42 protein-coding genes are annotated in these 45,843 nt (G+C 70.0%); 12 read left to right on the forward strand and 30 right to left on the reverse strand.

What is annotated here, in order from left to right; all coding sequences use genetic code 11:
• Nucleotides 1–47: 47 nt before the first annotated feature.
• From ilvC to NJ4_RS18830, 18 genes are all read right to left on the reverse strand, one after another.
• Entirely contained in the window at nucleotides 48–1,073 is a 1,026-nt protein-coding gene (gene ilvC / locus NJ4_RS18745) for a ketol-acid reductoisomerase (RefSeq protein ID WP_067438690.1), read from the reverse strand.
• Between the two features lie 125 nt (nucleotides 1,074–1,198).
• The gene (ilvN, locus tag NJ4_RS18750) at nucleotides 1,199–1,738 is read right to left on the reverse strand and encodes an acetolactate synthase small subunit (protein WP_067438693.1); all 540 of its coding nucleotides are present in this window, start codon (nucleotides 1,736–1,738) and stop codon (nucleotides 1,199–1,201) included.
• Nucleotides 1,739–1,820: 82 nt separating this feature from the next.
• Nucleotides 1,821–3,581, reverse strand: a complete 1,761-nt coding sequence (locus NJ4_RS18755; RefSeq protein WP_067438696.1) for an acetolactate synthase large subunit — start codon at nucleotides 3,579–3,581, stop codon at nucleotides 1,821–1,823.
• Nucleotides 3,582–3,911: 330 nt separating this feature from the next.
• Nucleotides 3,912–4,616: a GNAT family N-acetyltransferase gene (locus tag NJ4_RS18760; RefSeq protein WP_067438699.1), complete on the reverse strand. Its 705-nt coding sequence runs from the start codon at nucleotides 4,614–4,616 to the stop codon at nucleotides 3,912–3,914.
• 17 nt (nucleotides 4,617–4,633) lie between these two features.
• A complete protein-coding gene (locus NJ4_RS18765; RefSeq protein WP_067438703.1) occupies nucleotides 4,634–5,653 on the reverse strand; it encodes a S66 family peptidase in 1,020 nt (339 codons plus the stop codon).
• 13 nt (nucleotides 5,654–5,666) lie between these two features.
• Nucleotides 5,667–6,665 (reverse strand): hypothetical protein, encoded by a 999-nt coding sequence (locus NJ4_RS18770; protein ID WP_067438706.1) that lies wholly within the window; start codon nucleotides 6,663–6,665, stop codon nucleotides 5,667–5,669.
• Nucleotides 6,666–6,672: 7 nt separating this feature from the next.
• Nucleotides 6,673–7,089, reverse strand: a complete 417-nt coding sequence (locus tag NJ4_RS18775; protein WP_067438709.1) for a VOC family protein — start codon at nucleotides 7,087–7,089, stop codon at nucleotides 6,673–6,675.
• Nucleotides 7,090–7,226: 137 nt separating this feature from the next.
• Nucleotides 7,227–8,258, reverse strand: a complete 1,032-nt coding sequence (locus NJ4_RS18780; protein WP_067438712.1) for an amidohydrolase family protein — start codon at nucleotides 8,256–8,258, stop codon at nucleotides 7,227–7,229.
• Nucleotides 8,228–8,752 (reverse strand): 3-hydroxyanthranilate 3,4-dioxygenase, encoded by a 525-nt coding sequence (locus NJ4_RS18785; protein ID WP_067438715.1) that lies wholly within the window; start codon nucleotides 8,750–8,752, stop codon nucleotides 8,228–8,230. The genes NJ4_RS18780 and NJ4_RS18785 overlap by 31 nt, the downstream gene beginning before the upstream one ends.
• The gene (locus NJ4_RS18790; protein WP_067438802.1) at nucleotides 8,749–9,240 is read right to left on the reverse strand and encodes a RidA family protein; all 492 of its coding nucleotides are present in this window, start codon (nucleotides 9,238–9,240) and stop codon (nucleotides 8,749–8,751) included. The genes NJ4_RS18785 and NJ4_RS18790 overlap by 4 nt, the downstream gene beginning before the upstream one ends.
• Complete coding sequence (locus NJ4_RS18795) at nucleotides 9,233–10,009, reverse strand: 2-keto-4-pentenoate hydratase (RefSeq protein WP_082748870.1); 777 nt, start codon at nucleotides 10,007–10,009, stop codon at nucleotides 9,233–9,235. Before NJ4_RS18795 ends, NJ4_RS18790 begins: the two co-directional genes overlap by 8 nt.
• A gap of 40 nt (nucleotides 10,010–10,049) precedes the next feature.
• Nucleotides 10,050–11,507 (reverse strand): 2-hydroxymuconic semialdehyde dehydrogenase, encoded by a 1,458-nt coding sequence (locus NJ4_RS18800; protein WP_067438721.1) that lies wholly within the window; start codon nucleotides 11,505–11,507, stop codon nucleotides 10,050–10,052.
• Between the two features lie 9 nt (nucleotides 11,508–11,516).
• A complete protein-coding gene (locus NJ4_RS18805) occupies nucleotides 11,517–12,875 on the reverse strand; it encodes an FAD-dependent oxidoreductase (RefSeq protein WP_067438724.1) in 1,359 nt (452 codons plus the stop codon).
• Nucleotides 12,865–14,142: a kynureninase gene (kynU, locus tag NJ4_RS18810; protein ID WP_067438727.1), complete on the reverse strand. Its 1,278-nt coding sequence runs from the start codon at nucleotides 14,140–14,142 to the stop codon at nucleotides 12,865–12,867. The genes NJ4_RS18805 and kynU overlap by 11 nt, the downstream gene beginning before the upstream one ends.
• A 127-nt stretch (nucleotides 14,143–14,269) precedes the next feature.
• On the reverse strand, nucleotides 14,270–15,187 hold the full coding sequence (locus NJ4_RS18815) for an amidohydrolase family protein (protein WP_082748875.1): 918 nt from the start codon (nucleotides 15,185–15,187) through the stop codon (nucleotides 14,270–14,272).
• 111 nt (nucleotides 15,188–15,298) lie between these two features.
• Nucleotides 15,299–16,981: a dihydroxy-acid dehydratase gene (gene ilvD, locus NJ4_RS18820; RefSeq protein WP_067438735.1), complete on the reverse strand. Its 1,683-nt coding sequence runs from the start codon at nucleotides 16,979–16,981 to the stop codon at nucleotides 15,299–15,301.
• Nucleotides 16,982–17,052: 71 nt separating this feature from the next.
• Complete coding sequence (locus tag NJ4_RS18825; RefSeq protein ID WP_067438738.1) at nucleotides 17,053–17,514, reverse strand: SRPBCC family protein; 462 nt, start codon at nucleotides 17,512–17,514, stop codon at nucleotides 17,053–17,055.
• A 108-nt stretch (nucleotides 17,515–17,622) separates the two neighbouring features.
• The gene (locus NJ4_RS18830) at nucleotides 17,623–18,708 is read right to left on the reverse strand and encodes a WD40/YVTN/BNR-like repeat-containing protein (protein ID WP_067438741.1); all 1,086 of its coding nucleotides are present in this window, start codon (nucleotides 18,706–18,708) and stop codon (nucleotides 17,623–17,625) included.
• On the opposite strand from NJ4_RS18830, the gene NJ4_RS18835 reads away from it, so the two are divergent.
• The 4 genes from NJ4_RS18835 (at nucleotide 18,707) to NJ4_RS18850 (ending at nucleotide 22,054) form a co-directional block, all read left to right on the forward strand.
• Nucleotides 18,707–19,597, forward strand: coding sequence for an EamA family transporter (locus NJ4_RS18835; protein WP_082748871.1), 891 nt, complete (start codon nucleotides 18,707–18,709; stop codon nucleotides 19,595–19,597). The genes NJ4_RS18830 and NJ4_RS18835 overlap by 2 nt on opposite strands.
• A gap of 113 nt (nucleotides 19,598–19,710) precedes the next feature.
• Nucleotides 19,711–19,920, forward strand: a complete 210-nt coding sequence (locus NJ4_RS18840) for a hypothetical protein (RefSeq protein ID WP_067438744.1) — start codon at nucleotides 19,711–19,713, stop codon at nucleotides 19,918–19,920.
• Between the two features lie 25 nt (nucleotides 19,921–19,945).
• Nucleotides 19,946–20,875, forward strand: a complete 930-nt coding sequence (locus NJ4_RS18845; RefSeq protein ID WP_067438747.1) for an alpha/beta fold hydrolase — start codon at nucleotides 19,946–19,948, stop codon at nucleotides 20,873–20,875.
• Between the two features lie 42 nt (nucleotides 20,876–20,917).
• Nucleotides 20,918–22,054, forward strand: coding sequence for a PQQ-dependent sugar dehydrogenase (locus NJ4_RS18850; RefSeq protein WP_067438750.1), 1,137 nt, complete (start codon nucleotides 20,918–20,920; stop codon nucleotides 22,052–22,054).
• Nucleotides 22,055–22,176: 122 nt separating this feature from the next.
• On the opposite strand, the gene gatB is transcribed toward NJ4_RS18850, so the two are convergent.
• The 3 genes from gatB to gatC are packed head-to-tail and all read right to left on the reverse strand — an operon-like array spanning nucleotide 22,177 to nucleotide 25,555.
• Nucleotides 22,177–23,676: an Asp-tRNA(Asn)/Glu-tRNA(Gln) amidotransferase subunit GatB gene (gene gatB / locus NJ4_RS18855; RefSeq protein ID WP_067438753.1), complete on the reverse strand. Its 1,500-nt coding sequence runs from the start codon at nucleotides 23,674–23,676 to the stop codon at nucleotides 22,177–22,179.
• A complete protein-coding gene (gene gatA / locus NJ4_RS18860) occupies nucleotides 23,673–25,253 on the reverse strand; it encodes an Asp-tRNA(Asn)/Glu-tRNA(Gln) amidotransferase subunit GatA (protein ID WP_082748876.1) in 1,581 nt (526 codons plus the stop codon). Before gatA ends, gatB begins: the two co-directional genes overlap by 4 nt.
• Before the next feature lie 5 nt (nucleotides 25,254–25,258).
• Nucleotides 25,259–25,555, reverse strand: a complete 297-nt coding sequence (gene gatC / locus NJ4_RS18865; protein WP_067438809.1) for an Asp-tRNA(Asn)/Glu-tRNA(Gln) amidotransferase subunit GatC — start codon at nucleotides 25,553–25,555, stop codon at nucleotides 25,259–25,261.
• 177 nt (nucleotides 25,556–25,732) lie between these two features.
• Between gatC and NJ4_RS18870 the strand changes: the two genes are divergently transcribed.
• The 4 genes from NJ4_RS18870 to NJ4_RS18885 all read left to right on the forward strand — a co-directional run bounded on the left by NJ4_RS18870 (nucleotide 25,733) and on the right by NJ4_RS18885 (nucleotide 29,717).
• Complete coding sequence (locus tag NJ4_RS18870) at nucleotides 25,733–26,251, forward strand: SigE family RNA polymerase sigma factor (protein WP_067438756.1); 519 nt, start codon at nucleotides 25,733–25,735, stop codon at nucleotides 26,249–26,251.
• Nucleotides 26,244–27,389 carry a YncE family protein gene (locus NJ4_RS18875; RefSeq protein ID WP_067438759.1) on the forward strand — a complete coding sequence of 382 codons (1,146 nt, stop codon included), beginning with the start codon at nucleotides 26,244–26,246 and terminating at the stop codon, nucleotides 27,387–27,389. The genes NJ4_RS18870 and NJ4_RS18875 overlap by 8 nt, the downstream gene beginning before the upstream one ends.
• A gap of 64 nt (nucleotides 27,390–27,453) precedes the next feature.
• The gene (locus NJ4_RS18880; RefSeq protein ID WP_067438762.1) at nucleotides 27,454–28,824 is read left to right on the forward strand and encodes a mycothione reductase; all 1,371 of its coding nucleotides are present in this window, start codon (nucleotides 27,454–27,456) and stop codon (nucleotides 28,822–28,824) included.
• 5 nt (nucleotides 28,825–28,829) lie between these two features.
• Nucleotides 28,830–29,717 (forward strand): SGNH/GDSL hydrolase family protein, encoded by an 888-nt coding sequence (locus NJ4_RS18885; RefSeq protein ID WP_169799293.1) that lies wholly within the window; start codon nucleotides 28,830–28,832, stop codon nucleotides 29,715–29,717.
• 52 nt (nucleotides 29,718–29,769) lie between these two features.
• Here the strand turns inward: NJ4_RS18885 and ligA are convergent, their stop codons facing one another.
• Nucleotides 29,770–31,887 carry an NAD-dependent DNA ligase LigA gene (gene ligA, locus NJ4_RS18890; RefSeq protein WP_157551221.1) on the reverse strand — a complete coding sequence of 706 codons (2,118 nt, stop codon included), beginning with the start codon at nucleotides 31,885–31,887 and terminating at the stop codon, nucleotides 29,770–29,772.
• Between the two features lie 113 nt (nucleotides 31,888–32,000).
• Here ligA and NJ4_RS18895 point away from each other — a divergent pair, with 113 nt between their 5' ends.
• The 3 genes from NJ4_RS18895 (at nucleotide 32,001) to NJ4_RS18905 (ending at nucleotide 35,095) form a co-directional block, all read left to right on the forward strand.
• On the forward strand, nucleotides 32,001–32,627 hold the full coding sequence (locus NJ4_RS18895) for an alpha/beta hydrolase (protein ID WP_067438770.1): 627 nt from the start codon (nucleotides 32,001–32,003) through the stop codon (nucleotides 32,625–32,627).
• Between the two features lie 139 nt (nucleotides 32,628–32,766).
• Nucleotides 32,767–33,363 carry a TetR/AcrR family transcriptional regulator gene (locus tag NJ4_RS18900; RefSeq protein WP_067438773.1) on the forward strand — a complete coding sequence of 199 codons (597 nt, stop codon included), beginning with the start codon at nucleotides 32,767–32,769 and terminating at the stop codon, nucleotides 33,361–33,363.
• Nucleotides 33,364–33,439: 76 nt separating this feature from the next.
• Complete coding sequence (locus tag NJ4_RS18905; protein WP_067438776.1) at nucleotides 33,440–35,095, forward strand: MFS transporter; 1,656 nt, start codon at nucleotides 33,440–33,442, stop codon at nucleotides 35,093–35,095.
• 89 nt (nucleotides 35,096–35,184) lie between these two features.
• Here NJ4_RS18905 and NJ4_RS18910 read toward each other — a convergent pair whose 3' ends face one another.
• Genes NJ4_RS18910 through NJ4_RS18920 form a run of 3 tightly spaced genes read right to left on the reverse strand, consistent with a single transcriptional unit; the run spans nucleotide 35,185 to nucleotide 38,497 of the window.
• Nucleotides 35,185–36,198: a methionine synthase gene (locus NJ4_RS18910; protein ID WP_245644627.1), complete on the reverse strand. Its 1,014-nt coding sequence runs from the start codon at nucleotides 36,196–36,198 to the stop codon at nucleotides 35,185–35,187.
• Nucleotides 36,195–37,319, reverse strand: coding sequence for a tRNA 2-thiouridine(34) synthase MnmA (gene mnmA / locus NJ4_RS18915; protein ID WP_067438780.1), 1,125 nt, complete (start codon nucleotides 37,317–37,319; stop codon nucleotides 36,195–36,197). The genes NJ4_RS18910 and mnmA overlap by 4 nt, the downstream gene beginning before the upstream one ends.
• A complete protein-coding gene (locus NJ4_RS18920; protein ID WP_067438783.1) occupies nucleotides 37,319–38,497 on the reverse strand; it encodes a cysteine desulfurase family protein in 1,179 nt (392 codons plus the stop codon). The genes mnmA and NJ4_RS18920 overlap by 1 nt, the downstream gene beginning before the upstream one ends.
• Nucleotides 38,498–38,657: 160 nt before the next feature.
• Between NJ4_RS18920 and NJ4_RS18925 the strand changes: the two genes are divergently transcribed.
• Entirely contained in the window at nucleotides 38,658–39,077 is a 420-nt protein-coding gene (locus NJ4_RS18925) for a hypothetical protein (protein ID WP_157551222.1), read from the forward strand.
• 12 nt (nucleotides 39,078–39,089) lie between these two features.
• Here NJ4_RS18925 and proB read toward each other — a convergent pair whose 3' ends face one another.
• The 5 genes from proB to NJ4_RS18950 form a co-directional block, all read right to left on the reverse strand.
• Entirely contained in the window at nucleotides 39,090–40,205 is a 1,116-nt protein-coding gene (gene proB / locus NJ4_RS18930) for a glutamate 5-kinase (RefSeq protein ID WP_067438790.1), read from the reverse strand.
• The gene (gene obgE, locus NJ4_RS18935) at nucleotides 40,202–41,830 is read right to left on the reverse strand and encodes a GTPase ObgE (protein ID WP_082748874.1); all 1,629 of its coding nucleotides are present in this window, start codon (nucleotides 41,828–41,830) and stop codon (nucleotides 40,202–40,204) included. The genes proB and obgE overlap by 4 nt, the downstream gene beginning before the upstream one ends.
• A gap of 119 nt (nucleotides 41,831–41,949) precedes the next feature.
• A complete protein-coding gene (gene rpmA / locus NJ4_RS18940; RefSeq protein WP_067438793.1) occupies nucleotides 41,950–42,204 on the reverse strand; it encodes a 50S ribosomal protein L27 in 255 nt (84 codons plus the stop codon).
• 79 nt (nucleotides 42,205–42,283) lie between these two features.
• Nucleotides 42,284–42,586: a 50S ribosomal protein L21 gene (gene rplU / locus NJ4_RS18945; protein ID WP_067438796.1), complete on the reverse strand. Its 303-nt coding sequence runs from the start codon at nucleotides 42,584–42,586 to the stop codon at nucleotides 42,284–42,286.
• A gap of 249 nt (nucleotides 42,587–42,835) precedes the next feature.
• The coding region (locus NJ4_RS18950; protein WP_067438799.1) for an Rne/Rng family ribonuclease at nucleotides 42,836–45,843 on the reverse strand (3,008 nt) is incomplete at its 5' end.

A 45,843-nucleotide genomic window follows, 5' to 3' on the forward strand; every position in this document is an offset into this window, starting at 1 on the left:
GGACCTGTGAAACTGGCCGATCATTGACCTGCCTGTGAGACGACGGCTCAGCGGGCGGCGGAGCCCTCGGTGTAGTCGTCGTCGGCCTGCGACCAGGCGAACTGGGCGCGCAGGGTCTTGCCGGTGGCCTCGATCGGGTGACCGGCCTCCTTCTCGCGGAGCTCGTTGAACTCCTTGGCGCCGTTGTCCTGGTCGTCGATGAAGCGCTGCGCGAACGCGCCGCTCTGGATGTCGGCCAGGATCGCCTTCATCGACTCCTTGACGTCCGGGGAGACCACGCGCGGGCCGCTGACGTAGTCGCCGTACTCGGCGGTGTCGGAGATCGACCAGCGCTGCTTGGCGATGCCGCCCTCCCACATCAGGTCGACGATCAACTTGAGCTCGTGGAGCACCTCGAAGTAGGCGATCTCGGGCTGGTAGCCGGCCTCGGTGAGGGTCTCGAAGCCCGCCTGCACCAGGTGCGACATGCCGCCACAGAGCACAGCCTGCTCACCGAACAGGTCGGTCTCGGTCTCCTCGGTGAAGGTGGTCTTGATGACGCCGGCGCGGGTGCCGCCGATGGCCTTGGCGTAGGACTTCGCGAGGTCCCAGGCGGTGCCGGAGGCGTCCTGCTCCACGGCGATGATGTCCGGGATGCCGCGACCGGCGACGTACTCACGACGCACGGTGTGGCCGGGGGCCTTCGGGGCGACCATGATCACGTCGACGCCCTCGGGCGCCTTGATGTAGCCGAAGCGGATGTTGAAGCCGTGGCCGAAGACCAAGGTGTCGCCCTCGGCGAGGTGCGGCTCGATCTCCTCGGCGTACAGCTTGCGCTGGTGCTGGTCGGGCGCGAGGATCACGACGACGTCGGCCTCCTCGACGGCCTCCGCGGGCGTGAGGACACGGAGTCCCTCATCCTCGGCCTTGGCGCGGCTCTTCGAACCGGGCTGCAGGCCGATGCGGACGTCGACGCCGGAGTCGCGCAGGTTGAGCGCGTGGGCGTGGCCCTGGCTGCCGTAGCCGATGACCGCGACATTCTTGCCCTGGATCAGGGACAGGTCGGCGTCGTCGTCGTAGTACATCTCAGCCACTGGGGCTCTCCTTCGGGTTGGTGTTGATACGTGGATCGTGGGACTTGTGCGGTGGTGTTGACGCTTGAGCGGTGTCACAGCGCGGGTGGAGCGACCGTAACCCCGCGTTGCACGTGGGTTGGGTGTCAGACGGCGGGCGGTGGAGCGGGTACGGCGACCGGGCGCAGGTTGCGCTCGGAGATCGAGCGGGAGCCCCGACCGATGGCGACCATGCCCGACTGCACGATCTCGCGGACGCCGAACGGCTCGAGCACCCGGAGGAAGTCGGTCAGCTTGTCGACGTTGCCGGTCACCTGGATGGTGAGGGCGTCGGTGGCCACGTCGATCACCTTCGCCTTGAACAGCTGCACGGCGTCGATCACCTGGCCCCGGGTCTCGGCGTCGGCGCGCACCTTGACCAGCAGCAGCTCGCGACTGATCGACGCGCTCGGGTCGAGCTCGACGATCTTGATCACCTCGACCAGCTTGTTGAGCTGCTTGGTGACCTGCTCCAGCGGGCTCTCGTCGACCGAGACCACGATGGTCATCCGGGAGACGTCGGGGCTCTCGGTCGGGCCGACCGCCAGGCTGTCGATGTTGAAGCCGCGGCGGCTGAAGAGGCCGGCGATGCGGGCCAGGACGCCGGGCTTGTTCTCGACCAGGACGGACAGGGTGTGCTTGGTCATCGGTGCTCTCCGTTCGCTCGCGGCTCGACCGCGCTCTGCGGCTGACTCGTCGGTGTGAGGTCGCTGCGCTCTCGTGCTTGACTCACAGGTCATCCTCGTCGAACTGGGGAGCCAGGTCCCGGGCGTACTTGATCTCGTCGTTGCTGGTGCCGGCGGCCACCATCGGCCACACCATCGCGTCGCGGTGGACGCGGAAGTCGACGACCACCGGCTGGTCGTTGATCGACATCGCCTTCTCGATCGTGGCGTCGACCTCGTCGGGCGACTCGCAGGCCAGGCCGACACAGCCGTAGGCGTCCGCGAGCTTCACGAAGTCGGGGATGCGCTTGCTGTGCAGGTCGGTGTTCGAGTAACGCTCGTTGTAGAACAGGGTCTGCCACTGGCGCACCATACCGAGCGACTCGTTGTTGATGATCGCGACCTTGATCGGGATGTCGTTGATCGCGCAGGTGGCCAGCTCCTGGTTGGTCATCTGGAAGCAGCCGTCGCCGTCGATCGACCAGACCGTCGAGTCGGGCATGCCGACCTTGGCGCCCATGGCGGCGGGGACCGAGAAGCCCATGGTGCCCAGCCCACCCGAGTTGATCCAGGTGTTGGGGTTCTCGTAGCCCACGAAGTGCGCGGCCCACATCTGGTGCTGGCCGACCCCGGCACAGTAGATCGCCTCGGGTCCGGCGATATGGCCCAGGCGCTCGAGCACGTACTGCGGGGACAGCGCGCCGTTCGGCGGAGTGTCGTAAGCCAGCGGGTACTGCTTCTTGATGCCGGCCAGGAACGCCACCCACGCCTCGTAGTCGCCGCGGTTGCCCTTCTCGGCCTCCGCGTTGAGGGCGATGATCAGGTCGGCGATCACCTCGCGGGCGTCACCCACGATCGGCACGTCGGCGAAGCGGTTCTTGCCGATCTCGGCCGGGTCGATGTCGGCATGGATCACCTTGGCGCCGGGCGCGAACGAGTCGAGGTTGCCGGTCACCCGGTCGTCGAAACGCGCACCCAGGCTGATGATCAGGTCGCTCTTCTGCAGGCCGGCCACCGCGGCCACCGTGCCGTGCATGCCGGGCATGCCGAGGTGCTGCACGTGACTGTCGGGGAACGCGCCGCGGGCCATCAGCGTGGTGACCACGGGCATGCCGGTCGACTCGGCCAGGACGCGCAGCTCCTTGGCCGCCCGCGAGCGGATCACGCCGCCACCGACGTACAGCACCGGCCGGCGGGCCTCGAGGATCAGCTTGGAGGCCTCACGGATCTGCTTGCTGTGCGGCCGGGTCACCGGGCGGTAGCCGGGCAGGTTCAGCTCGGTCGGCCACCGGAACGTGGTCATCGCCTGCAGCGCGGACTTGGCCACGTCGACCAGCACCGGGCCGGGCCGACCGGTCGAGGCGATGTGGAAGGCCTCGGCCACGGTCTGCGGGATCTGGGCGGGGTCGGTGACCAGGAAGTTGTGCTTGGTGATCGGCATGGTGATGCCGCGGATGTCGGCTTCCTGGAAGGCGTCGGTGCCGATCTGCGCGGCACCGACCTGGCCGGTCACCGCGACCATCGGCAGGGAGTCCATGTGGGCGTCGGCGATCGGCGTGACCAGGTTGGTCGCACCCGGGCCGGAGGTGGCCATGCAGACGCCGACCTTGCCGGTCGCGGCGGCGTAGCCCTGGGCAGCGTGCCCGGCACCCTGCTCGTGGCGTACGAGGATGTGCCGGATCTTGGAGTCGAAGAGCGGGTCGTACGCCGGGAGGATGGCCCCACCCGGAATGCCGAAGATGTTCTCGACGCCCGCGCTCTCCAGCGACTTGATCAGACTCTGGGCACCGGTGACCTGTGCCCCGGTCTCGCCCTGCTCGCTCATCCTTGGTTCCTCATCCTCTTCGTCCAGCTGTTCGACGGCCGTTCCGACGCCGTCGGATCGGGCACCCACACCAACAAAAAACCCCCCGGCCGGAATCGGCAACGAGGGGATGACGCGTGTGCGTTGAGACCTGTGTCGGCCTCAGCTCACGCGTCGCGTGCATACAAGAATGTCCTTGCGCATGCGCTTACGTTCGCTGCCGACGCCCGTCGGCGTCAACCAAGTTCATCACTTATCCCACATCGTGAAACCCACATCCCAGCATATGGCCGGGCAGTGCGAGTGCCGTGACGAGGGTCCTCACCTGCTGCTCCACCCCCAGCATGCCACTCACCCGGCAGCCCGGATCTCCCCCAACGACCGCAGCTGCTTCCCGTCGACATGGTTGCCCGGGTCGAGCCAGGCGACGTACGACGCGGCGAGCCCGGGCCACTCCCGATCGACGATGGCGAACCAGTCGGTGTCTCGCGAGCGGCCCTTGTAGACCAGCGCGTTGCGGAACCGACCCTCGTAGGTGAATCCGAGGCGCTCGGCGGCACGACGGGACGGCTCGTTGAGCGCGTCGCACTTCCACTCGTAGCGACGGTAGCCCAGCGAGAACACGTGCCTGGCCAACAGGAACTGCGCCTCGGTCGCGGCCGTCGTACGTTGCAGGCGGCGGCCCAGCACGATCCAGCCGACCTCGACCGATCCGTTGGCCTGGTCGATCCGCATCAGGCTGAGCATGCCCGCGGCCACCCCGGAACCGTCGCGTACGACGACCGTGACCGAGTCGGTCGCCTCGGCGCGCGCCTCCACGTGCTGGGCGAAGTCGGCCCGGTCCAGCGGCATCTCGCGCGGCAGGTAGGTCCACAGGGAGGTGTCGTCGGGCCCGCAGAGCTCGTCGAACAGCTCATCGGCATGGTCAGCCAGCAACGGCTCGAGCCGACACCAGCGACCCTGGAGCACGGCAACGTCGGGGAACGGAGCGCCCTGCCAGTCGCGCAGGGTCGGGCCGACCGGTTGGCCGAAGGAGTTGCGCTGGGCGGGGGTCACCCCGTCGAGAGTAGTCCTCACCCGAGTTCCTGGGTCACTTCTCCTCGGCCGTTGTGGACGACCACGCGGGCGTGCGCGCCGTTGACCAGGGGCAGGAACGGCGCAACGTGCCCGCAGTCGACATCGAGCACGACCGGGAGATCCAGACCACCGAGCGCGTCGGCGACGGCGTCGTGCTGCGTGAAGCCCGGGGCGTCGGGCGCCATCGGCCGGCCCACGAGGATCGCGGTGGCCTCGTCGAACCAACCCGCCAACCGGAACCCGTGCAGGATCCGCGCCACGTCGAAGGCTCCGAACTCACAGGCCTCGACGTAGACGATCAGCCCCTCGTCGGCATGCTCGCGACCGAACGCCGCCACGTCGGCGTACGGCGTTCCGGACATCGCGCCCAGGGTCTCGACGCACCCGCCGATCAGTCGGCCGCTGACCTCGAGGTTGCCGCCGCCGAGCACCTGCCAACCGCCCTCGGCGTCCAGGTCGTAGGTGTGCACCCCGGGGTTGCCGACGTAGTCCCCGTGCCGGGCGGTGCGATGGCGCCCCGGAGCGGTCTGGGTGACCGGACCGGTGGCCGCGGCGACCTCTGTCCAGTGCAGCAGTCCCTCGGGGGCGTCGTAGGGCGAGTCCATCAGGTTGGCGCCGTGCAGCGTGGCCCACCCCGACCGCAGGGTCAGCGGCACCAGGATCGTGCTCAGGTCGGAGTAGCCGACCAGCCAGGTCGGCTCGGCCGAGGCCAGCGCGTCCCAGTCGATCAGGTCGACCAGGTCGATCGCCAGCTCCCCACCCCACGGGGGTACGACGGCCCGGATCGCCGGGTCGAGCAGCATCGCGGTCAGCTCGTCGGCGCGCTGCTGCTTGGGTGCGGAGACGTGCCGGTCTGCCGACATGCACTCCCCCACACGGACGTCGTACCCGCGGGTGCGCAGGTCGGCCACTGCCACGTCGAGGCGCGGCTGCATGCGGGCCTCGACGCCGGCCGACGGCGAGGTGACCCCGATCAGGTCACCGGGACTGAGCGGGCGCGGGAATCGGATCGACATGCTGGTCACGCTCTCACTGGAAGCTGACGAACTCCACCCGTGGCCGGATCCGCTTCACCTTCGCAGCCGACAGGCGGCGGACGTCTTCGTCGTAGAACAGCTTGAAGCCCATGTGGAACTGCTTCGGGCGAGCCACGTGGCGGTAGGTCGCCATCTTCTGGCCAGGGGTGCCGAACCCGTCGATGTGCTGGACCATCGCCAGGTTCGCGCGTGCCTTCACCCGGCCGATGCCGCGCACCATCTCTCGGCGGAACTGGTGCAGCATGAAGACCTTCTGGGGCAGGCGCTCCCGGCGGACCAGGGCCTCGAGCCACGCGGAGGTGCGGTTGACCTCGCTCGCGTCGACCGACCCGATGCGGCGGCCGGGCACCTCACCTCGACGCATCCGCCACTCGGGGTCGAGGGCGAGACCGACCCACGGGTCCTTCAGGGCCCACTCCCAGCGCTTGGCCACCGTGAGGAAGTCGCTGCGGCCGGTCTGCAGGTCGAGCACGAGCATCACCTTGTGGCGGCGGGCGGCGCGCACGTAGCGGGCCACCTGCTGGCGGGCGATGTCGTGGCTGAAGTCGTGGCCGGGGCCGGGGTGCGGGTCGGCGACGGTGACGATCAGCTCCATCACCGGGATCGCCGGGTTGCCCACGCGGCCGAAGGGTCGTGCGGCCCGGCGTACCCGTCGGACCGCCTGCTCGGGCGGGGTCTCCCCCAGCACGCCGAGCACGGGGGTGCCCGCCGTGCCGTAGTAGGCCACCAGGATGTGGCCGTCGAAGACCTTCGTGCCGCCGTACGGCAGCTCGGGGACGGTGGCCCTGGGCGAGAGGACGGGCGTCTCACCGACCGCTGCCTCGGGCTCGGCCTCCGGCGCCGCGACGGCCGCGATGCCGGCCACCGCGCCCATCGGCTCCGACTGGGGTGCGTCGGGCCACTTGCCGACCACGCCCGCGACCAGGATCAGGCTGACCAGTGCGCACAGGACCCAGCGGATGGCGCGGCCCGGGTCGATCGTCTCCTTCATCGACGCATCACGGCAGCACCAGAGCCGCGATCTCACCCGGGTTGTGGGCGACCTCCCAGCGGAAGCCGTCGGGGTCGCCGAAGTAGCCGGTGTAGCCGCCCCAGGCACGCTCGACTGCCTCGCTGACCGGGTCGGCGCCCGCGGCACGGGCCGTCGCCAGCACCGCGTCGACCTCGTCGCGGGTGGCCACGTTGTGGGCCAGGGTCAGCGGGGCCAGGCCGGGGCCGCGCCGGATCGGGCCGACCTCGGCCTCGAACTCCGCCTCGGCCCACAACGAGAGCAGCAGGTGCTCTCCCGCCTTGATCATCAGCACCTCTCCGGGCACGTCCATCTCCGCGCTCCAACCGAGCCCGTCGAGGTAGAACGCCCGGGTGGCGTCGAGGTCGGCGACAGCGAGGGTGACGAAGCTGATCCGCTGGTCCAATGCACTGCTCCCCGTGGGTGACGATTCCGCTCTCCGAACTGTTTCACGCGACACCGTGCCACGAGGTTGCCACGCGCCGGGAATCGGTCGGGACCGGTCATCCCCGACCCGCCGACCACACGGTGCGCGGATCCGGTTCAGGGCAGGCCGAGGAACCGCTCGGCATTGCCGTGCAGGATGGCCGCACGGTCGTGGTCCGAGAGGGAGTCGGAGCGGTGCACGACCTGACCGACCGGTCGCTCGCCGAGCGGGTAGGGGTAGTCACTGCCCAGGATCACCTGCGACGCGCCCAGGGTGTCGACCAGCAGTCGCAGAGCACTCGGCTCGAAGACCACGGAGTCGACGCTGAACCGGCCGACGTACGCCGAGGGCGGCAGCTGGGACTTCGCGATCAGGTCCCCACGTCGGTGCCAGGCGTTCTCGAGCCGGCCCAGCCAGAACGCGAACGACCCGCCGCCGTGGGCGAAGCAGATGCGCAGCGAGTCCGGGAGCCGGTCGAAGGCTCCGCCCAGGATCATCGCCAGCACGGAGAGGTGGGTCTCGGCCGGCATTCCGGTCAGCCAGCGCGCCATCCAACGGTCGAGGCGGGGCGAGGTCGGCATGTCCCACGGGTGGACGAACACGGGCATCCCGATCGAGGCGGCGTGCTGCAGGAACGTGACGACGCCTTCGTCATCGAGGTCGCGGTCACCCACGTGGTTGCCGATCTCGACGCCGAGGTGACCCGACTCCCGGCAGCGGTCCAGCTCACGACAGGCCGCGTCGGTGTCCTGCAACGGCACCTGGGCGAACGGCAGGAGCCGGCCCTGCGACGGTTGGCAGATCTCCAGGGCCAGGTCGTTGAAGATGCGGGCCACCTTCGCGGCCCGCGCCCCGGGCAGCTCGTAGCCGAAGAACAACGGCGTCGGTGAGACGACCTGCCGGGTGACCCCGTCGTCGTCCATGTCGGCCAGGCGTACGCCGGCGTCCCAGGCGTTCGGGCGGACCGGCCGGAACTCGGTGGCACCGACCATGATCATCGCCTCGCGCTCGGAGTCGACCCGTAGCCACGGCTGGCCCTCGCCCAGGTCGGGCCAGCCCGCGGGCACGTAGTGGGAGTGGACGTCGATCACGACCGCCCCGTCGCCCGGCAACCCGGTCAGCCCTTGCCCGGGTGCAGTGCGCCGCACCGGCCGCAGGTGCGTGCCTCCTCGGAGGAGTAGAACGCCTCGAACACCGGCGGCAGGTCCGAGACGATGTCGCGCACCTGCAGCTCGGCCTCGTGCACCTTGGCGTTGCACTGCTGGCAGAACCACGCGAACTTCTCGAGGGTGCCCTCCTCACGGATGCGCTCGATGACCAACCCGATCGAGCCGGCCTCAGGGCGCTGCGGCGAGTGGTAGGTGTTGCCCGGCAGCTTCCACATCGACCCTTCGGTGATGTCGACGCGGTGCGGACCCTCGTCGGTCATCAGGTCGACGTGCATGTTGCCGCGGTACTGGTAGAACCACTCCTCGTAGGGCTCGAAGTGGAAGTCGGTGCGACTGTTCGGGCCGCCGACCACCATCACGATGAAGTCACCTGTGGCGTCGTACATCTGCTTGTTGTTGACCGGCGGCTTGAGCAGGTGCTCGTTGTCCGCGATCCAGGACTCGAAGTTGAAGACGGGTGGGATGTCGGTCATGAGCTCTCCTCCGTGGTGCGGTCGATGCGGGTGGCGCCGTGACGACTGGCCACGGCCTGGATCTCGATGAGCAGGTGCGGGTGCGGCAGCTGGTGCACCGCCACCGTCGTACGCGTCGGTCCCGTGTGGTCGAAGAACTCCGCCCACACCTCGTTGTAGCCGCCGAAGTCGTTCATGCTGACCAGGTAGGTGGTGACCTGGACCAGGTCGTCGAGCCCGGCCCCGACGGCGGCCAGCAGGTCACGGATGTTCTCGATGACGGCACGGGCCTGCTCGCGGATGTCGAGATCGACCACACCCAGCTCGTCGACCCGGACACCGGCGAAGCTGTTGTCCGGACGCCGGCTGCTGGTGCCGGAGACATAGACGAGGTCGCCGGCGACCTTCACGTGCGGGAAGGCGCCACGGGGTGTGGCCCTGTCGGGCACCACCACGCCGGCCCGGTTCGACCCGGCCCGGTTAGACCCAGCCCGGTTCGACTCAGCCATCGCCACCCCCACTCCGGACGGAGACCCCGCCCAGCCCCTCGACCGTCGCCTCGACGAGGACACCGGGCTCCATCGCCACCGCGGCGGTGGCAGCACCGGCCAGGATGACCGAGCCGGCCGGCAGGGGGAGTCCGTAGCGCGCCGCCATCCGCTGGGCTGCCGCGACCGCGAGCAGGGCATCGCCGAGGATCGCCGACGTGCTGCCGTGCTCACGAGGCTCGCCGTCGAAGGCGAGCGTCACCTCGGCGTCGGAGACTCGCCCACGGTGCTGCGCGAACGGCAGCCACTCGCCGAGCACGTACCGGGCCGCCGACGTGTTGTCGGCGACGACGTCCTCGAGGCTGAACCGGAAGTCGCGGTAGCGGCTGTCGATGATCTCGAGCGCGGGCGCCACCTCGGCGACGGTGGACAGCGGGTCGTCGTTCTCCGGAGACAGCTCGACGCCGAGCCGGAAGGCGACCTCGGGCTCGACCCGGGGGTGAACCATCGTGGCCAGGTCCACGGAGGCACCGTCGGTCACCTCGGTGCCGGCGGTGAGCTGGCCGATGATCACGTCGGAGACGCCCATCTGGCGGGCCTTGGCTTCGCTGGTGAAGCCGAGCTTCACTCCGACGACCGGGTCCCCGCGCCCGACCCGCAGCGCGATGCCGGCCCGTTGGACGGCGTACGCCTCGTCGAGGGTGAGCGGTCGCTCGTCGGAAAGCTGCGCGATCGCGGTCGCATCGCGGACCGCCTCGTCCAGCCGAGCGGCGAGCTCCTCGATGTTCACCGGCTCATCCTGACGCCCCAATTCGACCGCATCCTCTCGCTCACAGGTGCACGCACACATTCGTCGGTTCGGTGTAGAAGTGGAGGGAGTGCAGGCCGCCCTCACGGCCGATGCCCGAGAGCCCGACGCCGCCGAACGGCGAACGCAGATCGCGCAGGTACCACGTGTTGACCCACGACATGCCGACCCGCATGCGTTGCGCGACCCGGTGCCCCCGGGACAGGTCGCTGGTCCAGGTCACCGCGGCGAGGCCGTAGTCGGTGTCGTTGGCCAGGCGGATCGCCTCGTCCTCGGTGTCGAAGGGCACCAGCGCGGCCACTGGTCCGAACACCTCCTCGCGCAGCACCCGGTGGGTGTTGTCGAGCCCGGTCCACAGGGTCGGTTCGATCCAGGCGCCGCCGGCCAGGCCGTCACCCAGGTCGGGCACTCCCCCACCGACCATGACCTCGGCGCCCTCGGTGACGGCGAGATCGAGGTAGCCCTGCACCTTCTCGCGGTGGGCCCGCGAGATCAGCGGCCCGGTGGTGGTGCCGGGTGCGTCGGGGCGGCCCATCCGGAGCCGTCCGGCGGCCTCGACCAGGCCGGCCAGCACGTCGTCGAAGATCGCACGCTCGACGTAGATCCGCTCGGTGCACAGGCAGACCTGGCCGGTGTTGAGGAACGTCGATCGGGCAAGTCCGGGGATCGCCTGCTCGAGGTCGGCGTCGGCGAAGACCACGGCCGCGTTCTTGCCGCCGAGCTCGAACGACACCGGGCGTACGGCGGGTGACACGGCCCGCATGATCGCCGACCCTGTGGACGACTCACCGGTGAAGGTGACCCCGTCGATGCCGGGATGGGTGGTGAGGAACTCCCCGGCCGAGTCGGGACCGAAGCCGTGCACCACGTTGTAGACGCCGTCGGGCACGCCGGCCTCGGCGATCACCTCGGCCAGCAGCGTGGCAGTGGCTGGTGTCTCCTCGGAGGGCTTGACCACGACCGCGTTGCCACAGGCCAGGGCCGGGGCGACCTTCCACGTCAGCAGCAGCAACGGCAGGTTCCACGGCACGATCACCGCAACCACGCCCAGCGGCTTGTGCACCGCGTAGTTGAGCGCCTGGCGCCCGTCGGGCAGCTCGGTCAGGAAGGAGTCCTGGCCGGCCGAGGCGACGGTGTCGGCGAACGAGCGGAAGTTCGTCGCAGCCCGCGCGACGTCGAGCTCCCGCACGAGCGAGACGGGCTTGCCGGTGTCTCTCACCTCGGCAGCGACGAAGTCCTCGAACCGCTCGTCGATGCGATCAGCGACCCGACGCATCAGGGCGACGCGGTCGGCGGTCCGGGTGCGACCCCAGGCACCGTCCACCGCGGCGCGCGCGGCGCGGACCGCCGTGTCGACGGTGTCGGAACCGGCCTCGTCGACGATGCCCACCAGTGAGCCGTCGACCGGGTCGATCTTGTCGAACTGCGCCGCTCCGTCGACGTACGTTCCACCCACGAAGTTGCGGAACCTGGTGCTCATGACCTCACCTTAGGACTTCCGTGTGGGAGTGCCCACCAGCTTGCGCACGGCCAGCATCGCGGCACCGAGTCCGGCGACCGCTCCGGTTGCGGCTCCGGCCAGGCCGAGGTTCTGGCGTCGCATTCGTCCCTCGATCTCGACGTAGGGAGTGGTCGAGAACGAGACCAGCTCGTAGCGGGTGGGGAACCGACCCGGGACCGCGCGCTCCAGCGCGTGCCGGGCCTGCGAGCGCAGCCGGAACACGGGTGAGCTCACTCGGTCGCGCATCTCCACGAAGTTGTCCAGCGCCATGTCGGCGATCGCGTCGCAGTTCGCCTTGCGCGCCCGCTCGTACGCCGCCAGTGCGCCGCGCAGGTCGTCACCGGCCGCAGCCAGCAGACGGTCGAGCGCGAGGCAGTCCTCGAAGGCACAGTTCGCGCCCTGGCCGAAGAACGGCACGATCGCGTGGGCGGCATCGCCCAGCAGGGCCAGCGAGGCGCCTGCGCCGTGGTGCACCCAGGGGCTGCACCGGATGGTGACCAGGCTGCCGACCGGGTTGGCCCGGTAGTCGCCGACGAGGTCGGGAATCAGGCCCGCCACGTCCGGGTAGTGCGTGGCGAAGTGGCTGCGGATGTCGTCGTCGGTGCGTAGCGCGTCGAACTCGTCGGCGGTCCAGAACAGCGTGCAGGTGAAGGACCTGTCGAGGTTGGGCAACGCGATCATCATCGACGAGCCCTGCGGCCAGATGTGCAGGGCGCCGGGGTCGAGGGCGAAGTCGCCGTCGAGGGCCGGGACGGTCAGCTCCTTGTACCCGTGGCTGAGGTAGTCCTGGCTGAAGTCGAAGCCCGGACGGAAGGTGACCGCTCGTCGCGAGGCGGCGTACGAGCCGTCGGCACCGAGGACCAACGTGGCCGGCCTGTCGAGGGCACCCTCAGCGGTCCGGAAGGTGAGCGAGCCGGTGTCGAGGTCGATGCCGTCGAGCTGGTGGCCGAACTCGATGCTCACCCCGGGCACCGCTTCGGCAGTGTCGAGCAGGATCTCGTTGAGCCGGCTGCGACTGACCGAGTGGATCGCCCGGTCCCGGTCGGCGCTGTAGGGCTGCAGCTGCGGCGCCGCGTCGGGGGCGTGCACCATGCGGCCGTGCATCGGCAGGCCCTGGGCCAGCACGTCGTCCTCGAGGCCCACCTCGGCCAGGGCGCTGAGACCCCGCGCGGACAGTGCCAGGTTGATCGAGCGACCCCGTTCGGCACCGGTGGCCCGTGGGTCGTCGCGGCGTTCGTAGAGGGTGACGCGGTGCCCACGCCGACCGAGCAGGGCAGCGGCCAGGCAGCCAGCCAGTCCGGCGCCGATGATCGCGACGTCGTGCTGGGCCGTGGACTCAGGAGGCACGGGCGGTCACCACCTCGGCCATGGCTCGGGCCGCCCGCCAGCAGTCGTGGAACGTGCAGTACATCGGCACCGGCGCGAGCCGGACCACGTCGGGCTGCCGGGCGTCGGCGATCACACCGCGCCGTCGAAGGGCCGCGCACACCTGCGCGGCGTCGTCGGTGAGCAGCCGTACGGAGAGCTGGGAACCGCGACGAGCCGGGTCCCGCGGAGTGATGATCTCGAGAGCCCGGTCACCACAGAGGTCGTCCAGCGCCTCTTCGAGGTACGCCGTGAGTCGCTCGCTGCGCGCCCGCAGGGCGTCCATGCCGACCTCGTCGAACATCTCGAGAGAGGCCAGCACCGGTGCCATCGCCAGGATCGGCGGGTTGGAGAGCTGCCAGGCGTCGGCCGACGCCACCGGGGTGACCTCCGGGCCCATCCGGAAGCGGGTGGCCGGGTCGGTGCTCCACCACCCCTCCAGTCGGGGCAGCGATCGGTCCGCCAGGTGGCGCTCGTGCACGAACGCTCCGGCCACCGCACCCGGACCGCTGTTGAGGTACTTGTAGGTGCACCAGGCAGCCCAGTCGACCTCCCAGTCGTGCAGGCGCAGCGGGACGTTGCCGGCCGCGTGGGCGAGGTCCCAGCCGACCACCGCACCGGCATCACGGCCGGCCTTCGTGATCGCGGGGATGTCGAGGAGCTCCCCGCTGTAGTAGTTGACTCCGCCCAGCAGGACCAGCGCCACCGTCTCGCCGTGTTCGCCGAGGAAGGCGACGACGTCCTCGCTGCGCAGTCCGGCCTCCCCGTCACGCGGGCGAAGCCGGATCACCGCCTCGTCGGCGTCGTACCCGTGGAAGGCGGCCTGGCTGCGGACCGCGTAGCTGTCGGAGGGGAACGCGGAGTCCTCGATGAGGATCGCGTGCCGCTCGGGGGTGGGCCGGTAGAAGCTCAGCATCATCAGGTGCAGGTTGACGGTGAGCGAGTTCATCGCGACCACCTCGGCCGGTCGGGCACCGACGAGTCGCGCGACCGGTTCGCGCAGGAGCTCGTGGTAGGGCAGCCAGGGGCGCTCGGCCTCCAGGTGACCCTCGACCCCGAGCCTGGCCCAGTCGTCCAGCTCCGACTGCAGCCGCTGCGCGGTCACCCGCGGCTGCAGTCCGAGCGAGTTGCCGGCCAGGTAGGCAAGCTCCTCACCGGGACGGCCGGGCAGCGGCGGGATCAGGAACCGATCGCGGTGTGACGGGTCGGCTTCATCGAGTCGCCGGGCACCTGTTTCGTCGACACTCACCCTGCGGGCCCTCCCCTGATTGCGTGACCGCGGTCACATGCATCCGTTCATCGGACACTCTGGCGGGCGGGGGTCGTCCGCGTCCAGTCGGGGATGGCCCGCGGCCAGGCGATCCCCAGCGCGACGGTCACCGGATCAGCTCCAGCTCGTCGACGTGGACGACGGCCGCCCCGGTCAACCACGCGACCGTGTCGTGGGTGGGAAGTCCGGCGATGAAGGCGAGCAGCCCACCGGTCGGCAGATCGGCGAAGGACGCGGTGAGGGCATGGATGAGGGCCCGTGGCCGCAGGCCGGCCTCGTGCAGCAGGGCCAGCTCGCGCGAGTTCAACCCCACCGGGAGGTCGCCGTTGCCGAGGTCGGTGCCGTAGAGCACCTCGCCACCGGCGTCGTGGAAGCGGCGCAGGTTGTCGACCGCCGTGTCCTGCTCGGGGGTGGCGGTGCCGTAGCCGTGGATGTCGAGCGTGCTGATCCAGCGCTGGCTCGCGGCGGCCCTGACCACGAGGTCGTCGGGGACCGGCTCGGTCCACGGGGTGTGGGCCAGCACCTGCACACCGGCCTCGAGCGCGACCTCGAGCAGCCCGGGCCCCTGCACGTGGGCGACCACCGGCACCGGCGACGCCGCGACGATCGCGGTCAGCGTGACCGCGTCCAGGACCGGGCCGGCCTCCGAGTTCAGCACCACCTTGATCAGGGACGCACCGTTCGCGAGCTGCCGCTCCACCGCGTCGACGGCCTCCTCCGGGCCGGCCACGGCGTGCGTGCTGCCGGCTGGTGCCCAGGCACGATCAGAGGGATAGCCACCCGGGGCGGTCAGGAAGCTGCCGGCGTACGACGCGGGGACGGGCGCCGCGTCGGCGAGGTCGACGACGTCCGAGGACCAGCCCAGGTCGACGGCACCGGCGATGCCGCCGGCGCGCAGATCGACGGCGCCGATCAGGCCGAGGTGAACGTGCGCATCGCGGAACGGCGCGAACGCCGTCCCGACCTCGCCCGTGGAGCGCCGGCGGGCCGGCCTGCCCAGTTCGTCGGCCCGGTCATCGGTCATGCCACCCATTGCACCATCCCTCCCCGACAGTTCGCGACGAATCTGTCCTGGCCCGGGAGCCCGGAGGGACGAGTCCGTCGCCAACCACGCCGGGGCGGCGTGGACCAGGGGTCAGCTGGTGATGGCGCCGTGGGCCGCGGACTGCACGGTCTTGGCGTACTTGCCGAGGACACCGCGGGTGTACTTCGGCGGGTTCGGCGCCCAGCCCTGCTGGCGCTTCTCGAGCTCGTCGTCGTCGATCTCGACCTCGAGCAGGCGGTTGGCCACGTCGAGGGTGATCCGGTCGCCGTCGCGAACGAAGGCAATCGGTCCGGCGTCGACGGCCTCGGGGGCGATGTGGCCCACGCACAGGCCGGTGGTGCCGCCGGAGAAGCGGCCGTCGGTGATCAGCAGGACGTCCTTGCCGAGACCGGCGCCCTTGATCGCACCGGTGATGGCCAGCATCTCGCGCATGCCGGGGCCACCCTTGGGGCCCTCGTAGCGGATCACGACCACGTCGTTGGCCACGATCTTGCCTGCGGTCAGGGCGTCGAGGGCGGCCCGCTCGCCGTCGAAGACGCGGGCGGTGCCGGTGAAGACGTCGTTGTCGAACCCGGCGCTCTTCACGACCGCGCCCTCGGGGGCCAGGGAGCCCTTGAGGATGGTGAGGCCGCCGGACTTGTGGATCGCGTTGTCCATCGTGTGGATCACGTCGCCGTCGAGGTCCGGCGGAGCGATCTCGGCGAGGTTCTCGGCCATCGTCTTGCCGGTCACCGTCATCACGTCACCGTGCATGAGTCCGGCCTCCAGCAGGGCCTTCATCACCATCGGGATGCCGCCGACGCGGTCGACGTCGGTCATCACGTACTTGCCGAACGGCTTCAGGTCGGCCAGGTGCGGCACCTTGTCACCGATACGGTTGAAGTCGTCGATGGTCAGCGGCACCTCGGCCTCGCGGGCGATCGCCAGCAGGTGCAGGACGGCGTTGGTCGACCCGCCCAGCGCCATGACCACGGCGATCGCGTTCTCGAACGCCTCCATGGTCATGATCTGGCGTGCGGTCAGGCCCTTGCGCAGCATCCCGACGACGGCCTCGCCGGACGCGATCGCGAACTTGTCGCGGCGACGGTCGGGCGCCGGCGGCGCGGCGGAGCCGGGCAGCGACATGCCCAGGGCCTCGCCGACCGAGGCCATCGTGTTCGCGGTGTACATGCCGCCACAGGCACCCTCGCCGGGACAGATCGCCTTCTCGACGCGGGTGACCTCCTCGCGGCTGATCTTGCCGGCCAGGCAGGCCCCGACGGCCTCGAAGGCGTCGATGATGGTGACGTCCTCACCGTCGAGCCGACCCGGCAGCGTCGAGCCGGCGTACAGGAAGACTGAGGCGAGGTCGAGCCGCGCGGCGGCCATCAGCATGCCCGGCAGCGACTTGTCGCAACCGGCCAGCAGCACGGAGCCGTCGAGCCGCTCGGCCATCATCACCGTCTCGACGGAGTCGGCGATGACCTCACGCGAGACCAGCGAGAAGTGCATGCCCTCGTGGCCCATGGAGATGCCGTCGGAGACCGAGATGGTGCCGAACTCGAGGGGGAACCCACCGGCGTTCTTCACGCCCTCCTTGGCCGCCTTGGCCAAGCGGTCGAGGGACAGGTTGCAGGGGGTGATCTCGTTCCAGCTCGACGCGACACCGATCTGCGGCTTGACCCAGTCGTCGTCGCCCATGCCGACCGCACGGAGCATGCCGCGCGCCGCGGCCTTCTCCAGTCCGTCGGTGACGTCGCGGGAACGGGGCTTCAGGTCAGGTGCGTCGGTCATGCTCCGAGCCTAATCCGCACGGTCGTACGACGAACGCGGTGTCTCACCTGAAGTCGTCGGCGCGGGGCGGGTCAGGCAGGTTGCTCGGCACGCGCCTTGAGGCTGGCCAGCCCCTTCTCGAAGTCCTTGCCGATCAGCTTGTCCATCGGCAGGAAGCGACCCACGATGCCCATCAGCCCGCGCTGCTCGCCGCTCATCGACCAGGTGACCTCGGTGCCCGCGGCGACCGGGGCCAGGGTGAAGGTGACCGCGTTGGTGGCCTTGAACGGCTTGAGGAAGCGCACGGTGACGTCGATGCGGTCGGGCACGGAGTCGGTGATCTCCATGCTCCCGCTGCCGGCCTTCTTGTTGCCCGACCAGGTGTAGCGGGCACCCGTGCCGACGTCTGCCCCGGAGTACTCGCGCTGGAGCTCAGGGTCGATCCCCTCCCACGGCGACCACTGCTGCCACTGGTGCAGATCGTCGATCAGGCCGTGGATGCGTGGCGGGTCGGCCACCACCACCGTCGAGCGCGCAACATTGAACTGGGACATACCCCTGGAACCCCTCCACATGAGTGCTTCGCACCGGATCGTCTCAGAAACTGGACGGGAGCACGACCCCTTCGCCCGACTCTGTGGAGGAATGCCGGATCGACGGCCTCAGACGACGGCAGCCCGGACCACCATCACGTCGGGCAGGTTCTGCACGATCTCGCGCCACGTCTCACCGGCGTCGGCCGAGGCGAAGACGCCCCCGTTGCGACCCCCGAAGTAGAGACCGGCCGGGTCGTGCCGGTCGGCACACATGGCGTCGCGCATGACCGCGACGTAGAAGCCGTCGGGCAGGCCGGTGCCCAGTTCCTGCCACGAGTCGCCGGCGTCGGTCGAACGCCACACGCGTGCCTTCGCGTCCACCGGGTAGCGGGCGTCACCACCCTGGATCGGGAAGACGAAGATCGTGTCCGGGTCGTGGGGGTGCACCACCATCGGGAACCCGAAGTCGGCCGGCAGCCCATCGGCGATGGACACCCATCGGCCGCCATGGTCGTCGGAGCGGTAGACGCCGCCATGGTTCTGCAGGAACAGTCGATCAGGGGCGGCCGGGTGACGCGCCACCTTGTGCACGCACTGGCCGAACGCGGGGTACTGCTCGCCCTCCGGGAGGAACTCCGCCCGGATGCCGTCATTGCGCGGCTGCCACGTCCGGCCGCCGTCGGCGCTCTGGTAGACCCCGCCGGTGGAGATGGCCACGGTCAACGACTGCGGGTCGTCGGGGTGCGGCAGGATCGTGTGGAAGGCCTGGCCACCGAACCCTTCGCCCCACTGGGGCCGGTGCGGGTGCTCCCACAACCCCCGGAGCAGCTCGAAGGTCTCGCCGCCGTCCTCGGAACGGAAGACCGCGCCCGGCTCGGTGCCGGCGTACACCACACCGGGCTCGGCGCCCGGGACCAGCTGCCACACGCGCTCGACGCTGGCGTCGACGTCCTCGGGCATCCGGCAGGCGCCGCCGGGGGTCTCCTGCCAGGTGGCACCGAGGTCGTCGGAGCGCCACACCTGGGGTCCGGTCCAGCTGGAGGACGCGCCGACCAGGATGCGTGGCTGCGAACCACGGGTGTCGACCATGCCGGAGTAGACCTCCTCCATGTCGAAGTGGGGGCCGGTCCAGTCCCAGTCGACCCGCGCCGCATCGGAGGTACCGATCCAGAGGCCCTTGCGGGTGCCGACGAGAAGCACTGTCGATGACATGATCCGACCCTACGACTGCACGGCGTACGACGGGAGGGGCATGCGCAAGGCAATCTGGCTCGTTCTCGGCGGCATCCTCTCCGTACAGTTCGGTGCGGCCGTGGCCAAAGACCTCTTCGACCGGATCGATCCCACCGCGATGGTGTTCCTCCGGCTGGCCACCAGCACGGTGGTCTTCTGGGCCCTGGCCCGGCCGATGCTGCGTGGCCGCTCCCGCGAGGACTGGCTGGTCGTGGTCGGTTTCGGGTTGAGCCTCGGGTTGATGAACTGGTCGATCTACCAGGCGTTCGCCCGGATCCCGCTCGGCCTGGCGGTCACCATCGAGTTCGTCGGCCCGCTGGCCATCGCGGTCATCGGCTCACGCCGGGCGCGTGACCTGGTGTGGGTCGCGCTGGCCTGCGGCGGGGTCCTGCTGCTCGGCTTCCAACCCGAGGGCGTCACCCTCGTCGGCGTCCTCTATGCGCTGTTGGCCGGCGCGGGCTGGGCGTCGTACATCCTGTTCAGCGCGAGCACCGGGCGGCGGTGGCCCGGCATCGACGGGCTGGCCGTGGCCAGCGCGGTGGCGACCGCACTGCTGGTGCCCGCTGTTCTGGCCGGTGGGGTCGGCGACCTGCTGCACCTCGACATCCTGCTGCTCGGCGCGGCGGTCGGTCTGCTCAGCTCGGTGATCCCCTACAGCTTCGAGCTGGCCGCCCTGCGGTCGCTGCGACCGGCGGTCTTCGGCATCCTGATGAGTCTCGAGCCGGCGGCTGCGGCACTGGCCGGCATGCTCGTGCTGCACGAGTTCCTCACGCCGCTGCAGTGGGTGGCGATGGCCTGTGTGGTCGCCGCGAGCGTCGGGGCAACGCGCAGCGGCAGCGCTGCGCTGCACGAACCGGTGCCCGACTGACCCACTCGGCCCGGTCGTTCACCCAGATGTCACACAGCGTTGACACACGGGTCGCCGCGTCGGGCCTAGCGTGGAGCCCGTCCTCGTCCCCGTCGAACCGCCCGGAGCGGATCATGAACCCACTGCACACCGTCTGGAACCTGGTCGACGACTGGGCCGTCCGGTCCCAGTCGAAGGCCCGTCGCAACGCCATGCTCGCCTGCACTCTCCTGGCCAAGAACCGCGCCGAGCTCCTGGAGGTCGAGGAGTTCTTCGCCGCCCGTCACCCGTCACGTGCCTCTCAGGGCCACGCCATGCCGTCAGTCACAATCTCCGCACGATAGGGCCGCGGTGGGCAAGAATCTGCCCATGGCCGCACTTGCCCACCCCGAAAGCACGACCGACAACGCCACGCCGTCGGTCTTCTTCTTCGACGTCGAGTCCACCGACGGCACCATGCTGCGCGCGTGGACCAACGACCCCGACTGCCTCATCGACGGGCCCACCGTCGTGCTCTGCAACGGGCTCGGCACCAACCCGTGGACCACGCCGTCACTGCTTCGGCCCAACTCCGGCGTACGCGTCGTGTCGTGGAACCACCGCGGCACCGGCGGGTCGGCGCGACCGGCCGACAGACGTCACGTGCGCGTCGAGGACTTCGCCGAGGACGCCCTGGCGGTGATGGACCACGCCGGCATCGAGAAGGCCGTGCTGCTCGGCTGGTCGATGGGCGTGAACACCATGTTCGAGCTCGCCGTGCGTCACCCCGAGCGGGTGGCCGGCCTCTTCGCGTACGCCGGGGTGCCCGGCGCGACGTTCTCGACGATGCTGGCCCCACTCCGTCTGCCCAAGCCGGTTGCGCAGGCGATCACGGTCAACCTGTCGCGCGTGGTCGCCCTGGCCGGCAAGGCGATCACCCCGATCTCGTCACGTCTGCCGGTCGGGCCGCGTGCGATCGACCTGATCTCCCACAGCGGCTTCATGTTCCCGGTGGCCGACAAGGAGCTGGCGATCAGGGCGGTCCGTGACTACCTGCAGACACCGGTCGACTGGTACTTCCACCTCGCCATCACCACGTCGGCCCACGGCAGGGTCTCGCTGAGCAAGATCACCGTGCCGACCGCGTTCGTCGGCGCGAAGTGGGACCTGCTCGCCGGGCCGCGCGACATGGCCAGCGCCGCGGAGCGGATCCCGGGTGCCACCTACGTCGAGCTCAACGGCAGTCACTTCATCGCCATGGAGCAGCCGGAGCGCTTCCACGAGCTGCTGCTGGAGTTCCTCGCCAGGGTGGGTGCGTAGACCCGCGAAGCGGGTTCTCCCCAGGCACTACAGTCTCCTGACATGAAGCTGGTCGCGTCGCTGCTCCTGGTGTGCCTGACCTCCACGGCCTGCACCACCGAGAAGGACGGCACCCCGGAGCCGTCGCCGCAGGTCCAGCCCGCACCCGACGGGGGCAACCCGACCGATCCGGCGATCACGGCCCGGCCGACCCCGACGTCCACGGGCACCCCCACCGTGAAGGTCGTGCGCACGATCGCCACCGGACTCGAGGCACCGTGGGGGCTGGCGTTCCTGCCCAACGGCACCGCGATCGTCACCGAACGCGACACGAAGCGCGTGCTCGCTCTCAGCGCCGGGTCCGCACCTCGCGAGATCGCCACGATCGACGAGGCCGACCCCCGTGAGGAGTCCGGGCTGCTCGGCGTGGCGGTCTCCCCCGACTTCGCCACCGACGCGACGCTGTTCTTCTACCTGACCACGACGCAGGACAACCGGGTGGTGCGGGCGTCGTACGACGGCAGCACGCTGGGGCCGATCGAGCCGATCCTGACCGGCATCCCGAAAGGCTTCACCCACGACGGTGGCCGGCTGGCGTTCGGCCCCGACGGTCATCTCTACGTCTCCACAGGCGAGACCGGCGACCAGGACATGGCCCAGGACCCGGCCGCCCTGGGCGGCAAGATCCTGCGGATCACCACCGACGGGAAACCTGCCCCGGACAACCCGGATCCCGACTCACCGATCTGGTCGACCGGCCACCGCAACGTGCAGGGTCTGGCCTTCGACTCCCGCGGTCAGCTGTGGGCCAGCGAGTTCGGCTCGCAGACCTTCGACGAGCTGAACCGCATCGAGCAGGGTCACAACTACGGGTGGCCCCTCTTCGAGGGTGCCGGTGGCGCCCCGCAGTACGCCGACCCGCAGGTGGTGTGGCGCACCGCGGACGCCTCGCCCTCGGGCCTGGCCTTCGCGGCGGGCCACCTGTGGATGGCCTCGCTGCGCGGTGAGCGGCTCTGGAGGGTCGCGGTCAAGGACGGTGTCGCGAGCGACCCCACCGACTTCTTCGTCGGGAAGTACGGCCGGCTGCGGACCGTCGTACTCGCCCCTGACGGGAAGCTGTGGGTGACCACCTCGAACCGCGACGGCCGGGGTGACCCCGGGCCCGCCGACGACCGCATCCTCGAGGTCACCCTCTCCTGACCCACGAGTTGTGCGTTCTCGTGCGTCGAGTTGTTGACTTTCGACGGCTCGTCGACCGCGAATCAACAACTCAACGCGCAAGAATCAACAACTCGCGACACGAAAAGCAACGACTCGTGGGGTCAGGTGAGCTTCTCGATGATCAGCTCGCGGACCCGGCCGGCGTCGGCCTGACCGCGCATCTCCTTCATCACCGCGCCGATGAGGGCGCCGGCGGCGGCAACCTTGCCGTCGCGGATCTTGTCGGCCACGTCGGGGTTGGCCTCGATCGCCTTGTCGACCGCTGCACCCAGGGCACCGTCGTCGGAGACGATCTCGAGGCCACGGGCGGCAACGATCTCGGCGGGGGTGCCCTCGCCGGCGATCAGGCCGTCGAACACCTGGCGGGCCAGCTTGTCGTTGAGTGAGCCCGCGTCGACCAGTGCCTGCACGGCGGCCACGTCGGCCGGCGTGACACCCAGCTCGGCGATCTCCTGGCCCGAGTCGTTGGCCCGACGGGCCATCTCGGAGAGCCACCACTTGCGCGCGGACTGCGGCGCGGCCCCGGCCGCGATCGTCTCCTCGACGAGACCGAGTGCGCCGGCACCGACGGTGTCGCGCATCTCGAGGTCGGAGAAACCCCACTCCCTCTGCATCCGGGCCCGCTTCTCGCGGGGCAGCTCGGGCAGCGTCTGCTTCAGCTCCTCGACCCACTCGCGCGACGGTGCCACCGGCACCAGGTCGGGCTCGGGGAAGTAGCGGTAGTCGTCGGCATCGGACTTCGGGCGACCGCTGGTCGTGACCCCGGTGTCCTCGTGCCAGTGCCGGGTCTCCTGGAGGATCGAGCCCCCGCCGTCGAGGATCGCGGCGTGGCGCTGCATCTCGTAGCGGACCGCACGCTCCACCGAGCGCAGCGAGTTGACGTTCTTGGTCTCGGTGCGGGTGCCGAGGGAGCCGGTGCCGACCGGAGCCAGCGACAGGTTCACGTCGGCCCGGATGGAGCCCTGGTCCATGCGGGCGTCCGAGACACCCAGGGCCACGATCAGCTCGCGCAGCTGGGCGACGTAGGCCTTGGCAATCTCGGGGGCCTTCTCACGCGAGCCCATGATCGGCTTGGTGACGATCTCGATCAGCGGAATGCCGGCCCGGTTGTAGTCGACCAACGAGTGGTCGGCACCGTGGATGCGACCGGTGGCGCCACCGACGTGCAGTGACTTGCCGGTGTCCTCCTCCATGTGGGCGCGCTCGATGTCGACGCGCACGATCTCCCCGCCCTCGAGCTCGACGTCGAGGTAGCCCTCGAACGCGATCGGCTCGTCGTACTGCGAGGTCTGGAAGTTCTTCGGCATGTCCGGGTAGAAGTAGTTCTTGCGGGCGAAGCGGCACCATTCGGCGATCTCGCAGTTGAGCGCGAGTCCGATGCGCATCGCCGACTCGACGGCCTTGGCGTTGACCACCGGCATCGCGCCGGGCAGGCCCAGGCAGGTCGGACAGACCTGGCTGTTGGGCTCGCCACCGAAGACGGCCGGGCAGCCGCAGAACATCTTGGTGTTGGTGTTCAGCTCGACGTGGACCTCGAGGCCCATCGCCGGGTCGAACTTCTCGAGGGACTCCTCGAAGGACAGCAGGGTGTCGGTGCTCATGCCTTTTCTCCGGTGGTCGAGTTGGGAGGTCTCGATACGGGCGCAGAGCGCCCTACTCGACCACCGAGAACAGTGTCGAGGCCGGGGGCCTGCGCCAGCAACGGGCCGCCCCACTTCTTCTCCAGCAGCATCTCGAGGGCGGCACCGACGCGGTAGAGGCGGTCGTCCGCGAGGGCCGGTGCCAGCACCTGGAATCCGACGGGCAGGCCGTCCTCGGCGGCGAGGCCGCTGGGCAGCGAGATGCCGGGGACGCCGGCCAGGTTCGCCGGAATCGTGGCGAGGTCGTTGAGGTACATCGCCAGCGGGTCGTCGAGCTTCTCCCCCAGCTTGAAGGCCGTGGTCGGCGCCGTCGGCGAGACCAGGACGTCGGCCTGCTCGAACGCGGCCTCGAAGTCACGGCTGATCAGCGTGCGCACCTTCTGGGCCTGGCCGTAGTAGGCGTCGTAGTAGCCGCTGGACAACGCGTAGGTGCCGAGGATGATCCGGCGCTTGACCTCGTCGCCGAACCCGGCGTCGCGGGAGGCCCGCATGACGTCCTCGGCGGACGGGTCGCCGTCGGGCACGACCCGCAGGCCGTAGCGCATGGCGTCGAACTTGGCGAGGTTCGAGGACGCCTCCGACGGCATGATCAGGTAGTACGCCGCCAGCGCGTGCACGAAGCTCGGGCACGAGACCTCCACGACCTCGGCACCGGCCGAGACGAGCAGGTCGAGCGACTCGCGGAAGCTGGCTTCGACGCCGACCTGGTAGCCCTCGCCGCCGAGCTCCTTGATCACACCGACCCGCAGACCGGTGAGGTCGCCGCTCGCACCCTGACGGGCGGCATCGGCCAGCGCGCCGACCGGCTGGTCGATCGAGGTGGAGTCACGGGGGTCGTGACCGCCGATCACCTCGTGCAGCAGCGCCGAGTCGAGCACGGTGCGCGAGACCGGGCCGGCCTGGTCGAGCGAGTTGGCCATCGCGACGAGGCCGTAGCGCGACACCCCGCCGTACGTCGGCTTCACACCGACGGTGCCGGTGACGGCGCCGGGCTGACGGATCGAGCCGCCGGTGTCGGTGCCGATCGCGAGTGGTGCCTGGAAGGCGGCCACGGCCGCGGCCGACCCGCCGCCGGACCCGCCGGGGATGCGGTCGAGGTCCCACGGGTTGTGGGTGGGGCCGTACGCCGAGTGCTCGGTCGAGGAGCCCATCGCGAACTCGTCCATGTTGGTCTTGCCGAGAATCGGCAGCCCGGCCTCGCGGAGCCGGGTGACCACGGTGGCGTCGTACGGCGGGATCCAGCCCTCGAGGATCTTCGAGCCACAGGTGGTGGGCAGCCCCTCCGTGGCGAGCACGTCCTTGACCGCGATCGGTACGCCGTCCAGGGTCGAGGCCGGCGTTCCGGCGGCACGACGGGCGTCGGAGGCGGTGGCCTGGGCCAGCGCGCCCTCACGATCGACGTGGAGGAACGCGTTGACTGCTCCGTCGACGGCAGCGATGCGACCGAGGAACAGCTCGGTCAGCGCGACTGACGTGGTCTCGCCGGCCTCGAGGGCGGTGACCAGGTCGGCGGCGGAAGCGCGCAGGTAGTCGGTCATGTCGCTCATGCCTCCTCCCCGAGAATGCGCGGCACCGAGAAGCGCTGCTCCTCGGAGGCCGGGGCCATCGCCAGGGCCTGCTCCGCGGTCAGTCCGGGCGTCACGACGTCGTCGCGGAACACGTTGGTCAGCGGCAGCGCGTGCGAGGTCGGCGGGATCTCGTCGGCGGCCGCCTCCTTGATGGAGGCGACGGACTCGAGGATCACCGACAGCTGCGGTGCGAGGTGCTCCAGCTCAGCGTCGGACAGGTCGATCCGGGCGAGATCGGCAAGATGCGCGACCTCGTCACGTGAAATCTCGATACGCCCACTCGTCGATCTCGATACGCCACCTCGTTCCTCGGCGGCACTCGATCCATCGCCTCGCGGGCTACTCGATCCAGGTATCTCAGGCATGAGCCCGATCCTATGGCCGAACCACTCCCAACCGAATCCCGGGTCACCGCGTCTACCGGGGTGACAATCACTTCGGGAGGACACATGGCACGACCACCATCCGACGCGGACTACGCAGAGTTCGTGCACGGCGTCTGGCCGCGGCTCTACCGCACGGCCTACCTGCTGATCGGCGACCACGCGACCGCGGAGGACCTGGTCCAGACGGCGCTCGCCAGCACCTATGCGTCGTGGCGCAACGTCCGCTCCCTGGACGCCGCCCACGGCTATGCCCGCACGGCGCTGATGAACACCGCCGCCTCGTGGTTCCGCAAGAAGGGCTGGCGCAACGAGGTGCCGACCGACGTACTGCCCGAGTCCGGTGCCGAGACCGACCCGACCCACCGCCCGGCAGTGCTGGACGCGTTGAAGCTCCTGCCCAAGGGCCAACGGGCCGTGATCGTACTGCGCTACTACGAGGACCTCGCCGTGTCGGAGACCGCGCGAATCCTCGACTGCTCCGAGGGAACGGTCAAGAGCCAGACCTCGGCCGCCCTCTCCCGGCTGCGCGTCCTGCTCGGCGACGCAGTCATCCCGCTCACCACTGGAGCCTCCCATGACTGAACGACTCTCACACCTGCTGCACGACGAGGCCGACCTTCTCGACATCCCCTCCGCGCCCACCGGACCGGTGCTCGCCAAGGGCCGCTCGATCCGGCGTCGTCGCCGGGCCACACGCCTGGTCGCCGCGGCCGCCGTACTCGGTGTCATCGGCGGCGGTGCCGCCCTGATGGCCGACGGTCCAGGTGGCGGTGACCGCACCAGCGACGCCCCCGTCTCCGCGACCGAGCGCTACCTGCGCGGCGGCGCGTACGCCGTGGGCAGCACCGTCTACTTCGGCGATCCCGGCAACGGTCCGATCACGCTCGAGGAGAAGGTGAAGGCGCTCTACTACACCTCCGAGGGCGTCGTGGTCCGCACCGGCAGGACACCGTGGACCGACGACCCCGGGCCCTCTCACTACGCGCTGGTCACCCCGAACGGGGACGTGCAGCGCCTCGACCTCGACCTCGGAGACCGGGTGCCGGCCACCGACCCGCACACCCAGACGATGGTCTACGCCGACGGTCAGCAGGGCGCCTGGGAACTGGTGGTCGTCGACATCAGCACCAACACCGAGGTGAAGCGCATCCCGTTCGAGGGCTCGTTCAGCTGGGGCGGCTGGGAAGCACCGCCGGTCGGACTGGCCGGTGACACCGCGTACGTCGGGATGGACGACGCCACGCTGTCCATCGACCTCGAGACCGGTGAGTCGAGCGTCGCCGAGGGGCTCGACAAGGCGACCATGCCCGAGGCCACCGGCGGTCACGCACTGACCACGGACTACAGCACCGGCATGGAGGTCGTCGACCTGGCCTCCGGCGAGAGGCTCCTGCAGATCGACCTGCCCGAGGGCCACCACTTCGGTGAGCTCTCCCCCGACGGCCGCTACCTGAAGGTCGTCGCGGAGGAAGAGCTCGACGAGAACGGCCAGATGGGTCCGACCGACCCGGGCTTCGACGTGTACGACGTCGCGACCGGCGAGCACGTCTCCTTCGACCAGCAGCCCTGGGACTTCGGCTGGTCACCGGACGGCCACCTGGTCAAGGTCACCCGCACCGAGGTGACCGTCTGCGACGCCGGCACCGGCACCTGCACCACCGACGAGCAGGCCAGCGGAAAGGGCGAGATCAAGATCGCGGGCAACGCCTACGAGTCCTGACGCTTGAGACGGACGGGGCCATGGACCGGATTCGGGTCCATGGCCCCGCTCCTATGCTGGGCCCATGGCTCGCTACGACATCGCCGTCATCGGTGCCGGCTCCGGCAACTTCCTCGCCAACCGCTCGCTGCGCGACAAGCAGTTCGCGATCATCGAGGAGAACCTCTTCGGCGGCACCTGCCTCAACGTGGGCTGCATCCCGACCAAGATGTTCGTGCACACCGCCGACGTCGCCAACTGGATCCGCGACGCGGGTCGCTTCGGCATCGACGCGTCCCTGGACGGTGTGCGCTGGGCCGACATCCGCGACCGCATCTTCGGCCGCATCGACCCGAACTCCGCCGAAGCCCGCCAGGGTCGCGTCGACGGCGCCAACACCACGGTCCTCGAGGGCCACGCCACCTTCACCGGTGACCACCGGCTCGCCGTGGACCTCGGCGACCATGTCGAGGAGGTCACCGCCGACCAGGTCGTGATCGCCGCCGGCGGACGCCCGGTCATCCCGACCGAGATCGCGGAGTCCGGGGTGCCCTTCGAGACCAGCGACACGATCATGCGCATCGACGAGCTGCCCCGCAGCCTGACCATCGTCGGCGGCGGCTTCATCGCCGCCGAGTTCGCCCACATCTTCTCCGCACTCGGCGTCGAGGTCACCCTCGTGGTGCGCGGCGACGCCCTCGTTCGTCGTACCGATGCCGAGATCAGCGAGCGCTTCACCGCGCTGGCCACCAAGCAGTGGAACGTCCACCTCGGCCGCACGGTCGCCGCCGCGTCGTACGACGACCGCGTGGTGACACTCGAGCTCGATGACGGCTCCCACGTGGTGAGTGACCTCGTGCTGGTCGCGACCGGGAGGGACCCCAACACCGACCGTCTGGGGCTCGACAAGACCGGCATCGAGCTGCACGACGACGGGCGCGTCGTCGTCGACGAGTTCGGTCGCGCCACGGTCCCGGGCGTGTGGGCGTTGGGCGACATCTCCTCGCCGTACCAGCTCAAGCACGTGGCCAACCACGAGGCCCGCGCCATCGCGCACAACCTGGCTCACCCTGACGACCTGCGGGCCTTCGACCTCCGCTTCGTTCCCTCGGCGATCTTCAGCCACCCCCAGATGGCCGGCGTGGGGCTGACCGAGACGGAGGCCCGAGCTGCCGGACACGACGTCGTCACCAGCGTCAGGGACTACGGCGACACCGCATATGGCTGGGCGATGGAGGACACCACCGGCATCTGCAAGGTGGTTGCCGACCGCGCCACCGGCCTCCTCCTCGGCGCCCACGTCATGGGCCCGGATGCCTCCTCCCTGATCCAGCCGGCGATCCAGGCGCTCTCGTTCGGACTGCCCGCCAGGGACATGGCGCGCGGGCAGTTCTGGATCCACCCCGCGATGTCCGAGGTCCTCGAGAACGCCCTGCTCGGCCTCGATCTCCGGTGATCGCCGTGCAGCGGCTCCGGTCGGCACTCCCCCTGGCGGTGCTGTGCGCCGTGCTCGCCGGCGTCCTGGTCGCCGGATGCAGCGCCGACGCGGAGAAGACTCCGGCCGAGGAGATCGCCGCGCCGACGCTGCGCTATGTCGCGCTCGGCGACTCCTACTCGGCGGCGCCGGCGGTGCCGTCCCCGAAGGGCTCCGACGGATGCCTGCGCTCCACTCACAACTACCCGAGCCTGGTCGCCGAGAAGCTCGAGCCCGACACCTTCCTCGATGTCACCTGCGCCGGCGCGGACACCACCGACATGACCCGGCCGCAGTATCCCGAGGTCAAGGCACAGCTCGATGCGGTCTCCGTCGACACGGATGTGGTCACCCTGGGCCTGGGCGGGAACGACTTCAACGTCTTCTTCACCCTGGTCCGTCAGTGCTCCTTCGTGCGCAGTGAGAATGCGACCGGGGCTCCCTGCCGGCAGGCGATGAACGCGACCGGCAAGGACAAGCTGCTGACCAGCATCGCGGCCACCCGCGGTCGCATGGTGGGCGTGGTGCGTCAGATCGAGCAGTCGGCACCCGAGGCCCGCATCCTGCTGGTGGGCTACCCGCAGATCGTTCCGGCGAAGGGCACCTGCCCCGATCTGCTGCCGCTCGCCGACGGCGACTACGCCTACGGCCGCCTGGTCAACAAGGTGCTCACCGAGATGCTGGCCGAGGTGGCCCGAGCCACCGAGACGACGTACGTCGACCTGTGGTCGGTCACCGCGGGTCACGACATCTGTGCGAAGGACCCCTGGATCAACGGACAGCTCCACGACCCGAAGCGGGCCGCGCCCTACCACCCGTTCGCCGCCGAGCAGAAGGCAGCGGCCGAGCAGGTGCTGGCCGCGCTCGAATCCTAGCCCGAGTCCTGGCCCGAGCCCTGGCTCGAGCGCTGGCCCGACCTGTGCCCGATCACCCCTGGTCGGCCAGTTCCCGGGCCGCGTCGGGGCCCTGCGCCAGCAGCACCTCGAAGCCGGCCTCGTCGAGGATCGGCACACCGAGGTCGGCGGCCTTGTCGGCCTTGGAGCCAGCGGCCTCGCCGATCACGGCGAACGCGGTCTTCTTCGACACCGACGACGAGGCCTTGCCGCCACGGGCCAGGATCGCCTCCTTCGCCTGGTCGCGGGTGAACTTCTCCAGTGATCCGGTGACCACGATCGAGAGTCCCTCGAGGGTGCGCTCGACGGACTCGTCGCGTTCGTCCTCCATCGTGACGCCCGCAGCGGCCCACTTGTCGACGATGGCCGTGTGCCAGTCGGACGCCTCCCCGTCGAACCAGGCCCGCACCGATGAGGCGATCGTGGGCCCCACGCCCTCGGTGTCGGCCAGCACCTCCTCGGAGGCGTCGCGGACTGCCTGCAGCGAACCGAACTGGGTGGCCAGGGCTCGAGCCGCGGTGGGCCCGACGTTGCGGATCGAGAGCGCGACCAGCACGCGCCACAGGGGGACGTCCTTCGCGGTGTCGAGATTCGCCAGCAGGCGTTGCCCGTTGGCACTCAGCTGCGGCCCCTCCTCGCCCTTCTTCGGTGCCCGGGTGAACAGGGAGGCCCGCATCAGGTCATCGGCGGTGAGCGCGAAGAGGTCACCCTCGTCGCGGATCACCTTCGCCTCGAGCAACGCAGCGGCGGCCTCGGAGCCGAGACCCTCGATGTCGAAGGCGCCGCGGCCGGCCACGTGGAAGACCCGGTCGAGCAGCTGGGCCGGGCAGGAGCGGTGGTTGGGGCAGCGCATGTCCTTGTCGCCCTCGCGCTGTTGCACCAGCTCGGTGCCACAGGCCGGGCACTCGGTCGGCATCACCCATTCGGCCAGGCCCTCGGGCCGCAACGGCAGGACCGGGCCGACGATCTCGGGGATCACGTCACCGGCCTTGCGCAGGATCACCGTGTCACCGGGCCGGACGTCCTTGCGCTTGACCTCGTGGCCGTTGTGCAGCGTGGCCCGCTCGACGGTCGACCCCGCCACCTTGGTCGGCTCCATCACCCCGAACGGGGTCACCCGACCGGTGCGACCCGTGTTGACCTCGATGGAGAGCAGCTTGGCGTTGACCTCCTCGGGTGGGTACTTGAAGGCGATCGCCCAGCGTGGCGCGCGGCTGGTCGAGCCCAGTCGGCGTTGCAGGGACACCTCGTCGACCTTGATCACGACGCCGTCGATCTCGTGCTCGACCTCGTGCCGGTGCTCGCCGGCCTGCTCGATGAACCCGCGGACCGCCGACAGGTCGGGCAGCACCCGCACCCGGGGCGAGGTCGGCAGCCCCCACGCCTTGAGGGCGTCGTAGGCCTGGGACTGCGCGGTGGGGGTGAACCCCTCACGGGCACCGATGCCGTGGCAGACCATGCCGAGGGCGCGGGTCGCGGTGACCTTCGGGTTCTTCTGGCGCAGCGAACCGGCCGCGGCGTTGCGCGGGTTCGCGAACGGCGGCTTGCCCTGGTCGCGCATCGAGTCGTTGAGCCGCTCGAACGCCTCGACCGGCAAGAACACCTCGCCGCGGACCTCGACCAGGTCGGGCACCGGGAACTCGTCGGTGCCGGTGAGCCGGTGCGGGATCGTGTCGATGGTCTTGACATTGGGCGTGACGTCCTCACCCGTGCGCCCGTCGCCACGGGTCAGCGCCCGCACGAGGCGGCCCTTCTCGTAGAGGATGTTGATCGCCAGCCCGTCGACCTTCAGCTCGCACAGGAGCGCCGGGTTCTCCACGCCGTCGCGCACCAGACGTGCGTGCCACGCCTCGAGCTCGTCGTAGGAGAAGGCGTTGTCGAGGCTCTCCATGCGCTGGAGGTGGTCGACCGCGGTGAACTCGGTCGACACCGCCCCGCCGACCTTCTGCGTCGGCGAGTCGGGCGTGCGCAGCTCGGGGAACTGCTCCTCGAGCGACTCGAGCTCGCGCAGGCGTACGTCGAAGTCGGCGTCGGACAGCGTCGGGTCGTCGAGCACGTAGTAGCGCCAGCGCGCGTCCTCGACCTGCTCGGAGAGCAGGCGGTGCCGGTCACGGGCCTCGGGGGTCGCGGTGGAGACCTCGGAAGAACTCATGGTGCACATCTTGCCGTGTCCCACCCACAGCGGGGAGAGGCCATCCGGTCCGCCACTCCGCTCCGAAGACCACGTGCGAACATCGGACCACGCCCCCTCGAGAGGAACCCTGCGTGCACGAGCCCACCCTCACGCGGTACGACGCACCCACCAAAGGACGTGGCGTGATTCTGATGCTGCACGGCGGCAAGCAGCACTCGTTCATGCCGGTCGACTGGCGCAGCACGTCGTGGCGTCGTTCGCACGCGATGCAGAGGTCGATCACGCCGCGGGCGCACGCAGCGGGTGTCGGCACCTGGCTGCTGCGCTACCGGCACCGTGGCTGGAACGATGTCGACTCTCCCTCCCCCGTGCCTGACGCCCGGTGGGCCCTGGCGGAGGTCGGTCGCGTGCTGGGCGACGTACCGATCGTGATCCTGGGCCACTCGATGGGTGCACGCACCGCGGTCCACGTGGCCGACCACCCGCAGGTCGTGGGCGTGGTCGCGCTGGCGCCCTGGCTCGAGCGGGGCGACGCGGTCGAGCCTCTGGCCGGCAAGCACCTGGCCACTGCCCACGGCAGCCGGGACCGGATCACCAGCCCGAGGGCCACCGCCGCGTTCGTACGACGAGCTCAGGGCGTCACCGCTTCGTCCGAGGTGCACGACATGGGCCCGGTCGGCCACTACATGTTCAAGCGGATCTCGGCGTGGAACGAGTTCGCGATCGACCGCTCGCTGAGCCTTCTGAGCGCGTCCTGACGACGTTGCCGCTCCCTGCCCCCAATTTTCTGGAAGTTTTCTTCTCGATCCGGGAATTGATTGGACGTCGCGCCGGGTTACGTTTTACATTGATGAAACGAAACAGTTTCGTTCCATCCGAGAACGCGAAGGCAACACCATGACACCGACCGACCAGCCCGAGGCCTCCAGCCTGCGGCCCCGCATCCAGGGCGACCGTGAGCAGGAGATTCTCGAGGCCACCCTGTCGGTGCTCTGCGACGTCGGCTACGACCGGCTGACCATGGACGCCGTGGCCACCAGGGCCAAGGCGAGCAAGGCCACCCTCTACCGACGTTGGTCCAGCAAGGCTGCCCTGGTGATCGATGCGCTCCTGGCCGACAAGACACCGGTCAACGTGCCCGACACCGGGTCCCTCAGGGAAGACCTGATCCGGACCCACTGCACCGCCGGCGGCCTCTCCGACAAGAAGCCTGTGGGCATCCTGGCCAGTGTCCTCACCGCGATCCATCGCGACGAGGAGTTCGCTGCCCAGTTCCGCGAACGCTTCATCGGCCCCAAGATCGCCGTCACCCGACTCATCTACGAACGTGCCAAGGAGCGCGGCGAGATCCGACCCGATCTCGACGTCGAGCTTCTCAGCACCTCCCTTGCCGGGATCGTCCTCCACCGGACCTTCCTGCTGGGCGAGGCGCCCACGCCCGAGCTGATCACGTCGGTGATCGACCAGATCATCGTGCCGGCCTGCCGGCACTGAACCGCGCCACCCTCTGACGGCCCGACTCCGGGGCCGAACACTCTCCTGCTCGAAACTCCCCAGATTGGATTCACCCATGTCTGAAATGTCCGTGTCCGAGACCGTGCCCGAGGTCCCGCCGCCGGTCTCCAAGGCCGAGAAGAAGCGTCTCGCCTGGGCACTCGTGCTGATCTCGCTGGCCCAGCTCATGGTGGTGCTCGACAGCACCATCGCCAACATCGCCCTGCCGTTCATCGGCGAGGACCTCCACATCAACGAGGCGAACCTGACCTGGATCGTCACCGGCTACGCGCTGGCCTTCGGCGGGTTGCTGCTGCTCGGCGGTCGCCTCGGTGACCTCTACGGACGCCGCCGCATCTTCATGATCGGTGTCGTGGTCTTCGCGATCGCCTCCCTGCTCGGCGGCATCGCCTGGACCGAGCCGCTGCTGCTCTCCTCCCGCGCCCTGCAGGGCGTCGGCGCCGCGATGGCCTCCCCTGCCGCCCTCGCGCTGATCACCACCACGTTCCCGGCTGGCCCGCAGCGCAACCGCGCGTTCGCCGTGTACGCCGCCATGTCCGGCATCGGCGCCGCAGTCGGCCTGATCCTCGGTGGCTGGCTGACCGGTCTCGACCAGCCGCTCGGTGTCGACGGATGGCGTCTGACCTTCCTGATCAACGTGCCGATCGGCCTGATCGCCGCCTCGATGGCCCCGCGCTTCTTCGACGAGTCCGAGAAGCACGAAGGCTGGCTCGACATCCCCGGTGCGATCACCGGCACGTTCGGTCTGCTCGGCCTGGTCTACGGCTTCAGCCGCGCTGGTGACGAGCGCTACGGCTGGGGTGACACCTGGACCATCGCCAGCCTCGCCGCCGGTGTTGCGCTGCTGGTGTTCTTCGCCGTGATCGAGTCTCGCGTCAAGCACCCGCTGTTGCCGGTGCGCGTCTTCGCCCACCGCACCCGCGCAGTCAGCTTCATCGCGATGATGATCCTGCCCGCCGCGATGTTCGCGATGTTCTTCTTCCTCAGCCTGTTCGTCCAGAACGTCGTGGGCTACAGCCCGCTGCACGCCGGCTTCGCGTTCCTGCCGTTCTCGGTCGGCATGATCATCTCCGCGACGCTCGCCTCCAACCTGATCAGCCGGATCGACCCGCGCATCCTCGCCGGCACCGGCTCCCTGGTCGCTGCCGCAGCACTGTTCGGCTTCTCCCGCCTCAGTGTCGACGAGTCACCGAGCAACCTGCTCGGCGTACTCCAGGGCGACGCCGTGGGTGCTGGCGTCAACTACTGGACCCAGATCCTGCCGTTCGTCTTCCTGATGGCACTCGGCATGGGCATGGTCTTCGTGCCGCTGACCCTGACCGCGGTGCACCACCTGCGGGCCCAGGACTCCGGCGTCGGCTCCGGTGTGCTGAACACCATGCAGCAGGTCGGCGGTGCCCTCGGCCTTGCCGTCCTGGCCACCGTGTCCCTGCACTTCAGCCAGAACCGTGGCGAGGAGATCGCGCCCGGACTGGTCAAGGCGGCGCGGGGTGCCGGCCTGGACCAGCAGCTCAGTCCGGACAAGTTCCACGAGACGATGGGCCAGCTGACCTACCTGGGATCGTTCACCGACGGCGCGACCACCGCGTTCCTGGTGGGCTCGGCGATGATGCTGGCCGCCTCGGTCATCATCTGGCTGTTCCTCGACGTCAAGCACGAGGAGCTGGCCACCGACGGCCCCGAGGTCGAGGCCCCGGTTCACGTCGGCTGATCGACCACCACTCCCCGAGCTCGAGCCAGACATGGCCGTGGATCGCAGTCACCCAGTGACTGTGATCCACGGCCATGTCGTTGCCGGAGTCAGGCAGTGAGGTTCGCGGCGGCCTTGCGGCTCAGCTCCAACGCCGTGCGTGCCCAACCCGGGTCGGCCCCGGCGAGCCCGCACGACGGAGTGACCACGAGCCGCTCGGTCGGCTCGAGGCCCAGCATGTCGAGCAGCCGCAGCACCCGCTCGGTGACGCCGCCCTCGGTGGGGGGCGTCTGCGGCGCCAGCGACGGGACCGCGCCGAGCAGCACCCACTCCCCCGCATCGACGGCGGCGGCAAGGTCGTCGTACGACGCGGGCGAGAGCAGGTCGAGGTCGACGCTGATCCCCCCGGCACCTGCTCCGCGCAACAAGGCGATCGGTACGTCGGGTGCGCAGGAGTGGACGATCGGTGTGGCGCCGGCCCCGGAAACGGCGGCGAGCACCAGCCCCAGCAGAGCCGAGGCCTCGGGCGGGTGCACGGCGCGGTGCTTGCCCCAGCCGGAGGCGGTGGGGATCTGGGCCGCGAGCACCGCCGGGAGCGCGGGCTCGTCGATCTGCACGATGATCTCAGTGGCCCCCGTCACGCGACGGCGGACGTCGGCGACGTGGTCGCGCAACCCCTCGGCGAGGGACTCGGCCAGCTCGCGGCGGGCCCCGTGGTCGGAGAGAACCTTGTCGCCACGCGGCTTCTCGACCGTCGCGGCCAGGGTCCACGGCCCCGCGACCTGGGTCTTGAAGACACCACCGAAGCCCTGGGTGTGCTCCTCGACGACGTCGAGGTCCTGGGCAAGCAGCGACCGGGCCCGGCGGTGATCCATGCCCGAGTGGTCGGTGAGCCGCCAGCCAGCGGGCTGGAGATCGGCAGCCAGCCCGCTCAACAACGCCAGCCCCCGGCCGGTCAGGCTCGCGCCTGCACCTCGACCCGGCAGCTCGGGCACGTGCAGCAGGTCGGGCAGCTCGCCGGCCACCAGGCGAACGGCCTCGGCGTAGGCCCGTGAGTTGTCGGCCTCGTTGCCCAGGACGTCGCCGCCCGGCATCGAGCCGATGCCGGTCGCGCGTGCACTCACGTGACGCCGACCGACGTACGGGCCGTGGCCGAGATCGTGGCCGAGCCGACCACCCGGGTGCCGTCGTAGATCACGGCCGCCTGACCGGGGGCAATGCCCTCGGCCGGGTCGAGCAGGTCGATCTCGATGCCGGCCTCGGTGGTCGAGCCTGACGAGACCACGGTGACGACCGCGCGATGCTCGCTGCCGTGGGCCCGCAGCTGCACCGTGCCCTCCAGACGCTCCGGAACGGCACCGCACCAGCGCGCCTTGATCCCGGAGATGTGGTCGATGCGCAGCTCCTCGCGGGGACCGACGGTGACCGTGCCGGAGACCGGCTCGATGTCGAGCACGAAGCGCGGCTTGCCGTCGGGCGCCGGGCGACCGATCCGCAGGCCCTTGCGCTGTCCGATGGTGTAGGCCGTGGTGCCCTCGTGCTGGCCGAGCACCTCGCCCGTGGCGTGGTCGACGATGTCGCCGCTGTCATTGGGAGCCCGGTCGCCGAGCATCTCCTTGAGCCACCCGGCGTTGTCACCGTCGGCGATGAAGCAGATGTCGTGGGAGTCGGGCTTGTTGGCCACCATCAGCCCGCGACGCTCGGCCTCACGGCGTACGTCGTCCTTGACCGAGTCGCCGAGCGGGAACATCGAGTGGGCCAGCTGGTCCTGGGTGAGCACGCCCAGGACGTAGGACTGGTCCTTGCCCATGTCGACGGAGCGGTGCATCTCGATCAGCCCGTCTCGTCCGGTCTCGAGCTGTGCGTAGTGACCGGTGACCACGGCATCGAACCCGAGCGCCAGGGCCCGGTCGAGCACGGCGGCGAACTTGATCTTCTCGTTGCAGCGCAGGCACGGGTTCGGTGTCCGACCGGCGGCGTACTCGGACATGAAGTCCTCGACGACGTTCTCGTGGAACTCGTCGGACATGTCCCAGACGTAGAAGGGAATGCCGATCACGTCGGCCGCACGCCGGGCGTCATTGCTGTCCTCGATCGTGCAGCAACCCCGGGCACCGCTGCGGTAGGACTTCGGGTTGCGCGAGAGCGCGAGGTGGATGCCGGTGACGTCGTGGCCGGCCTCGGCAGCGCGGGCAGCGGCGACGGCCGAGTCGACGCCACCGGACATGGCGGCAAGAACGCGCATCACGAGCCCTTCCGGGCGCCTGCCGCGCGGGCCCGCTCCACGACCGGACCGATCGCCTCGACGAGTGCGTCGACGTCGGCCTGGGTGGAGGTGTGGCCCAGTGAGAACCGCAGCGACCCACGCGCCTCCGCGTCGGTGCAGCCCATGGCCAGCAGCACGTGGGAGGCCTGTGGCACGCCTGCGTTGCAGGCCGAGCCGGTGGAGCACTCGATGCCGCGCGCGTCGAGCAGCATGAGCAAGGAGTCTCCCTCGCAGCCCGGGAAGCGCAGGTGGGCGTGGCCGGGCAGCAGGTGAGCGGGGTCGCCGTTGCGGATCGCGTCGGGGACGATCGCGCAGATCCTCTCGACCAGTTGGTCGCGCAGCGCGGAGAGCCGCACGTGGTGGTCGGCCTGTGACTTGACGGACGCTTCGACGGCCGCCGCGAACCCGGCGATGGCAGGGGTGTCGATGGTGCCGCTGCGGATGTCGCGTTCCTGGCCGCCGCCGTGAACGAGCGGGGTCACCTCGAGCTCACGGCGTACGACGAGGGCGCCCACCCCGAACGGGCCGCCGACCTTGTGACCGGTCAGCGTGAGCGCGTCGACGCCCGAGGCCGCGAAGTCGACCGGCACGGCGCCGACCGCCTGGACGGCGTCGGTGTGCACCGGGATGCCGTGGGCGCCGGCCAGCTCGACGACCTCGTCGATCGGCTGAATCGTGCCGACCTCGTTGTTGGCCCACATCACCGAGATCAGGGCGACGTCGTCAGGGTTGCGCTCGATCGCCGACTTCAGCGCGCCGACGTCGAGCCGGCCGGTGGTGTCGACGGGGAGCAGCTCGACCTCGGCGCCTTCCTCCTGACCCAGCCAGTGCAGCGGGTCCAGGACGGCATGGTGCTCGATGGCGGTGCTGAGGATGCGGGGGCCCCGGTTGCTCGAGCGCAGTCGCGACCAGTAGATGCCCTTGAGTGCGAGGTTGTCGGCCTCCGTGCCGCCGGAGGTGAAGACCACCTCTCCGGGACGACAGTTGAGCGCCTGTGCGATCTGCTCGCGCGACTCCTCGACCACCCGGCGGGCGTGACGACCCGATGCGTGCAGCGACGACGGGTTGCCGACCGCGGTGAGCTGGTCGGTGAGTGCCTCGACGGCCGCCGGGAGCATCGGCGTCGTGGCAGCGTGGTCGAGATAGACGGTCGTCATTGCATCTTCAAGGGTACGGCGCGTGGCCGGACCGTGCCTAACCCGTGCCCATCTGCTGGAGCGCCATGGTGCCGGGCTCCACTACGGTGAGAACGCCACCACCCTCCATTTCAACCCACAGGAGGTGCAGGCCGTGTCTGGGCAGGACAGCTTTCACTTGGTGGGAGCCCATGACGGCTTCGGGATCGTCGGTCAGGAGTTCAGTGTCGAGTCGGAGACGCCTGCCGAGGCAGGCCCACATCTGCTGTTCCTGCATCGCGTCGGGCTCGTCCAGCTCTCCTTTGCCGCTGACCCCGAGCTCACGGCCGTCGCGGAGCTGACCACGTGCGCGTACCACGAGCTGGTCGAGGTGGTGCTCGAAGAGACGCAGTCGCTGCTCGCTGCCCCGCTGAGACCCGCCACCTATCGCCTGGACTCGCAGCCTGCGGCAGGTGAGGTCCTGACCTATCGCGGGATCGACTATCTCTTCAGCGATCTCCCGTTGACGGATCGATTCGACTTCACGTGCTGGCGGCTGCCCCGAGTCGGGCCGGACGCCCCTTGGCCAGACGTGGTCAGCGCGGGTGGGGTCCGGAGCTGAGTCGCTGATGCGTCAGAGCAGCACGAGGTCGTCGCGGTGCACGATCTCGCGTTCGTACGCCGCCCCGAGCTCCTTCTTGAGTGCGTGGGACGACTTGCCCGCCAGCGAGGGAATCTCGTCGGAGTCGAAGTTCACCAGCCCCCGGGCCACGGGGACACCGTCGGGGCCGACCAGGTCGACCGGGTCTCCGGCCACGAACGACCCGCCGGCACCGAGCAGACCGGCCGCGAGGAGTGACGCACGGCGTTCGACGACGGCCTTGACGGCGCCGGCATCGAGCAGCAGCTGGCCCTTCGCCTCGGTGGCATGGGCCAACCACAGCAACCGGGTCGGACGCCGCTTGCCGGTGGCGTGGAACAGCGTGCCGACGCTCTTGCCGGCCAGGGCCTCCCCCGCCTTCGGCGCCGAGGTGAGCACCACCGGTATGCCGGCGCCGGTTGCGATGGCGGCGGCCTCGACCTTGGTGTGCATGCCTCCCGTGCCCAGGCCGGCTGCCCCCACGGATCCGATCGAGATGTCGGCCAGGTCGGCGGGGGTGCGGATGTCGGGCACGAGTGAGGTTCCGGGCCTGGCCGGATTGCCGTCGTACAGGCCGTCGACGTCGGAGAGCAGCACCAGGAGGTCGGCGTGCACGAGGTGCGCGACCAGCGCGGCCAGTCGGTCGTTGTCACCGAAGCGGATCTCGGAGGTGGCGACCGTGTCGTTCTCGTTGACGATCGGCACCACCCCGAGCTCGAGCAGCTTGGCCATCGTCTGGTGGGCGTTGCGGTAGTGCGCACGCCGGGTCACGTCGTCCACGGTCAGCAGCACCTGCCCCGCGGTGAGGCCGTGACGGGCCAGCTCCTCGGTGTAGCGGTGCACCAGCAGGCCTTGGCCCACGGACGCGGCCGCTTGCTGGGCGGCCAGGGCGCGGGGCCGCCGAGCCAGGCCCAACGGGGCCAGTCCGGCGGCGATGGCCCCTGACGACACCAGCACGACCTCGGCGCCGCGGGCGCGTACGTCGGCCAGGGTGGCGACCAGGTCACGAACTCGCGACGGGTCGATCCCGCCGGCGGCAGTGGTCAGCGACGACGAGCCGACCTTGACCACGATGCGGCGCGCGCTGGTGACCTGGTCGCGCGTGCTCATGCGTCGGGGTCCTGCCTCGCTTCGCCCTCCGCGGCCTCGCCCTGCAGGGGCTCATCCGACTCGGACTCGAGCTCCTCCGGCTGCGCGGTGCCGGCGTCCGGGTCGAACTCGTTCCAGTCGGGGTCGTCCTCGGAGCCCACGACGTACGACGTCGGGCCGGCGTCCTCGCCGCGGTCGAGGCGACGGGCGACATCGGCGCGGGTCTCGGTCTCGGACCGCTCGGGCATCTGCTCCTGGATGTCGCGACGACGGGTCGCGGCCGGGCGCTCCGCGCGAAGCCGCTCGTCCTCGCCACGACGGCCGAGCATCTCGGCACCGGCCTCGATGCCAGGTCGGAAGTCGAAGACGACCGCGTTGTCGACGTCGCCGATCAGCACGGTGTCGCCCTCGACGGCCCCCTTCTCGACCAGCTTCTTCTCCACACCCAGGGCGTTGAGGCGGTCGGCGAGGAAGCCGACGGCCTCCTCGTTGCTGAAGTCGGTCTGTCGCACCCAGCGCTCGGGCTTCTCACCCCGCACGCGCCAACCCTCGCCGGTCTCCTTGACGGTGAACTCGCCGCCGCCGTCGACCGACTTCGGACGCAGCACCATGCGCGGCACCTCGACGACAGTCTTCTCCGCACGCGCGCGGGAGACCAGCTCGGCCATCGCGAAGGTCAGCTCGCGCATGCCCTCGCCGGAGGCGGCACTGACCTCGAAGACCCGCAGGCCGCGGTCGCGCAGCTCCTCGACGACGAACGAGGCGATGTCGCGGCCGTCGGGCACGTCGACCTTGTTCAGGGCGACCAGTCGCGGCCGGTCCTCGAGGCCGCCGTACCGGCTGAGCTCGTTCTCCATGATGTCGAGGTCCTCGACCGGGTTGCGGCCGGGCTCGATGGTCGCGGTGTCGATGACGTGCAGCAGGGCGGCGCAGCGCTCGATGTGGCGCAGGAAGTCGTGGCCCAGGCCGCGACCGTCGGCCGCGCCCTCGATCAGGCCAGGGACGTCGGCCACGGTGAACGTCGTGTCACCGGCGCGGACGACGCCCAGGTTCGGAACCAGCGTCGTGAAGGGGTAGTCCGCGATCTTCGGGCGGGCCCGGGAGATGGCGGCGATCAGCGAGGACTTGCCGGCGCTGGGGAAGCCGACCAGCCCGATGTCGGCGACAACCTTGAGCTCGAGCACGATGTCGAGCTCGTCGCCGGGCTCACCGAGCAGGGCGAAGCCGGGTGCCTTGCGCTTGGACGAGGCCAGGGCAGCGTTGCCGAGCCCCCCGTTGCCACCCTTGGCGATGATCAGCTCGGAACCGGGGCCGACCATGTCGGCGATCAGGTTGCCCTTGTCGTCGGTGACCACGGTGCCGTCGGGGACGGGCAGCACGACGTCGGAGCCGTGCGCGCCGTTCTTGTGGCCGCCCGCGCCCTGCTTGCCGTTCTCGCCGCGGCGGACGGGGCTGTGGTGGTAGTCGATCAGGGTGGTGACGTCGGAGTCGACGCGCAGGATCACCGATCCACCCGGTCCACCGTTCCCGCCGTCGGGTCCACCCAGGGGCTTGAACTTCTCCCGGTGCACCGACGCGACGCCGTTGCCACCTCGGCCGGCTGCGACGTGCAGCTTGACCTGGTCGACGAATGTCGGAACTGCCATGGAAGGACTCCTGGTGGGATAAATGCCGAAGGCGCCCCTAGATCCTAGGGACGCCAACGGGTGGTGCGTGAAGTCGTGGTCGACTCAGCCGACCGGCGACGTTGCGGGGAGCGTGAAGGTCACTCGCCCGGGAGGATGTTCACGACACGACGACCGCGCCGGGTGCCGAACTCGACCGCACCGCCGACAAGGGCGAACAGGGTGTCGTCACCGCCGCGGCCGACGCCGCTGCCCGGGTGGAAGTGCGTGCCGCGCTGGCGGACGATGATCTCGCCGGCGTTGACGGTCTGACCGCCGAAGCGCTTCACGCCGAGGCGCTGGGAGTTCGAGTCGCGACCGTTCTTGGTGGACGCGGCGCCCTTCTTGTGAGCCATTTTTCAATCCTTTGGATGTCGAGTCGAGGAACAACCAGGGCGGCAGTGTGGCGACGTGGCCGTCACACTCGCCCCCGTGTCACAGGGAGATGTCGGTGACCTTGACCTGGGTGTACTTCTGACGGTGACCCTGGCGCTTCTTGTAGCCGGTCTTGTTCTTGTACTTCTGGATGATGATCTTCGGGCCCTTGGTGGCGCCGAGGACCTCGACGGTCACGGCGGCCTTGTCGAGGCCGGTCGAGGTGACGTTCTCACCGTCGACGACGAGCACCACAGGCAGGGTCACCGACTCGCCGACACCGGTCTCCACCTTGTCGATCTCGATGACGTCGCCCACGGCAACCTTCTGCTGGGTGGCGCCTGCGCGCACGATCGCGTACACCGCGGTCTCCTTCGTCGATGACAACTGCAACAAAACATTGGCTCCGGGGCCGTTCGGGGCGCAAACGTCCGTCAGGACTACGCCGGGATGGTGGCCACACAGAGATGGGCATACGGATGCATACCGAGGGGCAATACTACGGTTCCCGCCCGCCAAGGGCAAAACGAGCCCTCACCCCCGGTCCCGCAACGCAGAACATCCCGGCCATGGGGCGGCCGGGATGCTCCGCGTAGACGGAGTCGAGCGGGCTCAGCGCTTGCGTCCGCCCTTGTTCTTGACCGGCACGTGGAGCTCGGAGGTGGGCTCGGCGGAGGCCTCCCCCGCCTGCTCCGAGGATTCCTCGCTGACGGCACCGGCGCCCGCGGCGCGACTGGCGCCTCGTCGACCCCGGGTGCGGGTGACCACCTTCGGTGCCTCGGCGGGGGCCGTCTCGACCGGCTCCGGCTGCGCGGCCGGGCTGGCGGCCACCGTGATGGCCTCCACGACCGGGGTCGTGTGTACGCCGGCCGGGCGGCTGGCCCGACGTCGGGTGCGGGTCACCACCCTGGGCTCCGCGGACCCGGTCGCCGGCTGATCGACCGGAGTCGACTCGACCGGAACCTGCTCGGCGGGCTTCTCCGCGCGCGCCGGGGTCGGCTCGACCGGAGCCTGCTCAGCGGGTGTCTCGGAGGCCGTGTCGGACGCCTCGGGCGTCACGTCGGTCGCCTCGGCCGGCTTCGTCGTACGTCGACGGTTGGCGTTGCGCGAGCCGCGGGTGCGGGTCGTCGTCGTGGTCACCGGAGCCGGCGCCTCGGCCGGCGCCTCGGAGGTGGCCTCGACCTGGGCCTGGCTCGTGGCACTCTCGTCGCCGGACTCGTCGGCCGGCGGACGGTCGGCGTTCTCGGGACGAGCCACCGCAGCGACATCCTTCGGCGAGGGCGGCGGCGGGGTCGCCCGGGAGTCGTTGCCCCGCTGGTTGCCGCCCTGGTTGCCCTGCCCACCGTTGTCGTCGCCCTTGCCCTTGCCACGGGTGCGGCGACCGCCGGAGCGGGCGCCGTCGTCGCCGCCCCTGGGCTCGACGGGCATGTCGTGCACGATGAGGCCGCGGCCCTGGCAGTGCTCGCAGTCCTCGCTGAAGGCCTCGAGCAGGCCGGTGCCGATGCGCTTGCGGGTCATCTGCACCAGGCCCAGCGAGGTGACCTCGGCGACCTGGTGGCGGGTCCGGTCGCGACCCAGGCACTCGACGAGGCGTCGCAGCACGAGGTCACGGTTGTTCTCGAGGACCATGTCGATGAAGTCGACGACGATGATGCCGCCGATGTCGCGCAGTCGCAGCTGCCGGACGATCTCCTCGGCCGCCTCGAGGTTGTTCTTGGTGACCGTCTCCTCGAGGTTGCCCCCGGAGCCGGTGAACTTGCCGGTGTTGACGTCGACCACGGTCATGGCCTCGGTGCGGTCGATGATCAGCGACCCGCCGGAGGGCAGCCACACCTTGCGGTCAAGGCCCTTGGCGATCTGCTCGTCGATGCGATAGGCCGCGAACGAGTCGCGGCCGTTCTCCGACTCGTAGCGCTCGACACGGTCCTGGAGGTCGGGGGCCACCTCGGCGACGTAGCCCTCGACGGTCTTCTGGGCGTCCTCGCCCTCGATGACCAGCTTGGAGAAGTCCTCGGTGAACAGGTCGCGGACGACCTTCAGGGTGAGGTCGGGCTCGCCGTAGAGGAGCTTGGGGCTGCCGCCGGACTTCGACTTGGCCTCGATCGACTCCCAGCGGTCCTTGAGGCGCTCGACGTCCTGGGTCAGCTCCTCCTCGGAGGCACCCTCGGCGGCCGTGCGCACGATGACACCGGCGGTGTCGGGCACGATGTCCTTGAGCAGCGACTTCAGGCGGCTCCGCTCGGTGTCGGGGAGCTTGCGCGAGATGCCGCTGGTGGTGCCGTCGGGCACGTAGACCAGGAAGCGGCCGGCCAGGCTGACCTGTCCGGTCAGGCGGGCGCCCTTGTGGCCGATCGGGTCCTTGGTGACCTGCACCAGGATCGACTGGCCACTGGTGAGCACCGACTCGATCTTACGGGGCGCACCGTCCTTGTGGCCCAGCGCGGCCCAGTTGACCTCACCGGCGTAGATGACCGCGTTGCGTCCCTTGCCGATGTCGACGAAGGCCGCCTCCATCGAGGGCAGCACGTTCTGGACGCGGCCGACGTACACGTTGCCGATCAGCGAGGTCTGCGACTCACGGGCCACGTAGTGCTCGACCAGCACCTTGTCCTCGAGCACGGCGATCTGGGTGAGGTCGGTGCGCTGGCGGATCACCATGACCCGCTCGACCGACTCGCGGCGGGCCAGGAACTCGGCCTCGCTCACGATCGGGGCGCGGCGACGGCCGGCCTCGCGACCCTCACGACGACGCTGCTTCTTCGCCTCGAGACGCGTGGAGCCGCTCACCGCGGTGATCTGGTCGTCGCCGGTGCGGCTCTTGCGCACCCGGGTGACGGTGTTCTCGGGGTCGTCGGAGGCGCCACCGTTGTTGTCGCCCGCGCGGCGACGACGGCGACGACGGCGCGTGCCGCCGGCACCTGACTCGCCCGAGTCGTCATCACCCTCGGCGGAGTCGTCCTCGTCGGTCTCGGCGTTGGCGTCGTTGTCGGCAGAGCCGGAGTCGTTGTTGTCACCGGGCTTGCGGCGACGACGGCCTCCGCGGCGACGTCGACGGCGTGGTCCACCGCCACCCTCGCCGGACTCGTCGTCAGCGTCCCCACCGTCTGCGCTCTCGGCGGCTTCGGTGTCGGCGCTGGACTCGTCGGCGGCCGCCTCGACAGCGGCGGTCTCGTCGACCGCTTCCTCGGACTCGTCCTCGGCCTGCTCGTCGGTGGCTGCCTTGGGCTTGGACTTGGCGTTCTTGCCCTTGCCGCCCTTGCCCTTGGCGCCGCTCTTGGACTTCGGCTTGTCGGTCTCGACCGTGCCCTCGTCGTCCGACTCGGCGGACTCGGCAGCAGCGTCACCGGAGACCTGCGTGGTCTTCTTGCTCTTGCCGCCCGACTTCTTCTTCGGCTTGGGCGTGTCCTCCGCAGCGGCGTTCGCATCAGCCTCGGCCTCGACCTCCGCCTGCGGCTTCTCGGCCGGGCTGGAGGCCCCCTGGGCAGACGCGTCCTCGGCGGGTGCGACGGTCTCGGCCTCGACCGAGACCACCGCGGTGCGGCGGGTGCGCCGAACCGGGGCCTTGGTCGGCTCCGGGGCCTGGAAGAGGAGCGCGGTGGCGGGCGCGGCTGTGGAGTCGG

The organism is Nocardioides jensenii JCM 1364 = NBRC 14755 (assembly GCF_001552535.1).
GTDB lineage: Bacteria > Actinomycetota > Actinomycetes > Propionibacteriales > Nocardioidaceae > Nocardioides > Nocardioides jensenii.

Excerpts from the sequence above, each read along its gene's own strand:
- ilvN (WP_067438693.1), bottom strand. The coding sequence starts at position 1,738 with ATGACCAAGCACACCCTGTCCGTCCTGGTCGAGAACAAGCCCGGCGTC.
- NJ4_RS18755 (WP_067438696.1), bottom strand. The coding sequence starts at position 3,581 with ATGAGCGAGCAGGGCGAGACCGGGGCACAGGTCACCGGTGCCCAGAGT.
- NJ4_RS18765 (WP_067438703.1), bottom strand. The coding sequence starts at position 5,653 with ATGTCGATCCGATTCCCGCGCCCGCTCAGTCCCGGTGACCTGATCGGG.
- NJ4_RS18770 (WP_067438706.1), bottom strand. The coding sequence starts at position 6,665 with ATGAAGGAGACGATCGACCCGGGCCGCGCCATCCGCTGGGTCCTGTGC.
- NJ4_RS18785 (WP_067438715.1), bottom strand. The coding sequence starts at position 8,752 with ATGACCGACATCCCACCCGTCTTCAACTTCGAGTCCTGGATCGCGGAC.
- NJ4_RS18790 (WP_067438802.1), bottom strand. The coding sequence starts at position 9,240 with ATGGCTGAGTCGAACCGGGCTGGGTCTAACCGGGCCGGGTCGAACCGG.
- NJ4_RS18800 (WP_067438721.1), bottom strand. The coding sequence starts at position 11,507 with ATGAGCACCAGGTTCCGCAACTTCGTGGGTGGAACGTACGTCGACGGA.
- NJ4_RS18815 (WP_082748875.1), bottom strand. The coding sequence starts at position 15,187 with ATGACCGATGACCGGGCCGACGAACTGGGCAGGCCGGCCCGCCGGCGC.
- ilvD (WP_067438735.1), bottom strand. The coding sequence starts at position 16,981 with ATGACCGACGCACCTGACCTGAAGCCCCGTTCCCGCGACGTCACCGAC.
- NJ4_RS18825 (WP_067438738.1), bottom strand. The coding sequence starts at position 17,514 with ATGTCCCAGTTCAATGTTGCGCGCTCGACGGTGGTGGTGGCCGACCCG.
- NJ4_RS18835 (WP_082748871.1), top strand. The coding sequence starts at position 18,707 with ATGATCCGACCCTACGACTGCACGGCGTACGACGGGAGGGGCATGCGC.
- NJ4_RS18830 (WP_067438741.1), bottom strand. The coding sequence starts at position 18,708 with ATGTCATCGACAGTGCTTCTCGTCGGCACCCGCAAGGGCCTCTGGATC.
- NJ4_RS18840 (WP_067438744.1), top strand. The coding sequence starts at position 19,711 with ATGAACCCACTGCACACCGTCTGGAACCTGGTCGACGACTGGGCCGTC.
- NJ4_RS18845 (WP_067438747.1), top strand. The coding sequence starts at position 19,946 with ATGGCCGCACTTGCCCACCCCGAAAGCACGACCGACAACGCCACGCCG.
- NJ4_RS18850 (WP_067438750.1), top strand. The coding sequence starts at position 20,918 with ATGAAGCTGGTCGCGTCGCTGCTCCTGGTGTGCCTGACCTCCACGGCC.
- gatB (WP_067438753.1), bottom strand. The coding sequence starts at position 23,676 with ATGAGCACCGACACCCTGCTGTCCTTCGAGGAGTCCCTCGAGAAGTTC.
- gatA (WP_082748876.1), bottom strand. The coding sequence starts at position 25,253 with ATGACCGACTACCTGCGCGCTTCCGCCGCCGACCTGGTCACCGCCCTC.
- NJ4_RS18870 (WP_067438756.1), top strand. The coding sequence starts at position 25,733 with ATGGCACGACCACCATCCGACGCGGACTACGCAGAGTTCGTGCACGGC.
- NJ4_RS18875 (WP_067438759.1), top strand. The coding sequence starts at position 26,244 with ATGACTGAACGACTCTCACACCTGCTGCACGACGAGGCCGACCTTCTC.
- NJ4_RS18880 (WP_067438762.1), top strand. The coding sequence starts at position 27,454 with ATGGCTCGCTACGACATCGCCGTCATCGGTGCCGGCTCCGGCAACTTC.
- ligA (WP_157551221.1), bottom strand. The coding sequence starts at position 31,887 with ATGAGTTCTTCCGAGGTCTCCACCGCGACCCCCGAGGCCCGTGACCGG.
- NJ4_RS18900 (WP_067438773.1), top strand. The coding sequence starts at position 32,767 with ATGACACCGACCGACCAGCCCGAGGCCTCCAGCCTGCGGCCCCGCATC.
- NJ4_RS18905 (WP_067438776.1), top strand. The coding sequence starts at position 33,440 with ATGTCTGAAATGTCCGTGTCCGAGACCGTGCCCGAGGTCCCGCCGCCG.
- mnmA (WP_067438780.1), bottom strand. The coding sequence starts at position 37,319 with ATGCGCGTTCTTGCCGCCATGTCCGGTGGCGTCGACTCGGCCGTCGCC.
- NJ4_RS18920 (WP_067438783.1), bottom strand. The coding sequence starts at position 38,497 with ATGACGACCGTCTATCTCGACCACGCTGCCACGACGCCGATGCTCCCG.
- proB (WP_067438790.1), bottom strand. The coding sequence starts at position 40,205 with ATGAGCACGCGCGACCAGGTCACCAGCGCGCGCCGCATCGTGGTCAAG.
- obgE (WP_082748874.1), bottom strand. The coding sequence starts at position 41,830 with ATGGCAGTTCCGACATTCGTCGACCAGGTCAAGCTGCACGTCGCAGCC.
- rpmA (WP_067438793.1), bottom strand. The coding sequence starts at position 42,204 with ATGGCTCACAAGAAGGGCGCCGCGTCCACCAAGAACGGTCGCGACTCG.